Source organism: Veillonella sp. 6_1_27 (assembly GCF_000163735.1).
GTDB lineage: Bacteria > Bacillota > Negativicutes > Veillonellales > Veillonellaceae > Veillonella > Veillonella parvula_A.
Genome location: NZ_GG770216.1, coordinates 331716 through 389386, shown reverse-complemented (window position 1 = coordinate 389386; position 57671 = coordinate 331716). Strand labels below are relative to the sequence as shown.

The window sequence follows — 57671 nt, the reverse complement described above, 5'->3', positions numbered from 1 at the left end:
CGTATAATGTATCTCCTACAAGAGGGTGCCCTAAATGGCTGAAAGCTACTCGAATTTGATGTGTTTTCCCTGTGTACAAACGAACTAAAACCTCAGTATATCCACATTTATTGAACTTATACACAGTTTTGTCCACATTTGGATTATTTTTGTCCACATCTACTAATTCTATATCCACATTTTTTAGTCCTATATGCACAGAATTTTCAGACTTATTCACAGAGTTATCCACAGGCTGGGAAGAATGTCTACATAGGACGGAAAAATCTGTGCGAGTCTCTTTGCCCTTTGCATTTACTTCGTAATGAATACCATCAGCACTGCGTTCCATAGGGAATACTAAAGTATCCTCATCAGCTTCTACAATGCCTTCTACAGTAGCCATATACCACTTTTCAAAGGTGTTATCATCCATTTGTTGTTGATAAAGACTTTGAGCTAGACCGCTTTTAGCAATGACAATACAGCCCGTCGTATCTCGATCTAAACGGTTCAAGAAACGTACCTTTCGCTTGATACCATGTTCTTTAAAATAGTGCGCCACACCATTGGCAAGAGATAGTTGATCTTTAGAGTTCACCGTCACACCACTTGGCTTATCCACAATAAAAAGATCCTCGTCTTCGTATAAAACGGATAAGTCCATTTCAATTGGATCGTGGTCAATCTTCTCTTTAGCCATAGCAATCCAGATCTCATCGTCTACGGAGATTGCATCCTTTGGTGTAGCCTTATGCCCATTAATGTGGATTAATTTCTCTTCAAAGAGTTTAACTAAGGACTTTCGAGGATATTTAGTATCTAACACTTCGCCAAGTGAAATATCACATGCTTCGCCAGTATGTTCTAGATCACCACTTGACATGTCTTGATTGCTACTCGATATATCTCGATTGCTACTTGATACATCTTGACCGTTATTAGACAGCTTTTGTTTTGCATATTTCTGACTAAGCACAGCGTCTATATCTACAGCGGTCACGCTCCACAGAATATCATCAGGACGATGTGTTTTTCGCGCCATTAGTATCTCCTTTCTACGAGTTCAGAATCTCGTGGCATATAGTTGAGTAGCGAGCTTGGTTGAACAGCTCGACCTCTTATATTTGTCTGTTCAAAGGTAATAGTCAATTCTCGCTTAGGTCGAGTAATGCCCACATAGAACAAACGCTTTTCCTCGTCTTCACGACCTTCTGCAATAGCAAAGAGACTTGGGAAAGTTCCTTCATTTAGCCCAGCCAAGAATACATGGTCAAACTCGCTACCCTTCGCTTGGTGAATGGTAATGATAGGAATGCGATCTTCATTTCGTACCTGCTGCGCAGGCTCACCCGCCGTAAGGGCCGCCATCTGTAAGATTTGGTTTAATCGAGCCAAACCAGCAGACCCTTCATAAGCCGCATCTAGTTTTTCCATGATGCGATACAAATCGCGTATATGCTCTACTTTAGCCGCTTCCCCATGAGATTTATAGTACTCTAAAACCCCCATTTGGTTCATGATATACGCCAATAATTTCGTTGGCATCTCCGTATAGGCTTTTCTACGCAAGGTCGCCATTTGAGAGGCGATATCCGTGAAAGCTGCCTTATATTTATTAATAGCTACCATGCGACCCGTTGTGGTCGGTACGATATTTTCTTTCACCGCATAGATTAAAAGCTGTGCAGTGGCTAAAATATCGTCCATCGCATTGTGCGTTGGCTCATGGTGGATAGGAAACTCAGATGCAAGAAAGCCCAATTTATGATTTGGTAAATTAGGATAGAAACGACGGTAGATATCGAGGGTATCGTAAATAGCCTTGAACTCGGGATTGCCCAAGTTATGACGCGCCAATTCATTCGTAAAGATGGTCACATCATAGTTTACATTGTGACCTACAATAATAGCATTCTTGGAGAATTCCTTAAAGGCTTGTAGCACTATAGCTGGCTCTTCGCCGTGTTCTTGTAAATACGCATCGGAGAAGCCGTGTACCTCTTCGGATTGACCAACAGGTATACCAGGATTGATAAAGCGTTCAAAGGCCTCTAAAACCTGTCCATTTTCATCGATGCGGATAGCTGCAATTTGAATGATGCGGTCTTGAGACGTATCTGTGCCGGTGCTCTCCACGTCATAAACAACTACTTCGTGCTGCTCTAAGCCACTGACAAGCTTTGCATAAGGCTCCGCCTCAAAGATAGGCATATCCATAAAATCTGTCAATTTTAAACCTATTTGGCGCGTCTCTGGGCTTTCAATCGCAGCGATACGAGCGTCACCAATACCAGCAACATATCGCTTGATAATGCGCTTCGCACTGACAGAGTCGTTTGGATTCATGAGCAGTTTGAAGTAGGCCATAACATCTTTAATTTCTTGACGTCTAAAGAATTTAAACTCGTCTATAATCATGAAGTGACGACGTTCCTCTTCAGGTCGTTCGCCGTTAAGACGTTCAAAAGAATCACTTAGCTGCTGTGCCTTTTTATTATCCCGCACGAGAACGCCGATATTAGCATCCTTCGGTAAGGCGCAGATAGCTTCGTAGATATAGCGGCCCTCAAGGTAGCTATTTTTACAACCTTTAATGAGAACAGGCTTACCCTTGCTTTCACTATTGGCACGAGGTAATTCAGTGTAGATAGACCCAACCAGGTCAGGGAACATATTTTGTAAGGTTTTGAAAGCCATCGTAAAGAGCGTCCAATTAGAACGATAGTTTTCATAAAAGATGATTTTCAAGGGCTTGAAATCCGCATCAAATTGCTTAAGCAAGCGGAACGGATCGGAGCCACGCCATTCGTATATGGTTTGGAAATAGTCACCACACAAAAGTACGTGATTACCTTCCCACAACATTTCTAGAACTTTGTACTCTAGTACGCCTGTATCTTGCATTTCATCTACAGAGATATAGCTGTAACGGCTGCGCCAGCGCTCACGAACTACAGGGTCTTGAAATAGGCGATGAACACCACAGATGAGATCTGTAAAATCTAGGCCGTGCACGGAAGCTAAGCTTTCATCATACGCAGCAATCCATTCGTGACCATGATTCAAGAAATCATGGAGTTCACTGTAGAGGACATTGCCAAAGCTAGAGAATTGCTGCTCAATGGCTTCGCGCTGTTCCTTCTGTAAGCGTTCGATTGTCCGCTTGTAATCCCCTAGAAGGTCATCAGAATAAAAGCCATATAAGGAACGATATTCTTTCACCATAGCGATAACATTAGCAAAGGACATTTCTCGCAATTTACCAGGACGGTATGGTTCAAAGAGTTCCTTGCAGTCTTCTTCGTCAAAGATGGTCACATCCGTGTACAAGGTTTCGTTGCGCTTTCCCTCTTGTTGGAGAATGAAAAAGCAAAAGCTGTGGAATGTACTAACCTCCACAGCCTTTGCAGGACTGCCCACGAGCGATTGAATGCGGCCTTTCATCTCGTTTGCGGCCTTGTTCGTAAAGGTCATGCACAAGATATTCTCCGCCTTCGCATAGTCACCCTCGATGAGATGAGCCACCCGATAAGCAAGTGTATTCGTTTTTCCCGTCCCAGCGGACGCTAACAAGAGGATATTCTGTTCCACTTCATCAATAACGCGTTGTTGTTCACGATTGATAAGCATAAAAACCTCCTGTTATTTAATGCCGTAATATATAGCAGCTAAGACCATAGGAATAGGGCCTAAAATTGCTGTTAATGCCCAAATACCCACCCCAATATCCATTGGAATATTAAGTATATGAACGCATACCCAGTAGGTTAACCCACCAATCACAACATTCATAGCCACCCGTTTAATGGTGAAAAATGCTACTTTGAAAGCAATGTAGGCTACAGCAATGGAAATAACCGCCGATATAATCGGTGATGCTAATAAAGCTCCCATACTATTATCCTTTCATTTCTTGACGGTTCACTACGGCACCGCCTAGCGTTAATTCATCGGCATATTCGATATCGCCACCCACAGGAACACCGCGGGCAATGCGCGTTACCTTAATGCCACTTGGACTTAATAATCTCGCCAAATACAGAGCTGTTGCTTCTCCTTCGACATCCGGGTCTGTCGCAAGAATAACCTCTTGTACAACACCATCGCGAAGGCGTGCAATCAATTCTTTTACGCGAATATCGTCAGCACCGATGCCCTCCATAGGGGACAAAGCGCCTTCCAATACATGATACAAGCCCTTATAATCACCACTGCGCTCGATAGCAATGACATCGCGAGATGTTTCAACAACCATGATTGTCGTTTGATCGCGATTTGGATTGCTACAAAACTCGCAAGGATCTTGAGCTGATAAGTTAAAGCAAATAGAACAGTGACGCGTAGCCCCCTTCGCTTCTACGATGGTTTCCACGAGGCGGTCTACCTCTTCCTTCGGCATTTCTACCAAATGATAAGCCAAGCGTCTAGCCGACTTGGAGCCGATGCCAGGCAATCGGCGCAGCTGTTCTACGAGCCGTTCTAAAGCGTTTGTCATTTAGAATAAACCTGTTGGCAAGTTTAGACCACCAGTCACTTTGCCCATTTCTTGAGCCAAGAGGTCGTCCACTTTTTTGCTAGCTTCGTTTACCGCAGCCATTACTAAATCCTCTAACATTTCCACATCTTCAGGATCAACAGCTGTAGGATTCAATTTCAAAGACTCGATGATTTTTTCACCGTTCATCACAACGGTTACAGCACCGCCACCTACGGAAGCTTCTACAGTGCGAGTTTTTAACTCTTCTTGCATCTTCTTCATATCTGCTTGCATCTTTTGAACTTTTTTCATCATGCCAGCCATGTTGCCCATACCTTTACCAAACATTATATTTCCTCCTTTTAGGACATCGTCCTATACTAATATTCTAAGTCCACATCATTAACAATATATGACATAGATTTATTACATATGTGTCACCTAATAGCCCGAAAGCCAAAGGTTATTATCTAACAATTACTTTTTTATTTATTCTTCGATAACCTCGACTATGATGTCATGGTCTTCAGATAATTTTTCTAATGTTTCCGCCAAGAGAGGATTGTTTCGTTCCTCTTCTGTCATATGCTCTGGATCCCAGGCGTATTCTCGAGCCACCGTAACACTATCGATAGCCTCTACTTCAATAGGTGCTGGTGAAAGCATAGTTTTGTCATCACCTTGATGCGGGGTTTCCTCACGAGGTTCACCCCCATCAGACTTTGGGACAGCTTCCACCTCGATATGCGCACCGCTATCCATAGGGCGCTCTAACACTTCACCATCCTCGCTGATAACAGTCACACTATCTAATGGATGTGGTGGCATATCATCTAAGGATGATACATAAGAACCCTCCATATCATCTACAGGCACATCATCAAAGGAATGAACTGGAATATCATCCCCTTCAATAGAACCCGCTAGAGACTCAATAGGAATCTCACCATCAGGAACCTGATTAGATGGACTACCATCAAAAGATGTGATCGGCACATCACCAACGGATGCCGACTCTGTTTCTACATCAGCTCCTGATGCAGTTTCTGATGCATCTATTGTACTTGTATTCGCACTATCACTAACTGCTGTATTTGCAACAGCACCGCCTGTTTTCTTAGCTAAAAACGCCATCGCCGCAGCCTTAGCCGCGTCCACAGCTGCAGAATCAGGTTTACTCTCTTGCGGATCATTGGTTAAATCCATTTGTGTCGGTTCCGCACCGGAGGTCGTCTTTACGTCAACCATCGGTTCTTGTGGTCGTTGAGGTGCTTTTACTTGACGTTGTGTGGTGCTACCAGCAGCCTTTTTATAGTCTTTATAAACTTGCGTGAGGGCATCCACGATTTCTACATGTACTGCATAGCCCAGTGTATAAGTGAAAGCATCAACCGCCTCCGCCAAGTTCACTTCATTGGTCATTACATTGAGATGCAATGTATTTTTAAAGGCCATGACCGCCTTGCTTTGGTCTACGTACACCAGCTGACCTTGACCGATAACGGTAGAGGTCATATTGCGATTACTATCCTTCAAGTATTTAATCACATTGGACTGTACATTGCGATACTCTTGAGCAGATAAGATTTGTTCATTGATAAGGGCCTGTGTACTAATGCCTTTTTTACCGCGACCTTTAGCTTGGTTTCTCATGGTTTTTCGGGAAACTGGGTCCCCATTATTCGGTGGTGGCGCCATGCCAACGCCGCCCATTGGTGGCGGAGCCATACCCACTCCATTCATCGGAGGCGGTGTACTACCTAGTGCTCCCATCGGTGGAGGCGTCATACCTACACTCGCAGTCGGTGGAGTCATACCCACATTCGCAGGCGGTGGTGTCATACCTACGCTGCTTGGAGGTGGCACAGTGCCAACAGCAGTATTTTGAATACTACTCATGGAAGAATTCTGTACAGCAGCATTATCTACAGGAACAAAGCTGTTCGCATAGCCGCTAGGTGGAGCAAATGCATTAGCACCATAAGCTGATGTAGGAGCCGCTGGACCTCGTTGTTCCAATTGAGCCATGCGGTTCAATAAATCATTTCGTTCAGATCGCTCAGCACTTTCTAGAGCATATACACGGTCTTCCAAACTTCCATCAACAGCGCCTAATTTAGCACAAAGCACGAGTAGACCCATTTCAATGATGGTTCGTGGATTGTCCACTTGTTTCGCATCATTCATGATGGATTGAGCACTACGCACATATTGGTTAAGTTCATTGAAATCAACGCTATTGGCCTGAGCTAGAAACTCATCCTTAAAGGCATCGTATACCTTGAGTTCATCTGCATCAGGAGCCACCTTACCAACGAGCAAGGCGCGCACATGTTGAATAAGAGCTTCCATAATCTGCGTTGCATCGCGACCTTCTGCCAAAGCATCGTGAACGTAGGATAATACTTTAGGGCCATCACCATTGCGCAAAGCATCTAGGAAGTGAATAATCCATTCCTTACTTACGAGACCGATTAATTCTTCCACCACTTGCGGTGTAATAGAGCCCGTTGCCATACCGGCACATTGGTCTAAAATACTCAAGGCATCACGCAAGCCACCATCTGCATGAACAGCAATGAGCTGCGCCGCTGCAGAATCAAGACCAAAGCCTTCTTTTTCTGCTACGTAAGATAAACGCTGTGCGATGTCATCAGAAGTAATACGTCTAAAAGTATAGCGCTGACAACGAGACACGATAGTAACAGGCAATTTTTCAATTTCTGTAGTCGCAAAGATAAACATCACATGAGCAGGAGGTTCTTCTATGGTTTTTAAAAGCGCATTCCACGCCTCTGTAGTAAGCATGTGGGCTTCGTCTATGATAAAAACCTTTTTACGCCCTTCAACAGGCATAAATTTGACGCTTTCACGGAGAGCACGAATCTCATCGATACCACGATTTGATGCGGCGTCGATTTCAAGAACATCCATGGACTGTCCACTCAAAATCGATTTACAAGCACTACACTCGTTACAAGGGTGATCCGTTGGACCATACTCGCAGTTGATAGCGCGCGCAAAAATCTTCGCCATGCTCGTCTTACCAGTCCCCCGTGGACCGGCAAATAAATAGGCATGAGCTACCTTATCCTCACGGATAGCGCGCATCAATGTATCAGACACCTGATGCTGACCGACTACATCGGTAAATGTCTGCGGACGATACTTACGATATAGCGCAATATATGCCATTGGAACACCCCCCTTTTTCCGAAACTTACAATACTTTATTATACCATATTCAAGAAAATCTGACTCATTTTATAGAGTTTTATCAGTAATTTACACTAGTCATTCGAGCCCATCAATTAGACATAAAAAAAGCGGCCCCACAGGCCGCCTTGCAATATTCGATCACGACAGCCCCCGGGTTCCCCGTGGCACATGAAGGTTACCGCTTAGTGCTGCTACCTCTCAGTCCTGACACGATTCACAGGCCCCCATTGCACAGGCCCGAGAACTGCCATGATCCAATATTGCAATACAAATATTATACATGAAAAAGCATCTATAGTCAAAATACTTACCCCTCATAATTTTCTCATTTATCTTTAATATTAAAATAAATTTTAGTATAATGAGTATATATAAGTCTTGTATGTACCAATATAAACTTATTTCTGAAAAAAAATATTATATATATTATCAACTAACCACTTAGAGTTAATTTGTTACAGATCCTTATCTGCTCTATCACTAGACTTTTGAACTTGGATACTTTATCTTAAAGTTTTCATCATCAGCAAACTACTCTCTATTTAATTTATAACAAATAAAACATATGTTATTTTATAGACGCTCTATCTTTAAGCTTTATCCCTATCATTCACTTTTAACTCAATAATGTACATTAAAAAGAAGGTGAGCATTGTGGATTTTAATATCAATCTTAATCTACCAGAACCTATAAATAAATCCTTAAATCCTATTGCAACTGCAACCGGAGAAACATTCTCCAATATTTGGAACGCTTGTTTCGCACCAGTTAATTTATGGGCCAAAAAAAGGATCATTAAACATGAACAAGATTTTTTAGAGTTTAAACAGTCTGTAGAAACTCACTATACCAATATTCCTGATGAATATAAAAGTGAGCCAAACTTAAGTATTATTGGACCAGCTTTAGAGGCATCAAAATTCTATATCGAGGAAAAATCCATTAGAGAAATGTTTGCTAAACTAATAACAGCTGATATGGATACACGAAAGAAAAGCAATCTCCATCATTCTTTCGTTGAGATTATCAAACAACTCTCACCACATGACGCCTTGTTATTATCCAAACTTCCCAAAGTAGGTCCCATAGGTGAAATTCGTTTATATTATAAAGATGAAGCAACTTATTCGTTGCAAACAAAAGAAGACTTAATTATTATTCCTGATATTCCTGACTTAATAAATATTGACACTTCTATAGCAATAAATAATCTTAATAGATTAGGATTAGTTCAAATAGACCATATCATGAGTCTTGTTGACCAAAATTGTTATACACCTTATGAAAATTTAATTGAATTTAAGAAGGGTTTACTTTTAGTTGAAAGCCATCCAGAGTTATATACTAAAGTAGAAGTTTATAAAGGGATGTACTCAATCACGCCATTTGGAGATGCCTTTAAATCTATTTGTATCTAATTCAAGAATTCTCTTTTCTATTAATAAAAATATTTCATCACAAAACAATCCTAATATTTTAATGAATAGATTATATTTCAAAGATTTTTATTAATCTAAGAGTACTGTTAGAACAAGAAATATTTAATAACTAATAACTAATCAAGGAATAAATTATAATAAAACTCGTACAAAATCAAGATTAAAACATACTACATTTAATGACAGAGTAAAAGAAATAGGCAGCCTAAGATTAATAAAATTATTAACATCCCATTTGGGATATTTTACCTCAAAGCTATTCAAAAAATATTAGTTGTAAATATTATTCCCCTAAAGTAACTGAACATTCAATCACCTTTATATACGTTCAAGCGCTCATATACTCTTCTTTTCGTCCAATAATTTATATAAAGAAGGCATAAAAAGCTATTGAAAATATAGTTTTTCATGAGAACATAAACTTCAATTATCATATATTATGCAATTTTTTATCAACAAATATATTGGGAGGTAAAAATGCCAATTAGAGATTTTCCTACACCTCATATTCCACCTAAACTACCAATAACTAATGTTATCGATCAACTTATACCCTCCAAAACATTCTTAAAAAATGCAATCAATGGGGATTCATCATTATCACGATTTATTGGATACTTACAAAATATTCCAAATCCTACAATTCTAATATCTGCATTAACCGTCCAAGAGGCCGTACTCTCGTCTAAAATTGAGGGAACAATTGCAACTATTGAGGATGTCATAAACAATACTCCATCTACTGATATTATAAAAAATGATATAAAAGAAATTGAAAACTATATAATAGCTATACAATATGCCTTTGCTGAATTCAAAGAAAAAGATATTTCTATTACCAAAAATATGATTTGTGCGCTCCATAAAGTTTTGCTATCTGATAATGTGAGGGGTGCATCTAAAGCTCCGGGGCAATTTAAAACAGAACAAAATTATATTGCTAATAAAGTTCTTGGTAATTTTACCCCTTTGCCACCTTATTTAACCGAAGAGTATATTGAAAACTTAGTTGATTACATCAACTCCGCAAATGAAATTACACACTTAATTGCAATTGCGATTATACACGCACAGTTTGAAATGATACATCCATTTAAAGATGGGAACGGCCGTGTTGGTCGTCTATTAATCCCATTATATCTATTTATTAAAGGCTCTATTCCATACCCTGTCTTTTATATCAGTCGTTATTTTGCGACCAATGACAATAAATATAAAGAATGCCTTCATAATATTTCTCAAGCAGATATTAACTCACCTGACTATTATCAAGCATGGGAAGATTGGATTTCTTTTTTCCTAGCTGGTGTTGAAGAAGAAAGCAGCCTTCATATTCAGTCTGCAAAAAATATTATCTCCCTCTATAAAGAAATGATTGAGCATGTAAAAAAAACAGAACATATACAAATTATCGATTTTATTTTTGATAAGTTACGTGCCACCCCTAGCGATATTATCCGACATACACAATTAGGCAAAACTGCTGTTTATAGCACACTCAATTTATTAACTGATCTAGGCTACCTCTCTAAAATAGGTTCACCAAGAAAAAGTATTTTTATCTTTACCAAATTAGTAGATATTTTAGAATAAATTTCTAAAATACCTACTTTAAAAACTTATTCAAAATAAGTTTAAAAAAATGCTATTTTAAAAACTTATTCTATAGTAAGTATTTAAAAATACTATTTTAAAAACTTACGCTCACATATATTTAACAGTATATGTTCGATATGTAAAAATCAGAACCACCCATAAAACGGGGAGGGTTGCTCACAGGCTATAAGCCTGTATACTAGGCCAGCGTCTAAAGACGCTGGCTTTCACTACGTTCAAGCCACATAGCCATTGACTCGTAACCTTTCCCTCAAAGGGGATATGTATTACTTGCTACCCTTAAAAGGGTCCTCATATTCTTTTACACTCAACTTATCCTTCATTTGATCATGCAACTCTTCCTCACGTATATATTTTCTTACTGTTGCCTCATTTAGACCTACTATACTAGCATAATATCCCCCAGACCAAAAGTGTCTATTTCCAAATTTATACTTTAAGTTTGCGTGTTTATCGAACATCATAAGTGCACTTTTACCTTTTAAATATCCCATAAAAGATGAAACTGCTATTTTAGGTGGGATTAATACTAACATATGCACATGATCTGCCATGAGCTCCCCCTCTATAATTTTGACGCCCTTATATTCACATAAACGCCTCAGTATTTCACGTAAACTATTTCTATATTGATTATATATAACTTTACGCCTATACTTAGGTGTAAATACTATGTGGTATTTGCATAACCATTTTGTGCGCGCAAGACTTTGTATCTTTGTTGCCATATAAAACCACCTTTCTTTTGCATATAATACGGCTTGAACACCTATATTATCCTTAAGCAAGGTGATTTTTTTGTATAACATTCGTTGCCGCACCCGCATAGCGGGTGGTTTTATGATTCGCGACTACGTCGCGAACTAGTCTAAAGACAATAAAAAACTCCCACTAGTTTTCTTTAGAATTAACTAGTGGGAGTCTTTATTATAACTATTTTATTATTCTATTTTGCATATTTCTCTTTAAATGCAGCCAATTGTGCTTCTTCTAAGGATAAGCCTTGTTCTTTATAGCGTTCAATAGCAGCTTGCATTTCTTCGTATGCTACAGGCACAACTTTTGTAAATCTGTTTACAAAGTTATTCCAGTTTTCAAGGATGTGACGGCCTTTAGCGGAATTTGTATGCAATACATGTTGTTCTACTAGTTCTTTAATGCGTTTAAGGTCATCATTATTGGCTGTACGTAATTCTACGAGACCTGTATTGACATAGCGTTCATCGCAATCGAGGATGTACGCATAGCCACCGGACATACCTGCTCCAAAGTTACGGCCGATTTTACCGAGCACGAGCACTTCGCCACCAGTCATGTATTCACAGCCATGGTCACCGACACCTTCCACAACGGCAGTAATACCACTGTTACGAACAGCGAAACGTTCACCGGCCACACCGTTGATGTAGGATGTACCAGAGGTTGCACCATAGAAGGCAACGTTACCGATAAGGATATTTTCATCAGCTTCAAAGATGGATGCTTTCGGCGGATATACAGTGATGGTACCGCCGGACAAGCCTTTACCGAGGTAGTCATTCGCATCTCCTTCTAGTTCTAGTGTCATGCCTTTAGGGATGAAAGCACCGAAGGATTGACCCGCAGAGCCTTCGAAATTCAACTTGATTGTATTGTCTGGCAAGCCGCTTTCACCATAACGACGAGTCACCTCAGAACCAACCAACGTACCTACAACGCGGTTGATATTGGTGATAGCCAATTTAGCGCGAATCGGTTTTTGGTCCTCAATAGCAGGACGGCACATACGCAAGAGTTTGGACATGTCCAAGGTACGTTCCAACTCGTGATCTTGGTCAACCATATGCATATGGCCTACAGAGGAATCGATGTACGGACGGAACAATATACGTTTAAGATCAACGCGAGACAATTTGAAGTTATCATCTTGAGATTTTTGACGCACAAGATCGATACGACCAACGAGTTCAGCTACGGAGCGAATACCTAAACGAGCCATGATTTCACGCAATTCACGAGCGATAAAGAGCATCAAGTTTTCTACATACTCAGGCTTACCTGTGAAGCGGGCACGCAATTTTTCGTCTTGTGTGGCTACGCCGTAAGGGCATGTGTTGAGATTACATACACGAGCCATTTTACAGCCTACTGCAACGAGTGGCAATGTACCAAAGCCGAACAACTCTGCACCGAGCATAGCTGCTACAGCCACATCGAAACCGGTCATCAACTTAGAGTCTACCTCTAATTGAACACGGTCACGCAATCTATTGAGCATCAAGGTTTGATGAGTTTCAGACAAACCTAATTCCCAAGGCACACCAGCGTGTTTAACAGATGTACGACCTGCCGCACCAGTACCACCATCGTATCCGGAAATCAAGATGTTATCTGCTTTTGCTTTCGCCACACCAGCAGCAATCGTACCAACACCTGCTTCAGATGTCAATTTAACGGAAATACGCGCATCTTTGTTGACGCATTTCAAATCGTAAATCAACTCAGCCAAGTCTTCGATAGAGTAAATATCATGATGCGGTGGTGGAGATACGAGCTCAACGCCAGGAGTGGAGTGACGAGCTTTCGCGATTTCAGGATATACCTTTTTGCCCGGTAATTGGCCACCTTCACCTGGCTTAGCGCCTTGAGCACATTTAATTTGCAATTCTTTTGCATTGATCAAATAATTCGCTGTTACCCCGAAACGACCAGATGCAATCTGTTTTACTTCGGAGTTCATGCTGTCGCCGTTTGGCAATGGTTTGAAACGAGCTACGTCTTCGCCACCTTCACCAGAGTTGGATGTAGAGCCTAAACGATTCATAGCGATAGCAATCGCTTCATGCGCTTCTTTACTGATGGCACCGTAACTCATAGCGCCCGCTTTAAAGCGTTTTACGATAGACTCTTCCGGCTCAACCTCTTCGATAGGAATACCACCGCCTACTGGATAGTTCAATTCCATCAAGGAACGTAATGTAACGTGGTAATCGTTGCGAATCGCTTTAGAGTATTCTTTATATTTAGCATAATCGCTGTTGATAAGGGATTCTTGTAACAAATCAATCGTCTTAGGATTGAACAAATGCTCTTCTCCATCTTTTACAGGACCATACCAACCGCCTGGTTCGAGTACAGTTTCATCGGATTTGAAAGCCCGTTCATAACGAGCCAAGGCTTCATGTGCTACACCGCCAAGGCCAATACCGCCGATACGCGTTGGCGTATTTACAAAGAACTTGTTAATGAAGTTAGTATTCAAGCCCAATGCTTCAAAGATTTGTGCACCGTGGTAGGATCGAACTGTGGAAATACCCATTTTAGACATAACTTTCATGATGCCACCCACAGCGGCCTTGATGTAGTTCTTTTCTGCTTCTTCTGGTGTAATATCACCAAGACGTTTACGAGCTTGTAAATCTCGAACCGTTTCAAGTGCTAAATATGGGTTGACAGCCGTTACGCCATAGCCAATTAATGTACAGAAGTGATGAACCTCACGTGGTTCACCAGATTCAAGAATGAGGCCGATTTCTGTACGCAACACTTTGTCGATCAAATGATTATGAACAGCTGCTACAGCTAATAATGCTGGAATTGGTGCATGATTTTCATCGACACCGCGGTCGGATAAAATCAACACATTTTGATCTGTACGAGCTGCTTCTTCTGCCTTTTCGCATAAATCATTTAGCGCATCACGCAAGCCTTCAGCACCCTTAGTAGGATCGAAGAGAATTGGCAAGGTTACGGATTTCATGCGACGACAATCAAGAGCTTTGATGGACGCCAACTCTTGGTTTGTAAGGATTGGTGTACGCATGGATAATGCATAGGTTCCTGCTTTGTTAGGATCTGTTAAATTACCAGAGTTACCAAGCATGACCCGTGTAGATGTAACCATCTCCTCACGGATAGAGTCGATAGGAGGATTTGTTACTTGTGCAAACATTTGCTTGAAGTAGCTATATAGCAATTGTGGTTTATCAGACAAGATAGCTAAAGGCGCATCGGCACCCATGGCACCTACAGGGTCTTTACCATCTTTTGCCATAGGCACAATCATACGCACAAGGTCTTCTTGAGTATAACCAAAGGCTTGTTGATTTTTGAATAAATCTTCAATTTTTGGAATGGAGCTTTCATCGGCCTGAGTAATTTCAGATAAGTGAATAACGTGTTCTTTTACCCATTCATCGTACGGTAATTCAGTAGCAACGCGATGTTTGATTTCTTCATCGGAAATGATACGTTGTTCATCTGTATCGATAAGAAGCATTTTACCTGGTTCCAAACGACCTTTAGCACGGATGTTTTCAGCATTTTCGTTTACAACACCAACTTCAGAAGCCATGATAACGCGGTCATCTGTTGTCACATAGTAACGAGCGGGACGCAATCCATTGCGGTCAAGCACACCGCCGATAACGGTACCATCGGTAAAGCCCATAGCCGCAGGACCATCCCATGGTTCCATCATAAAGCTATTGAACTCATAGAAATCATGTTTTTCTCGGCTCATGAGATTATTGCGTTCCCAAGGTTCAGGAATCATCATCATGATTGCATGAGGCAAAGAACGGCCTGTCATGTGCAAGAATTCCAATGTGTTATCAAACATAGCAGAGTCAGAACCGCTATCATCTACTACGGGGAATACCTTTTTGATATCTGGGAACAATGGAGATTCCGCTTTACCTTCACGAGCATTGATCCAGTTTACATTACCGCGAATTGTATTAATTTCACCATTATGAACTAAGAAACGGTTAGGATGTGCCCGAGCCCAACTTGGAAATGTATTCGTACTGAAACGAGAGTGAACCATTGCCAACGCAGATGTAAAGTCAAGGTCGCTCAAATCAAGGTAGAAGTCGCGCAATTGACCAGGTGTTAGCATACCTTTATATACGATTGTTTTAGAAGACAAAGATGCGATATAAAAATCGCTGGATAATTCCTTGCTTAATGGAATGATGCGTTTTTCCGCCAATTTACGGATAATATATAATTTGCGTTCAAATTCCTTATTGTTAGTTACATCGGGGCCTTTACCGATGAGGATTTGAATCATCCAAGGACGAATCGCCGCAGCCTCTTTACCAACCTTTGTACCATCAACCGGTACTTCACGCCAGCCGAGAACAACTTGCCCCTCTTCGCGTACAACCTCTTCGAGAATTCGTTTTTGCTCATTACGGAGACTTTCATATTTATGGGCAAAGACCATACCTACGCCATATTCGCCAGCTGCAGGCAGATTAATACCAAGCACTTCACACTCACGCTTGAAAAACTCGTGCGGAATTTGCACCAAAATACCGGCACCATCACCTGTGTCCTTATCGGCACCGGCACCACCACGATGTTCAAGGCGCTCCAAAATGCGCAAACTATCGTCGATAATATCATGAGATTTTTTTCCCTTAATATTAACAACGAATCCCATGCCACACGCATCCTTTTCAAATTGGCTGCTATACATGCCATTGGCTTCGAGTCTAGCTTGATCTAGACATTGTTGCTCTATTGTGCTTTGCTTCATATCCATAACGTGCACTCCTTCATATCACTTGATTATTCCAAGCACTGCGGCATCGTTCCGTTCGGTCTTGGTAAAAGTATAACTAACAAACTATTTTTCTATAAAATTATCAATTCAACATTCTATAGAATTTTATGTCTATACACAGTATACTCCTGTCCACTGTGAATTGAAAATATAAAAAAAACATAGTCTATGCTTTTCATGCATAGACTATGAGTTTTTATCAATATTGTTTTTTGTATACAAGGATACAGGGAAAATAAGCATCTCGTCCGATAGATATGATGGACTTATTATTTAGAGTAGTAAAATCTACAGTTATTATTCTCGACCAAAATTATCCCCTACTTCACAGGTAACCGTAATAGCTTCGTCCTTACCATAAGGTACAAAGGTTAGCTCTGATGCGTGCAAACATTGGCGTGTATAGGGCTTATTGCGCGTACCATACATAGCATCACCAACAATAGGATGTCCAATGTGTTCCATGTGTACGCGAATTTGATGAGTTCTACCAGTCAATAACTTAAAACGTAACAGAGTATTGTCTCCCTCATGATTAAGAACAATATATTCTGTTTGAGCAGGCTGCCCAAATTCATCGATAACGCGGCGATTATCAAATACTGGATCGACCCCGATAGGCGCATCTACCATACCATCCGCATCAATACGCCCTTCTACAAGGCCTGTATAAATGCGGTCGATACGACCTGCTTGTAGCTCATCCGTATAGTATTGTTGTGCTTCTTTTGTTTTACCAAAGAGAATGCACCCCGATGTATCTCGGTCGAGGCGGTGCACAGGTCGAACCTTATGAACTACGTTTTTCTTCGCATAATACCCTGCCACATAGTTACTCAATGTACAAGACTTCGTTTGCCCTGCAGGATGAACGAGCATAAAGGGATCCTTATTTACAACTAGGGTATGCGCATCTTCATAGAGAACTGTAATCGGTCCCTTTTCTACGTCTACCCCATAATCCTTATCTTGTGGTAATTCTAAGGTTAACACATCTCCTTTTTTGAGTGCCCGTTGTGAATGAGCCACACGGCTATTAACTTTTACCCGTTTCTTGCGAAACATCATTTGGATATCCCGAGAGGATAGGGAAAATCGTTCCTTTACATATTTAGAAACCGTCAACTCTGTTGGTTCTTTCACCGTATACGTTTTCCAGCTCATATTACCACCATTCGTTAATATATGTTTTTTGTTCAGGATAGAGAATATCGAAATAGTCTAACCATTCTTCGCTTACTGAAAGTTTCCCTTCAAAAACGAGATCTCGAGCCGTAAGTGTGCCCATTAATAACTGGCTCAATGCACCGACCTCAACGGTAATATCCGCTTCGCCATCGAATGTATCAGAAATCTTTTTAACGGATGGAGTTAATGCACCGCCATATTGCACTTCATAGCGACCTTCATTCCAGCTACAAAGTCCATCTTTCACTGCAAAGGTCATTGTTATAGGCATCATCAACGCCTCTGGATTGACAGGAATCGCTTCAAAGGCAGCTTTTACATCTACAATACGACTCATCATATATGGCATAGTAGCATGGCCAGTTCTACCATCAGGATAGAAGCGATAATATGTATCGTGAAGGCCTTCATTCCAACGGATAGACGTACCTTGGGAACGGTGATTATAGAAATAATTCAATAATGCACGTTGTGCACGACGTGTCGTGTAAACCAGCTCAGTAACAGGAATTTCAGGCTGACCTAAACGATACACTGCATAGCCTTCAATGACATGGTCATCGTTGCGCACTACAGCAACATTTACACCTTCTGCAAAGAAGCTGCCTAATAATCGTTTCCATTCCTTTTCACCGCGCTCTGCGTAGCCGGAAAGACGAGCCGTATATGTTTTATATACTGGATCTAACAAAGTCCATTGATCTACGCTATTTAGCAAGCCAAAGCTCAACGTTTTATCTGTCATAGGGCGCAAGTCTTCTAGCGACATGGTATTCACCCATTGATGAGCATAAAGCTCCCAACCATATTGTTGGTAGAACGCTGCCTTGGATGGCATCAAAATCGTCATAGCTTGACCGCGTTTACGAAGCTCTTCTAGTGCAGCAGTTAACAGTGCTCCGCCTACACCACCACGGCGGGCTGCTGGATGCGTTGCAACGCCTACCATATAGCTCGTAGGCAATACGGCACCACGTACATTAAGATTGTATTGACGCAAATGAACGGTACTCAACAATTGGTCCTGTTCTAACCCGACCATTGTATTCTCTGGTTCATAGCAATTTGTAAAATAATATTGGAAGAACGGATCTTCCTTAGGTTCAAAGCAGTACGCCCATAGATTTTCTACATGAGGCGTATCTTGAGCCGTCGCAATTCTAAATTCCATAATTATGTCCTCGTTATATCATAAGAGCCGTTATCTATCTGTCGCGTCACAGCATATAATATCTAATCTGATCTAATTTAAGCACATCACATCGCCATATCGCCATATCGCCATATCGCCATATCGCCATATCGCCATATCGCCATGATGATACGATAGTTACATTCAAATATATAGTCTAACAATTCTATTATAACAAAATGAGCTATGAAGCACATCGACTTCATAGCTCAGATTTTATTTACCACCTGTCGCATTATCTGCTTCGTTAGCATATACTGCGTCATATTTTTCAGCAAAATGATCTGGGTTATAAGATTCTTTTGCTTGACGAAGACCAGGCAAGCCCATATCTTCTTCACGGTTGATGAATTCTACTTCGCTAAACTCATGACGAATGAATTCATTATTGATAGCTTGATACAAACCACGAATATCTGGATTTGCTTTTTCAATGTGAATCAAAGCAATTCTGTCATTGAGAAGTTCACCGATACTAAAAGCCTCAACACGACCGAATAATTTAATGGCACCGCCTTTAAGACCCAACACATCCCAGTTGTCAAACAACAAATTGATGGCTACCAATTCATCTTCGATACCTTCTTCATGATGCGTTTCTACCCAAGATGCTGCCGTTTCACGACATAATGGGATGATATCATCTGTAATTGGCACATATTCATAGTTAGAATATTGCATGCGGAATTGATTTAAATGGTTTTTCTTTTGACGGAATTTCTTACCAGACAAGTTGATAAGATCTTCGGACTTGTAAATGTATTCATAGTTGTCGCGGTCAGGTGTAAATGCATAGCGACCAGGACATAGGTCTTCCATGCGTTCTTTTACATCTTTGCTAACGCCTTTAAAACGGAACGGCAATTTATTTTCTACGAACCATTCTTTAGCACGCAACAAACCATCAAGGAACTTTGCATCTTTACCAGCAAATGGAGGCAATAGGAATGGCTCACGCTTGCCACCACCTTGGATGTACAATACGCCATTCTCTTCAGCCCAGCGAATACCGTATGGATCTTGCCACATAAACAGTGTAGTAAAGCAATTATCGGATGCTTCATAATGATGTTGTTCAAAATACTTGTCAATTAATGGTTTATCTCGCAATTCAAAACGTTTAAATTCTAAAATAATAATCCCTCCTATCAGATTCCTCTTTTGAGGTTACTTTCACGGTCTGTGAAAGTTTCGATTCTATTATGTTTAAACATGATTCTAACAATCTAGTATTAAACCCATAGGGGTCGTAATCACAATTTTACAGATTCACCTAACTCAAAGGTGCCATCTGTTGTGATAACCTTGTCACCTTCGTTGAGTCCAGAAATAATAGCTACGTCATCACCTTCAGTAATGCCTACCTCAACAACACGTACATCAACTGTATTATTCTCGGTTAATACATATACATATTTGCCATCTTGATTTTCCCGAACCGCCTTAGTTGGAACGGTCAGCATCTTGGCTTTCACATTAGATTCAATAACGAGTGTATAGAATTCACCAGCCTTGATTAGGCCTTTCTCATTGTTGAAAGTAGCTTTTACGAGGACACTTGGCACATTTTCAGGCTGAGTAATATCTACATAAGTCAATTCACCCGGTATTTCTTGGTCCCCCACCTTGAGAAGTACCTTCATACCATTCTTGGCTTCAGCTGTACCTAACTTCATAGCCGCATCACGGGGAATGCTGAGGGATGCTACCATCGGTGTGGATTGCTGAATCATCATAAACGGACGATCCGCAATCGCCATTTGACGGTCTTCATTATAAATAGATGTCACTGTACCTGCTATAGGGGCCACGATTGTAGAAGCTGCCATCTGTGCAGATACTTGAGCAATTTGTGCCTCGATAGCCGCCGTATTGACGCCTCCCCCACCACCAGTTGTGACTGTTGTAATTTGTGGTTGAGATCGTTCCAAAATACGATCATATTCTTTTTGTGTGATTATGCCTGCTTCGCGCATGCGTTGAGCCTGTTCCAGTTGAGTACTGTCTATAGATGCTGCAGTCGTAGTCGTCACAGCAGTGGCATATGATTGTGATTGGGCTTGTGCTAATTGTCCTTGCAAGGATGCTAGCTGTTGTTGTAAAGCCGATGTATCTACAGTTGCCACAGTTTGACCTTGCTGTACTCGGTCGCCTACTTTCACAGCATACACGACCTGCCCCGTCAAGGTCGGCGTTATCGTCGCCTTATTAAGGGCCGTTACATTGGCATCATTATGAATCTGCAACGGCATATCCTTGTACGTTACCTCTGCGACGGATACGGTTTTCGTACCACATCCCGCAATAGCAAGCGCTATAATCATAACACCAAGGATAGCAATTACAGAGCAGAAACGATTTATTTGCATTCTGTCACTTCCTATCATATTGATTTTTATCAATACCTTAGTATATCATAAAATCAGTTAGAATTGTATGAAAGCTAATTCCTTTAATTTATGGATATAACGGAGGTTCTCATGGAAGAACGGATGGACTTTAGAATTTTAAACAATGGTAGCTTCATTCCCTCCATCGGTTATGGTACCTATAAAACAGGTACCGAAGGAGAGACTGAACAGGCCGTTGCCAATGCACTTGGCGTAGGCTATCGTTTACTCGATACGGCCGCCTATTATGGCAACGAAGAAGCCGTGGCTAAAGGAATCAAAGCATCTGGTATTAAACGAACAGATATAATCATCACTACTAAAATCTGGCACACTGATGCAGGCTACGATAATACGATGCGTGCTGTTGAAAGCTCCTTAAAGAAATTAAATACCAACTATATTGACATCATGCTGGTGCATCAACCACTGGGTGATTACTACGGTTCTTGGCGCGCCATGGAAGAATTATACGATCAAAATGTACTTCGTGGGTTAGGCCTATCTAACTTCTACGAGGATCGCCTCATTGACTTGTTGTACCACTGCAATGTAAAGCCGGTGGTCAACCAAATCGAATGCCACCCGTTCAACCAACGTCAATCACTCTTACAATTGATGAGAAAGCATCAAGTTGTAGGCATGGCATGGTCTCCATTTACCCGTGACCGCCAACCGATTTTTGACCATCCAATCATCAAAAGCTTGGCGGAAAAATACGGTGTTTCAAAACATCAAATCATCTTGCGTTGGCACATCCAACAAGGCATCATTCCATTGCCAAAGGCAAATAACGTGAGCCATATGGAAGCTAACTTCGATGTATTCGATTTCAAACTCACCAACATCGATATGGACGTTATGGAACTACTAGACCAACGATCCTTCTTGGAAAATCATCATACTGCGCCTGGTCTTGAAAGGCTATTACAACTCAAATAAAACATAATATACTAATTAAATACTAAGTAACATGAATTGTTGATAACAATTACAATAAATATAACAATCATGCCATCACGATAAGCAAAATAGTATTTGTAAAAATAAAACCACGTATATCTAACCTTTCATAGGAATAGATATACGTGGTTTATTTTATTTTGTCACATTAAATATAGCTTGTACAAGAATCATATAAATTACTGTACCAGCAGCAATCGATATGAGCATGTTACGTTTCCATAAATGTAAACCTACCGTAACAACCAAGGCTATGAGCTCCGGAATACCGTACGGATATGCTAACACGACAGTCTCTTTAAAGGTATATACAACGAGCATGCCCATAACAGCGGCTGGTAATGCCTTACCTAAAAATAGTACAAAATCTGGTGCTTTTTTTCCTGGAGGAAATACGAGGAAGGCTCCAAATCGGGTAAGTAATGTACCGGCTACAACAATGGCAACAGTAATGACCATTTCTGTACTAGTCAAGATGTACACCTCCCCACTTGTACGCTACATAACAGACGAAAAGCATACATGTCATAGACAGCAGCATAAAGAGTGATTTACCAACCAATACAAGCATGATTAATGCCATTAGTACCCCAGCTACGCCAAAGGCTCTAATCTTATTATTCTTCGCATTGAGTAGCATTTCAAGGAATACCGCAATAAATAGCCCTGGCAATACGAAATCGATGCCCCGTAAATCTACGTCAGCCAATAAATCACCAAATAGACCACCTACAAAGGTGCTAAATACCCAAAATATATAGTTAAGCCAAGACACGTGGAAGTAAAACCACTTTTCATCTACATCATCTGGCAGCTTCGTTCCCATGTTGATGGCAAAACTTTCATCACACATCCAAGCAATAGTGGGGAACCATTTCCACCCCATATGAATATAACGTTGGAGCGCAGACAAACCGTAGAAGAAGTGACGACCATTAACAAACATGGTCAGTACAAACGCATTAATAGGATCAAATCCAGCCACCAACATGCCAATCGTCACAAACTCCATGGATCCCGCAAAAATAGTAGACGCCAAAACAGGCGCCGTCCACCAAGGCAGCCCTTGGCTCGTAGCATATAAACCAAAGCCTAAACCAATAACAAATAAGCTTATGCCCATAGGAGCCATAATAGGAAAAGCAAAAGAAAAAGCACTTCGACGCTTTATCTCATTCAAGGGACTATCTCCTTTCAATATCGTATAATCAGTCGTCAATCATCAATCATCAATCATCAATCATCAATCATCAATCATCAATCATGTCGATTATAAAGCACGTGTCAAAATTTCGCGAGCTACTTCTGGTGTTACGTCACCTTTTTCACCAAGTTGTGTCATGCCATGGTCTTCTAATTGTTTCACAATTTTATCGATTGCTTCTGTGCCAAGACCATAATCTTTTAAATGAGTAGATACGCCAAGGGATTCGAAGAATTCACGAGTTTTTGCGATAGCCTTATCCGCTTTTTCTTCTTTTGTACCTTCTGTGATATGCCATACACGTGTAGCGTATTGTGCCAATTTTTCAAGCTTATCAGCCTTTTTCACTTCCAATAATGCAGGCAATACGATAGCTAATGTTATACCGTGATCAAGATGGTACGCAGCAGTCAATTCATGACCAATAAGATGTGTGGCCCAATCTTGTGGCACGCCAGCGCCAATCAAACCATTTAAAGCTAATGTGGATGCCCATACGTGATTAGCACGAATATCGTAGTTTTCTGGATTTTCTACTGTTTCTTTGCCGATTTCAATCATAGTTTTTAAAATACCTTCGCTGAAACGATCTTGAATACGACCTTCTACAGGGTATGTTAAATACTGCTCTGTGGTATGCACAAAGGTATCGATAACGCCATTCTTAACTTGTCTTTCAGGCAAGGTGAAAGTCAATGTTGGATCAAGCATGGAGAACTTAGGGAATACTAAGCTACTGAATACAGGGTATTTACCGTCACCATAAGTAATAACTGCACCATTGTTCATTTCGGAACCAGTTGCAGGTAGTGTCATAACTGTGCCAAATGGTAATGGATTTGGTACCATGTCTACCGGAACCTCTGGCACACCAGCTTTCATTACCTCAATAACGGGACCATCATAGGTAGCACCCATAACGATAAGTTTTGTAGCATCTACTACAGAACCGCCGCCTACAGCGAGAACGAAATCTACGCCATGTTCTTTAATGAAAGCTACCGCACGTTCACAAGTTTCAAGAGATGGGTTTGGCTCAATACCACCAAACTGCTCAACCTTGCGGTTACCAAGAGCTTTCACAATGCGATCAATAAGACCACTGTGCACAGCGGAGCCACCACCATAAGTAATGAGCACCTTTGCATCCTTTGGTACCAATGTATCTAATTCATCTAAACGGTCTTTACCAAATACGATATGTGTAGGGTTATAAAAATCAAAATTATACATACATCCTCCATTAATCCGACATATAGATATATCCGACATATAGATATATGAATCCATATTAGAATTATACAAAAATATTTAAAATATAAATTTACTACCTAGCGATCACACATTCAATATAACACATTAATCAATATATTATATTGAATTGTATTATAAATGAGCTAGAATTTCACCATAGTTTTAATCTATAGCTAACTGATATGCTTTTATCATATACAAATCCCCTTCATCCATGATAGGATATAACCATTATAAGACTTGAAAGGGATGATTATATGAAATTAAAAACATTGTTAGCACCATTACTTATCGGTGCTCTTGCATTTGCTATCGCTGGTTGTGGTAGTACATCAAATCAATCAACACAAACACAAAAAGAAATCAAAATAGGTGCTACATCTGGTCCTCATGCACAAGTAGCTGAAGCTGTAGCAAAAGAAGCTAAAAAACAAGGAATCGATCTTAAAGTAGTTGAATTCTCAGACTATGTAACACCTGATAAAGCCCTTGCAGATGGCGATATTCAACTGAATGCTTATCAACATGTACCATTTATGGAAAACTTTAACAAACAAAATGGTTCCAACTTAGTAGCAATCGGTAAAACAATTTTGGTGCGTATGGGCTTATATAGTAATAGTGTACACAGCGTACAAGATGTACCTGAAGGCGCTACTGTTTCTATCCCAAATGACCCTACTAATGGTGGTCGTGCATTAGCATTATTAGCTAAAGCTGGATTAATTACGTTAAAAGATGGTGTCGGCTTCAAAGCAACAGTTGCAGATATCACATCTAACCCGAAGAATATAAAGATTCAAGAACTAGAAGCAGCTCAATTACCTCGTAGTCTAGATGATGTAACAATTGCAGTTATTCCAATGAACTATGTGCAAAGTGCTGGTCTTAGTGTAGAAAAACAAGGTTTCTTCTTCGAATCTAAAGATGAACCACTAACAGTTATCGTACTTGCAGTTCGTAGTGAAGACAAAGACAACGAAACATACAAAAAAATTGCAGATATTTACAAATCTGATGCTATTAAACAATACATCGACGAAACATTCAAAGGCACTATTACAACTGCCAATTAATAAAGTTTATATCGTCACTATATAACTAAAAAGAGATACCCCAATGATTACAATCATTGGGGCATCTCTTTTTTACTCTTCTGTATCAAATGTAACATCTAATGGTTGACGCTCTACAATATTGCGATATCGTACTTTAGGATATCCCATAAGAATGCCACCAGCTACAATTTTATCATCAGGTACACCTAATTCATCTAATAATGGTTGGTATTCAGCTTCTCCAGCATGTTCAAAAAAGCCTGCCCAACAAGTACCAAGGCCTAAAGTCGGCGCATATAGCTCAGCATAAGACAAGCAAGAGTGCCCACTATCATGGGTACGATGAATATCTTTTTTAGAGCCAATTGCCACGATGAGAGCCGGCGCATCGCGCAAGATATACTCCTTGCCTTTATCTACTTCTGCTTGAGCCGCACGAGCATAAAGGCGCATAATTGGCACTGTTTTTGCAGCTAAATGCATCCACTCTAGAACGAGATCAGCAATACGGCGTAACGTTTGTTTATCTCGGATTACTATATACGAAATACCTTGTGTGTTAGTTGCTGTTGGCGCCATTCTTGCAACGTTTAGCACTTTGCGAATGAGCTCTACAGGGACTGGTTTATTTTGATAGTTACGAATAGAGCGACGACTACGCATAAATAGTTCAGCTTGCTCAGGCGTTAACTTAGGTTCCTTTGTAATATCGATTTGCTCTTTACGCGGTGTCATATCGCTATCAAGAGCAAGCGTTGGGCATACGGAAATACAATGCCCACAGGAGATACAACCTCCCCTGCCAGTTACAGGTCCAGCATCGGACATCACCAGCAATCCGGTCGGACAGTCAGCAACGCAAAGGCCGCATCGTGTACAGACTTCTGTATTGACGGTAAATAACATCTGAATATCCTCCAAATACTACTATAAAGCCTATTATAACATACAAAATCAAGTCATATCTAGTTTTAAACAATTATTCTTATTGTATTGGGACTCAACTAACATTTGTTCATCCGCTTTTAGGATGGGGCCCCATCTCGTTAGTACAACTTGGTAAAAATACGCTTGCTTGCTCCGTTCTTCGCAAAGTCTCTGCACAAGCGTATTCTTACTTTTTTATCACTATATTTATAAAGATGTCCCATCCAAAAGCGTAAATAATCTAGCTAATACTTATATAGAGTCATTACAATTACACCTTGAAATAAATCATAGAAAACACTATCATTTTACACATTATAATAAACTGTATAGTAGTGGCGCCATGCCCACCGTATGGGAAGGACTAGCCAGAGGCTAATCTACTGGCTAGTCTTGATGCAAATTCAGTCAAAACTACTTAGCCGCTCTCGCCTCTCTGCTCCTCTAATTATAAAAGCATATTGAGTAAATATCGAATGTAGCTTGTCATGAGGCCGCTCTGTATATTAGTAAGGTAAGTCGCTTTGCTATGGGACTAATTTACATCAGGTGTTATAAAAATGAAACTGGGTACCTCTGCAGCGACTTTACGAAGGACGGAGCAAAGAAATACCTAGTTTTCTAAAAGCTTCCCCCATCATATAAAAGCATATTGAGTAAATATCAGATGTAGCTTGTGATGGGACTGGTTAATAGCAGACGCTCAAATAATAAAAAGAGTTCCCTATGCAGCGACTTTGCGAAGAACGGAGCAAAGAGGGAACTCTTTTTATTATTTATTAAGTTGTCGCAATCTAAGTGGGCCCCATCACAAGCAACCCAAACATATTTACGCAAATGCTTTTACATATTTACTCAAATGCTTTTATAAGATTCATGTAGTCCCCTTTATGCGTAAGTCTCCAGGTCCCAAAGTCTGGTTCTGGGGATTGGTTTAGAATATTTGCTAAAGATTCCAAAAATTCTGGAATTTTTGTAGCTACAATATTGCCGGCCATTTTACCGAAGTTTTCAGAGCCCATGTGTTCTGAGCCACCGTCTACAAGGATAAATGCTACCATAGGTTTCTTATCTACTAATTTTACAGCACCATGGAAGCCAATTTCGCCGATTTGGTGTGTACCACAGGAGTGTGGGCAACCAGATATATGTAAACGAGGTAGTTTTCTTGTATCTACGCCCTTTTCTTCAAGGTGTGCGAAGATATCTTTCAAAAGACCGTTAGAGTCTTGCATTCCAATCTGACATATAGTAGAACCAACGCAAGATACGGAACGGCGGAAATCATTTTTAGCACTGTCATCAGTTAATTCCGCAATTTTGCGTGCTTCATCAGCGGTGAGATTGATGAAGAATAATGCTTGGTCTGGCGCAATACGTGCTTCAACTTGATCAAGTGTCACCGCATAGTCAAGGGCCGCCAGCAAGTGTTCAACGTTCGCATCGCCACCTGCCGGATGGTATTCTACATAGTATAAACCGTCTTGTTTTTGACGGTGAATACGATAGTTTTCCACAGAATCATCACGCTTACCAGTTTTTGTAATTTCATAAGCATAATCAGCCAGATTAATAGTTAGGTGTTCTACTTCTTTTACCATAGCTAGGGTTTCTTCATAGATTTTGATGAAAGCTTCCGCCCCACCCATTTCAGCAGGCATGTAACGAGTACGAGCCTTACCGCGGTTTTTGAAGTTACCATGGTTAGCAAAGACCATAAGCATAGCTTTCACATGGTACAAAACATCCTCAGGCGCTACATCATGTGCCACCGGAATACCAATGCGAGGATTAGGACCAATACCGCCACAAGCATACACATCAAAGGTATTGTGTTTTGTTAAGTTAAAACCTAGGTCCTTGAACGTAGAATGTGGGGTACTATCAAAACCATTATCTATGCCCATTTTAAATTTGCGAGGAATCTTGATATAGAACATTTGCTCCATAAGAAATTCACTAATTGCTGTTGCATATGGCGTAATATCTAGAGTTTCACGAGGATCAATGCCACGTAAAATACTAGCTACCACATTGGGATTATCACCACCAGCACCACGGTTGTAAATACCGTGATCATAACATTCCTTATAGAGCTTTAATATTGTATCACCATCGAGGCCGTGCATTTGTAAGCATTGGCCGGTAGTGAAATGTACATGTTGTAGGTTATATTTACGAATGGAGTCCGCTAAAAACTGCATGTGCTCGCGCGTCATGCGGCCACCATTGAAACGCCAACGGCTCATACCAGTATTTGCACCGCGCTCAGCGTAACTACCATAGGCACCAGACTGCCCTTTATAATCTGCAATAGATAGTTCTTTCTTATAGAACTTATGTGTCATATCCTCAAACTTTGGATAATCTGCAATTAATCGATCTTTCAATTCTTGTGTAATCATACTATTACCCTCTTGGCTTATATTTATTAAGCATAATTCGTAACTTTATAACGCTTAGTATACCATATATGCATAAGTATGTTAGTAGCTAAGCTCACAATTTCAATATCGATTCTTAATAATATAGTTTACAATCTGTAATAATTATCACTTTTAAAAAAAGGCAAAAGAGGCTGTAACCAAATGTGGTTTTACCACATTCAGCTACAGCCCCTTTTTATAATAATTATATGATTAAGTATTGCTAGTTTTTATACGCGACCTTCGTTAGGATTATTGTATGCATCCTTATCGATGGTTCCCATAATTTTGTCTACTACCAAAGCATTTGTTAATGACCCAGATACGTTCAAACATGTACGTCCCATGTCAATCAATGGATCGATAGCTAGAATTGGGCTAATGGAGGTGAAGTATGCTCCAAGGCCTGTACCACTAAGGGATACAGATGCCGCCATTGTAGCCGTACCTGGCACGCCTGCGATACCAACAGAACCAATAGCAATAACGATAACACTCATGATATACATAGTCATATCAAATGGAATATTGGCTACATTAGAGATGTACACCACCACAAGTGCTGGGAACACGCCCGCACAACCTTGCATGCCCGCAGTAGTACCGAAGGAAGCTACTGTATTAGCAGTTGTAGCATTTACACCAAGACGTTTTGTCAAAGTCTCTACAGTTAATGGCAATACCCCCATCGAAGAACGAGAAGTGAACGCCAATAAGAGTGGTGCTTTCGCTTTCTTGAAGTATGTAATCGGATTGTAGCCAAAGCTAGTAATCAAGATTGCTTGTACGACAAACATAATCAAAAGACCAACGTAAAGCAATACTACGAACAAGCCCATATCAAGAATAGCTTGTACACCGCGTGTTGCCAATGTAGAAGCTAACAAAGCAACTACACCATATGGCATAAGACCAATGATGAAATCAGCTACCCAGGAAATCAATTGGTGAAGTTCATCAAATAGTTTTGTGAACACCTCCATAGAGTTTGTCCCTGTTTGTTTTAATAGACGAGCTACGCTACCCAAGATAATTGCAAATACGACAATGCCGATAACATTTGTTTCAGCAGCCGCTTGAATTGGATTGCTAGGGATTAGTGCTCGGAATGTATCAACCATAGGTTTGATTTCACGAATCTTCTTGCCAGATTCAACAATATCAAAACCTTGACCTAAACCGAAGGCATTCCCCAAAATTAGGCCGACTATAGCAGCAACAGCTACCATGCCGAGATTTGTAGAAATCATGGCAACTACTAACTTTTTGAGGTTAGCTCCTGCCTCCATGTGCAAAATAACGTGAACAATAGAGATAAAAACGATAGGAATAACAAGCATGCGGATTAAGTCGATGAAACCGCCCCCTACGAGAGAGAACCACTTTGTACTTTCCTTGATGTAAACCACTTTGGATGGATCATCAGGGAAGCCTGCAATAATTTGGACCGCTATACCAAGTACGGCACCAGCAATAGTACCAATAATAACAAGATTACCGAAGGATGTGCCCTTGCGTTGCAATACATAAATACCAATTAACACGAGCACAAACACCGCGATAATACCAATACTTAGTGGATTGCTTAACATGAGGTAATCTGTAAAGAATGGAATATTCATAATACACCTCTTTAATTCATATCACAACAATAGGTTATGAACTTAGTATAGCATATATCGAAAAAAATACAAGTATAATATTTAATTTTTGGTAACATTTAATGTATTCTGTAATATATACACCAAAAAGGCGATTTTCCAGAAGAAAATCGCCTTTAGTAAATCTAGCTATTATATTATCTGTTAACTAAGATATAAGTTACTTGGATAGGACCATGAGCACCATCTACAGTTACCAATTCGATATCTGCCGTACGGGACGGACCAGAAATCAAGCAGATATTTGTAGGGAACTTAGCTGGATCGTTGTGATACCGTTCAGCCAAATGTTCCATTGTTTGTGTCATGCGAGGGTTGATTGTATCAGTATACAACACAGCAATATGTGTTGTAGGCAACAAGCTAATCGCACGGCCAGAGTCCTCACCAGAAGCTTGTACTACAGTAGCAGTTTCTGCAATACCGCAGTATGGGAATGTAATACCAATATCAGCATTAGCAGTATTAGAAATACATTCTTCACGACCTTTAGCTGGATCCCATTGGAAGTATGTACGAGTGCCACCATTATTAGCTGCATCTTGTTCGAACAATTCTTTTAATTTATATTCTTCTACTTCAGGAGAGCTTGGGAATACAATTTTACCGTTTCCCCAGTCTTCGATAGCTGCAAAAATTGTTTCACCTAGTTTATCAGGTGTAGTTTCAACGAATTTTGTACCAACACGTTGACATTGTTCCTTAAACATTGTCAAAATTTGATCCCGACTCAAATCTTGGAACATAGTTTCTTGAGGACCATGGCTATAATCAAAGCCTTCTACAAAAGCAGGGCACATTTCTTGATCACGGCCTAATGCACGAGATAAACGTGCAATAAATTGATTACGTTTAGCTACATCCATTATTTTTTCTCCTTCTTCTTGTTCTTTTCATGTTCAGCATATAAATCACGGAATTTCTTGAATTTCAAGGAACCCAACTCTTTAGACTTAGTCCAACCGTTCATAACTGGAATAGCTTGAGTCCATTCAGGCATGTTACCTTCTTTATTACTAATTAAGTTCATACCGATAGCACCAGCTTTTGTGCCAAGATCAAATAATGTTGCATTACCGAACATCTTAGCAGCTGCTGTGAAGATAGCTTCTTCTGCTTTTGGACGAGTCTTTTCAATATCAGCCATGATATGACGGTGCTCCATCAACAATTCATGCAATGGAATAGCTACTGGACAGTTTTCTGTACATGCACCGCATAATGTAGAAGCATATGGAAGATCGCCGGCTACATCGTAACCTTTGAATAATGGAGTCAATACAGCACCCATTGGACCTGGATATACAGAACCATATCCATGACCGGAAACGTGACGGTATACAGGACAGATATTCATACATGCACCACAACGGATACAACGTAGCATTTCTTGGAATGTACCACCCAAGATGCCAGAACGACCGTTATCAATAATGATGATATGAGTTTCTTCAGGACCATCAGCTTCACCAGGACGCGCAGGACCAGTCATCATGGAGAAGTAGTTAGAAATCTTAGAACCTACTGCAGAACGGTTCAACATTTCCATCATAACATCAAGAGCTTTGAAATCAGGAACAATACGTTCTGTACCTAAGAAAATTAATTGAGTCTTAGGAATAGAACTAGCCATACGACCGTTACCTTCGTTGGAAACGATTGTACATGTACCAGATTCAGCAACTGCAAAGTTACAACCATTAACACCTACATCAGCTTTTAAGAAGCGCTCACGTACATAACCACGTACAAAGTGAGTCATTTCCGTAGGGTTTTCAGTTCCTGTATAACCTAATTTTTCAGCAAAAATTTCACGGATTTTGTTACGTTCAAAATGAAGACCTGGTACTACGATGTGAGATGGAGGACTTACTGCAGTTTGCAAAATAAATTCAGCCAAGTCAGTTTCGTTAACTTCAATACCAGCTTCTTCTAATACTTCGTTCAAACCAATTTCTTCAGTTAAGATAGTTTTGGATTTAACGATCATTTTTGCTTCGCGTTGGCGAAGGATATCTAATGCAATTTGAGTCGCTTCTTTGTCATCGAACGCAAAGTGAACTTTAGAACCAGCTTTTTCAGCATTGTCAGCAAATTGACTTACATAGTAATCCAAGTTGTTAAGTACGTGATCGCGAATTTTAGCCGCTTCAGCGCGGAAATCTAACCATTCAGGAACATCCGCAACTACTGTATTACGTTTATCATAAAACACGTCTTGTGCTTTTTTAATAGCTGCAACTTTGAAATCGTCAGCCAAACATTCTTTTATACGTGTTTTATAGGGGCGATTGTCATATATAAGTGCCATGTCGTCTCCTCCTTAACGGCAGTTTAAGATTTCAGCAATATGCATAACTTTGATACGGCGATCAATTTCGCCTTCTTTATGAAGACGATCAAGCATACCAGCGATGTTCATTAAGCACGCTTGGTCAGAACCGGAGATAACGTTGGCACCTGTGCCAGCAATTTCCAATGCTTTTTCGCGTGTCATAACTTCACTGATTTCAGGGTTTTTAACTGAGAAAGTACCGCCGAAACCACAGCAACGATCTGCACGTGGTAATTCAATCAAGTTGATATCTTTAACGTTTTTAAGGAGTTTGAAAGGAGGCTCTTTAATGCCCATCAAACGAGTTACGTGGCAAGATGTATGGTATGTAACGGATTCGTTAAAACGAGCCCCTACATCTTCAACACCTAATACGTCAGTAATAAATTGAGTGAATTCGTAAATTTTACCACTCAATCTTTCTGCGCGCGCCAACCACTCTGGTTGATCTTTTAAGAAATGATGATATTCATCGCGGATTGCAAAAGCGCAAGAACCGGACATGCTGACTACATATTCAGCGTTCTCAAAGCATTCGATTGTATTCTTAATTGCGTCCATAGCTGCGTCATTATAACCGGAGTTAGTGAACATTTGTCCACAGCATACTTGTTTCTTAGGTACTACAAGCTCACAACCTAATCTTTCAAGTACTTCTACACCAGCCATACCTACATGAGGGTAGAACATGTCAATCAAACACTGTTGGAAAAGATGAATTTTCATATTATCTTCCTCGTCTTTTCTAGTACTTAACCTAATAAAAAATTTTGATATGTATGTGTTATGGCAATTTTTAGTAGTGAATTTTTCGACTAAATTTCTGCCCTGAACATTACTTATGCTTTCAAATAAATATTCAAAAGCTCATCGCTATAATTATAAATTAATCATGTAGATATTGTCCAAAGAATTGCTATATTCGTATGTACCCTTTTATTTCTTATATCGTTATGACTTTTTGTAATAACAAACATTGAATTTTATCACATCTATTATTTCATTTATCATTTTTTCTTGTAAAAGCCCCATAAAATCTAGATTTTGCGAATGTTTATCATTTTGCATTTTTAACTACTAGAAAATCAACTTTTATCTATATTTCATTCTATATTTATATAATGGTACTCAAATTTTCAAATTCATGTAAGTTTTATCCTTATAGATTACATTTTCTTATAGTAGTGTATAAATTTAAAAAGTGTTATAATTTATTTTATATAAGTATAGTTTGAAAGGAGCCCTTTTCATGAAACTAAATAAATTATCTTTGTCTTTAGCAATTACATTGGCCCTTGGTTCTACATTCAGCATGGCTCACGCTGAAACAACTGCGACTCATATAAAATCTGAAGTATCTAATGTGGCTACTAGAGCTGAGGTATCTGCTAAAGCGGATGAACACCGTGTTGATACATCTGTTAAAAACGATGCTAAACGTATTGATACATCCGTCAAAAATGATGCTAAACATGGTAGCACAGTTGTAAAACGTGATGCAAAACATGCTGATGCATCCGCTAAAAACGCTGCTAAACGCGCTGATACATCCGTAAAAAACGATACTAAACGCGTTGATACTTCTGTAAAAAATGACGTTAAACGCATTGATACTTCCGTAAAAAATGATGTAAAAGAAGATGCTGCAAAGGTAGAAGGTAAAAAAGTTGTAAAAACTAAAGAAAACTTACCTACTGGTGTATACCCTGACACAAAAGATAACTGGGCTCGCGATGCTATCCAAGCAATGACACAAGCTGGTTACCTTTCTGGTTATGCTGATAATACATTCAAACCTAGTGCACAAATTACTCGTGAACAAGCAGCTGCTATTTATGGCAAAGTGCTACAACACAACTTAAACGAACAAGAATTAGCAGAGATTGCAACAAAAGAATCCTCTACCTCCTACTCTGACGTGGAAGCAGATCGTTGGTCTAGCTCTGCTATCAAATTAGTTAGTGCTGCAGGCGTAATGGAAGGTACATCTAAAACAGCTTTCACACCTAGCAAAACTATGGACCGCGAACAATTCGTTGCATCTGCTGCTAGTCTAGCTAAAAAATTGAATCTTTCTACACCTGTAAAAGCAGAAAAAGTAACTTTCAAAGACGAAGCTAGCATCTCCTCTGCTTACTTGGCAGATATCCAATACATGGCACAACGAGGCATCGTAGCATCTGGGGCAACAGAAAACTTTAACCCTAAACAACCTGTAACAAGAGCACAAGCGGCAACAATATTAAATCGTATGCTTAATGGTGCTGGCCTTGCAACACCAAAACACACTACAACTGAAGCTAAAGCTGAAACAGCTGTAAAAGAAGATGCCAAAAAAGCTGATACAGCATTAGAGAAAGATACATCTAAAGTAAGTAAAGACGCTAAAAAAGATGTAGCTAAAGCTGATAAAGCTGTAAAATCTGATGCAAAAAAAGTTGAAAAAGACGTAAAAGGCAATAAAGATGCTGCAGTAGCTGAAAAAGCTGAACCTACTCGCACCGTTCGCCCTGTTCGTCGTAGCACACTAAAAGCACTTGATCAAAAACAACAAGCTGCATTAGAAGACAAAGTATTTTCTGAATTAAATAAAACTTATAAAACAGAAGATGCATTCCAAAATTATGGCGTAATGTACTGGCGTGACAATCAATTACACGTAGCTTTGAAAACAGACAGCGATATTTCCACAGTAAAAGCCAACCTTGCAAACCGTGGTGATTCTACTGTAAATAACTATGTTGTAGTTGAATCCTCCCAATACAGCCAAGCTGAATACGATGCAATCGATACAAACTTCCGCAACTACTACAACAAAAATGAAAAAGCAGGTACAATTCTAGCTACATTCCCTGATGTAGAAAATAACCAACTTTACGCAGTTGTATCTACAGCATCTAAAGAAACACAACAAGGAATCTCTAAATTATTCGGTTCCAAAGTAAAAATGACAGTAAAACGCTAATCGGCGTTACACTTAACCAGCCAAGGCAGCGTATACTCGACAGTACTACGCTGCTTTGTTGTATATCACTATGCATGCCAACTAATTGACTTTGATGCGACGGATATAGCTTTTTATGCTGGTGAAAGTTTATATTCTACGGCTATCAAGCGCTAGCCTTTACCATGATTAGGAAGGATTTTTATGTACAAGAATACCCCTCACGCATTACGTGCCCTCGTACTCGGCACATTATTGACTACAACAGGCCTTGGTTTTGCTTCTGCAAACACAACCACTACAACTCATGCTCCTGCAACTACTGTTGAAGCCACTAAAATGGAAACTACTAGAGCAGATGTAGCTAAAACAGAAGTAGCTAAAATGGATGTTACTAAAACGGAAACAACCAAAATCGAAACAGCTAAAATTAAATCTACTAATACTGCATCACCTGCAATTGTAAACACCTCTATTGGTACACCTCAAGATATTCAAAAAATCCGCGCCCACATCTTTACAGATGTGCCTAGTGATTTTTGGGCGGCTAACTCGATTAGCACTGTAACAAAAGCAAACCTAATGAAGGGGTATTCCGATGGTACATTCCGACCTAACCAACCTATGACACGTGAAGAAGTAGCAGCTCTCTTCAACAATATCACGGATGATGGTACGGCCGCCTTTTTATCAAGTAAATTTAAAGATATTACATCTGACCGTTGGTCTGCTCTTGCTATTGAATCTGTAGCGCGCAAGAATATCATCAGCGGATATGGCGATGACACATATAAACCAGAAAAATATATGTCCCGCCAAGAGTTTGCGGTAGTAGCAGATAACTATATCCATTACTTAGGATATACCACTGAAGACCCAACAGTTCTTGATAATATAGCCTATGGAGACCAAAAATTTGTGGCTCCTTGGGCACAAGATGCCGTTCGCGAGCTTGCCTATCTTGGGTTCACAAACTACGCTCCAGGTACATTGTTTAACCCTGAAAAATATGTAACTCGTGCAGAAGCAGCGGAAATTGCGTACCGCATGACACAAACAGAACAAGCACTTGCCTTCCACAATACATTGTTCAAGCAACAAGTAGAAAACAAAACAGCTAATATCATCGACAAAGCATTAGGCTATGGCAATGATTTCACCAAATTCCGTCAAGACGGGGCCCTCTTCTGGGAGGCAGGCCAATTACATGCATCTTTAACAGATCAAAAGAAAACTGACCTCATCTCCAACGCAATTACAGAGGCACATGATCCACAGCTAGATAGAACTGTAGTCGTATCAAAAGGTAAATTAAATCAGGCTCAACTAGAAGAGTATCAATCCGATGCCATCGCCCTTTACCAACAAAAAGAACCTCAAGGAAAGATCCTTTCCATCTCCCCAAATACTGATACGAGTGCCCTTCTCATTACCGTTGATTCTATTCAAAAATCGACGTTGAAAGCATTTAAAAAGAAATTCCATGATAATGTATTCTTACAATTACCACCGGAGCCGCTTACAAAGTCAGACGGAAACATTCAATTCCCATTACCACCGCGCGTAAACTATTATAACGACAAACAATAACATAGACAAAAAAGAACCGCCCCCTTAGGAGCGGTTCTTTTCACAATTAAACAGCTGTTACTATACACACATAATCGAATTTACACAGTTCGATTATTTTTTTGTTACATCATTTTCGCGGTCACGCAAGATACCAACTGGTACATATACCGTACCTGCGCTATGGATTGAATCCACATCTTGTTGCAAAATCATTACAACGGAATAATCATCTGTTGTGTAGAATTCAGTAGGCATTTTATCGATATTTACATCGCCACCTAATTTATCTTTCACATCTTGATTATTATTAATCGCATTTACCAACTCTTTTTTATTAAGACCACCAAGATCGTACAAGGATAATTGGCGACCTGTTGTAGTGTTAAATGTGAAACCTTTTACATAGTTTACACCATTGGCATCATGATCACGCATAGTATATGTGTGAATCAATACGCTGAAAATACCGTTTTTATCTGTTTTAACATCATAGTACATAACTACATTTGTTTTATCAGATTCTTTAGCATTTAACTTTTCTACATCATTTTGTATTTTAGAAACATACTTTTTGATGGTCGTATTGATTGCTTTTTCTACCGCAGGGCTAACAGATTTAACCTCTGGGAATACTAAATCCAAATGATCTGTAGTAGATTCCACAGGTGATACAGCAACCTCTTTGCGATCCATATAACGGTCCGCATTTGGAGCTACCACTTCAACTGCATTACGATCTACTTTAGACGCTTTAGAGCGCAACGCACGATTCTGCTCAGGTGTAGCAGTACTAGAAATACGATATGTTAAATCATTACGATTTACACGTTTCGCATTTGTTTGATTTGCTTGTACATTTACAGTATCTTGCGTTACAGGTATTACTTCGCTTGCTGCGAAGGAGACTACTGGCAATGCAGCAGCCATAATGATGAGTACAGACTGTTTTAATTTCATTGTTTAACCTCTTATTGTTCTTGCTCAGCTTTCATAGCAAGAGCTTCTTCTTTATTGAACTTGTGTGTAACAACACGGCGAACAAGATAGAGACCAGCGAATATGAATGCAAGCAATCCTAACCATTGTGCTGTGCTTTCAAATTCAGGACCTACTAATTCAAGTGGAGCTTCCCCACCACCAGTTGTAACAGACAATACAATAATAACAGCTATGATTACACCAATCAAGCTTTCACCAACGATCAGACCAGAAGCAAAGAGAACACCGCGGCGATTGGATTGCTCTACATCGTAGTCAGCAAGCTCACCGGCACGCATTTTAGCACGAGCTACAAGATAACGACCTACGAAGTAGCTGATGAAAGAACCAATAATAAGCGGTACTTCTAAAGTAGGTGGTAAATAAATACCCATACCAACCGCTAACGGAGGCAATGTTAAGGTTGCAGTTGTGCTCTTGAGAATCAAGTTGACGATAATCGCCACAACACCAACGCCAACACCGATTAAGATATAGTCCCAATCCATGCTAGAGTTGAAGATACCTTGTGCAATGGTAGTCATCAAAGTCGCTTGAGGAGCAGATAATGCAGCGTTTGGATCCATTTCAGCACGTGGTAACGCACCTGTGAAACCGTATGCTTGATAAAGCAAGTTAAGAACTGGAGCAATTGCAATGGCACCGGCTACAGAACCAAGTAACAAGGCAATTTGTTGACGCCAAGGTGTAGCACCAACGAGTTGGCCAGTTTTCAAATCTTGTAAATTATCATTAGAAATAGATGCAATCGCAATAACTACGGATGTCATAAAGATAGCCATAGCAGTAGCGAACTGAACACCTTCTTGTGTAGCAAATAAATTATTTTCCGCTGCGATAAAGTATACAACTAAGGAAGAAATAATAGTCGCTAAAATACCGATACCAGAAATTGGAGAAGCAGATGTACCGATAAGGCCTGCCATATAGCCACATGCTGCAGCTACGAAGAAGCCAATCAATAAAGCTACTACGATACCTACTACAACGAGTGTCCACATTAAACCTGCACTAATAGGTACGACAGATACGAAATCCCAGAATGTAAATACTAAGCCAATAAGAATAAGTATGAATACACCTAAAACGGATTTTGTACTCATATCTGTATCCATGCGATGCAATTCACGTTCTGCGGAGCTGCTATTCATGGATTTAACAGAAATTTTCATACCTTCGATGATAGGTTTGATTAAGGTAATCAAAGTCCAAATCGCAGCAATACCGATAGCACCAGCACCGATAAAACGAACTTTAGATTTCCAAACAGCCATTGCAAACTTGGCAGTAGCACCGCCATCTGGAGCAAACATATTAGTGAAGTAAGGTACGAAGCCAGCCCACGCGATGAGTACACCAACGAGGATAGCGATACCAGAAGCGATACCAATAAGATAACCAGCACCTAACAACGCTGTAGAGAAGCCCAAAGGAATTTGAGTAATCCCTTTGCCACCTACAGGAATCCAGAAGCTCATGCTATCGCCAAGCACTTTGAAACCATTTGCACAAAGGCTAATAAGGCCAGCTACAAAGCCACCGGACACAATGTCTGTCATACCGGAGCTAGATTGAGGGCCTTGTTCACCATTGTGAGAGCCAACCTTTAAAATTTCTGCTGCTGCACGGCCTTCAGGATATGGTAGATCACTATTCACTACCATGGCACGACGCAATGGAATGGTGAATAACACACCTAGAGAACCACCACATGCGCAGAGCAAAAACGTTTGCCAGAATGGAAAACCATTCCAATACCCAAGCATGAGTAAACCTGGCAAGATAAAGATAATAGCGGACAATGTACCAGCGGCAGAAGCCTGCGTTTGTACCATGTTATTTTCAAGAACATTAGAATCCTTGAAGAACCGTAAAATTGCCATTGAAATAATAGCTGCCGGAATGGATGACGAGAACGTCAAACCTACCTTCAAACCGAGATATACGTTAGATGCTGTAAAAATAACAGTAATCAATGCACCAAGTAGCATCCCACGTAACGTCAGTTCCGGCAGATGAAGGTCATGGCTCGTAAAGTCATGTTTCATAAGTACTTACCTCCTCTGTGAAATCATAAACTTAAAACAATATACTAAGCTACTTCCATTTTATCGTGTTAAAGCGATGATTTCAATATATATGCGACATTTATAATGTATACATATGAAAATTATAAATTTAAGTTTTCCCACAAATATCTTGAAAGGTCTATTCTGTATCCAAAACACTTTATTAAGCGTGGTAGCCCTCCAAAAGCCTCCAAAGCCACCCACCCTGCTTCGCAGGGCCGCTAAGTCGTTTTTGGAGGACCACCACGCTAATATATACCTAATCGGTTACCCTAAGAATAGACCTTTCATCATTCACCAAATGAAATATTTAATTTATAATTTTTCTACATATAACGCATTATCAATCTTACATATAGATTGAAATCATAAAGGTATGGGGAGAAGGAAAGCGCAATATACTTTCCTTTTCTTATATGCGCATTATGCATATACACCTATCAATTATATGAAAATAGAAATCATTCTCTTTTATTCTGTACAAATATACAGGATTTTATATAATTAAAGTACCGACAGTAGGGTCGGCATGTCTTTTAAGGAGGTTGTAAACATTATGGAAACAAGAATTGAATATGATTCAATGGGACCAGTCGAAGTCGACGCTAGACGAATTTACGGACCTCAAACGCAACGCTCGTTCAATAATTTTAAAATCGGTGACCACCGCATCCCTATTGAACAAATCAAGGCGCTTGCGCTTGTAAAAAAAGCATGTGCTTTAACCAATGCAAAGTGTGGCGCAGTAACTGAGGAAAAAGCGAAACTCATCGCTCAAGTAGTAGATGAGATCGTGGACGGAAAATGGGATGATGAATTTCCGTTAACCGTATTCCAAACAGGTTCCGGCACACAAACTAACATGAATGTGAACGAAGTCATCGCTCACCGAGCTAAACAGTTAGATGAATCCAATCCGCTTCATCCTAACGACGATGTAAACCGCGGTCAAAGTACAAACGATACATTCCCTACGGCAATGCATATCTGTGCATACTTTGAAATTACAAAACGCGTAATTCCTGCATTGGACGGCCTTATCGGATCCTTTGAAAAATTGCAAGAAAAAGGGAAAGGCTTGCAAAAAGTTGGTCGTACCCACCTACAAGATGCTACTTTCATCATGGTAGACCAAGAAATTAGCGCCTTTGTGGACGGCCTAAAAACTGCCAAAACTATGCTCCTTCAAAATGCTGACCACCTTCTCGACGTAGCACTCGGTGGTACTGCGGTCGGTACAGGTGTGAACACACCTAAGGGCTATCTAGACGTTATGGAAACTGTATTGCCAGAGGTAACAGGCGCTCCATTCCGTGTTAAGAATAACAAATTCCAAGGACTTGCTCTCAAAGATGCGTTCATGATGGCTCACGGGGCACTCAATACGTTAGCTACTACACTATTCAAAATCGCTAATGATGTTCGTTTCTTAGGCTCTGGCCCTCGCTGTGGCTATGGCGAATGGCATCTACCTGAAAACGAACCGGGCTCCTCCATCATGCCAGGTAAAGTCAATCCTACACAATGTGAAGCCTTGACCATGGTATGCGCCCAAGTATTCGGCCACAATACGACTATGACACTCTGTGCAGGTAGCGGTGCATTCCAATTGAACGTATACATGCCGATCATGATCTATGATTTTGTTGAAAGCTGTCGCCTCCTTGCAGACGCTATGAACTCTTTCACAACACACTGCATCGACGGCGTAGAATTTGTACCTGAAAAACTCAACTTCTTCGTAGAACAATCTCTCATGATTGCTACATCCTTAACACCATACATCGGCTACGATAAGAGTGCTAAGGTTGTAAAAGAAGCGTACAAACGTGGTTGCTCTATCAAAGAAATCATCTTAGAAGAAAAACTCATGACCGAAGACGAATTTGCCGAAGCAGTTCGCATGAAATAAAATCTCTCTCACCTCTATGACATATCTGTAACATCCTCTCATACCTCAAATGAACGGAAAATAAAAGGACGCTATAGTCTTGAATTCTTCAGTACTACTTATTACTGAAGATTAGACTATAGCGTTCTTTTGAGTTTTATAAGACTAAAAAATTAGATTGGAATTTTTTGACCTAATAAAGTTTCTAACCCTTTGAAAACTTTAATAATATTAACATATCCTTCTTGAATAGCATTTGCGTTATATGGAGGTCTGTAATCATTTGCTTTTGTATTTATTACCATATTTCTAAAAATTTCTTGGTCTTGTATAGAGAAATCATTAAATGATGTATAAATAACTAATGTACTACCATAGGCTTTTCTCATATCATCTATTGTATCATCAGCATAACTTAACTTTTCACCGTATCCTTTTTGATTATAAAAACTATCATTGGGTAGTTTCTCTATATAACCTATAAACGGAATATTCAATATTTTTGTGAACCCTCCAGCCCCATAAACATATATAAAAGGAAAGTGTGTTTCACAAGAAAAGACATAACCTTCTATACCTACTCTTTTCCAATTATCCCGTAATGCCATATTAAATTGATACGGCCATTCATATCGCCCTAAAGCCCAATTCATCGTACCGTCTAAATCAAAATTATAGAACCAACAAAAAGGAAATAAAATTAGAATAGTAATAAGAATCTTTTTTAATGTCCGCATGTCTAATACCATATCCATATTTCTCACAAATTCTAGATTACCCTTTGCAAAAACTCACGCTAAACGAATCCAAGCAAAAGTATAATATCTCATAATATGTCAAAACATATAAATATATGCATAAGGCTACTAAAAATAACCCAAAATATACGCCCGCTTTAAAATTAGACTGATATTTTTCTACTTTATCACTTTCAAACTCATCATTTTAAGCATAAAGTACATTCCAACCAAAGAAAGTCCCATACAAACTATTATCAAAAAAATAATACCAACCCGGTGACAGATTCATAAAACAAAACTACTATTCCACCCTCAATTATAAGACTTCCTAATGCAGTAATCCTAGTTAAAGTAAACTTACCTTTATGAGTAACTAATTTGTATATGAGGAATACAATACCAAATATTATAATCAAATCCTGAAGCATTATCTCTCCCTACGGTTGAATTAATATTTAAGCTTATAAGTGATAAATTTAAAAATCTACAGCACATACAATAATAATCATACTTTAATAAACAATGTACTTTACTCTTCTCAAAGATAAGAGCAACATATATTTCATTTTTATTTTAACATTAGAAATAATGATATTTCTAATTTAAACTCTGGATTTTATAAATAAATACAATAACCCCTGCTAGGATACTATCATAGCAGAGGTTAATTAGTTATAAAGGATAATAAAAAATAGAGTTACTTTCCTGATCATATAATGCAGATGTTTTATTATATAGTAAATACAGCACATATATATTAACTAAAGGTACAAATAAGCAAATAAGCCAAAAAATACTACTATTGGTATCCATCAAGCGTCTACATATCATAGTAATTACAGTATATGTAAGATAAATGTATAAAGTATATCTTAGAATGGATGGCTCAATAGTATAAGTTACAACAAAATTATACATAATAAAAGCTAAAAACACATTAAACATATGCCACTGACGAACAGTACTGCGTCCATAAAACCATAAACTATCTATTAAAATGCTTTTATAGATATCAACCCAAAAAGGATATGTATCCTGACGACTATAATACAACTTTAAAGTCTTGATCTGCCCATCGGTTAAATCATTTCTATTGCCCCAACACACATCAATAACTTTATTATCAAAAATAATCCCATTAGTTTCAATAGTATTATGAGCAGACCACAATTTATCGATTCCAAATGCCCAAAATAGTATCAGCCCCATCAGAAAAGGAAAGAACATCTCAGGTGTATCTACGCTCCATAGTACCTCATTCCCCAATATATAGTCAGTAGTGCCTCTAAAGCTAAAATTAGAACTAGAAATAGTAATACTTTTACCCAAAAGTAAAACCATTACTAAAGAAATCATTATAATGACATTAAACCAATTAAGAGAAGCCTTTTTATAATAATTCAACCGCATGTAATTTGTAATAAAAACAAAAAGAATATAAAGAGTATGCCCTACATAAAATAACATATTATAGTATTCTTGATTATATATTCTATCAAAAGGAAGAGAAAGCATGAAAATATTTGCTTCTATGCCCAAGAAAACTAAAATATTTATTGAAAGATAAGTTTGCACATTCATCGTAAGTGTTTTAAGATTTCTTACATATTGAATTAACGCTACTACTTCAATTTTAAACTTACTAAATTCATCAACTAAAAACTGTTTCATACTTTTAATTATCATATAGATACCAATAATGGTGAAAGTTTTTAGCAGTATTTTATATAATCCAATATAAAACAATCACCGAAAAAAGATAGATTTCAGAACTAATGGTAAATGAATGCACACAAATGCTACCCTCTTTTACGTCTTAAATAGTTATAAATATAGTTCCATACCACATAAAACAAAAGTATTATAACATATGCGATAACAAAGAAATAAAAATCTACTTCATCTTCAATCAACTCTGGATTTGTGACAAGACTATATGGAATACATATAAGTAAAAAAAGTACTAAGACTCGCACAAAATAATTATAAAGTTTTAAAAACATATGCTTACTCCCAACATAAAACCTATATATTCACAAGGTTTATAGTCATTAATATAATCAAGAATATGATGAGAATAGCCTGTTTTGTATTTAACAGTTCATAGGTCTCGTTAAATGCATCATTCTTAAACGCCTGTATTAGCAGTATTTCTTGTTTACTAAGTTCCAGATATAGATCTAAATGACATCCAATTGCCACTAGTATTGCTATTTTGAGATATCCCTTATATATATCCGCTGTCATATCGTAGATTAGAGAGATATCAAATAGCATAAGCAGAATAATACATATAAGGATTTTATATATAAAGGATTTAATATACATTAATGTATACCTATAGTGAGTTTGTCTTTCAAACTAAGCTACTCCATCAAAGAATGTAATAACCGTAATTTCTCGTGGACAGTTGATACGGATTGGGAACCAGTGTCCTGTACCATTATTAACGTAGCATACGCTTTGTTCTTCTACATAGCGACCTTTTGTATATGGTGTGCCTGTTGGTACTAACGGCATACCCATGAATACGATTTGACCTCCGTGGGTATGTCCAGATAGAGTCAACGGAATCTTTCGTTCAATAGATTCTTCGAAGAATTCAGGGTGATGGGCCAATAGGATAACAAAGGCATAGTCTGGAATTCCAGATAAAGCTTTGTTAATCATGGCTTCTCGGTTATCCTTTTTACGATCGTTATCGTACGCAACGCCCGCAATATATACAGGTTGTTTACCACCCATGATTTGAATATTACTATTCATGAGAATATTCATAGGTGTATTTCGTTTAAGTGAATCCAGTACCTTATTTACATCGTGATGATACTCGTGATTTCCCAAGATAAAGTCAACACCATCAGGGATTTGTTTTGCGAAGGTTGTCAGTCTTTCACAGACTTGCGGCAACCATGCAAGCTTATCAATAAGGTCGCCAGTGATAACAACGCGATTAGGTTTTTGTAAAAGTGCAAGTTTCAGGATTTCATCAAAGTCATCTAAGTCGATACTCGGTCCTATATGAATATCACTAAGTTGTACAATTTTATAGTTTTTCAAACCAGGTGGTAGGTTCGTGTAGCCAAAACTTTCATGAGTTACTACTACCTCTTGTTGACCTGCAAAGGCAGCATAGCTAGAACCACCGATAGTAGCCAACGGCACTATAGTTGCAGCAGTTCTAAAAAAAGCACGACGGCCTGTTCTATTTTCCTCTGGTGTTTTGCCCCAAATCTTATTGATTGTCCAATATAATAGACTAAGTATGATAAATACAGGAATCGCTAGAAATACGCCAAAAAGGAATCCGTAGCTTTCGGTACGGAACATATTCATCAAAGGATAGTACATCGTACCATATAAATCCACTTGATTGAGTATATAGTATCGGATAGCAGAAAACCACGCACCGATAATGATTATATAGCCCACCCAGGCAGGCCATTTCTTTTTGGGCTTCCACAAGTTGAGGAATAGAGCCCAAAATCCTACCAACCCTATTAGAAGGATGGCAGAAAAAGTAATATTAAATAGAATTCTCATTCATTACTCCTACAAATTATTTTGCGATTTCCGTCAATTTACCATGAGGACCCGCCCAAGCATAGTCGGAGAACTCATCACGCTTGATGAGCATCCAGTCCTTTGGCAATTGCTGTTGGATATCTGCAATCGATATATTATTCGCATTCCCTGTGTACGTTAAATCACCGCGGAATGCTTTCATAAACCATTTTCGGTGAGAGAAAATATGTGTTATTTCTTTCACAAGTACTGGTTGCAAAGATAACTCAAAGCCAAGGGGCTTAACTAATTCCTCAAGGCCTCGTTCTCCTTCGTCAAAGGCCGATACCATTTCTACAGATGGAAACTCCCACATGGATCGTAAAAGCCCACGATTTGGCCGTTTATGCAACAAATAATAGCCTTTATAATTCAAGATGCCCACGAATAAAGGCACCTCTACTACCTTTGTTTTCTTGATGCGCACAGGCAGTTTATCTGTATCCTCATGTTGATAGGCAGCGCACATATTTACAATAGGACATTCCCCACAACGTGGAGTTTTTGGAATGCACACAGCAGAGCCAAAGTCCATCAAGGCTTGGTTAAAATCCCCAGGTCGATCATGAGGCAAGGTCTCCTCCACGATGGCCGTAATAGCCTTTTTCCCTTTAGTGCTTAAAATATCGTCAAAAATGCGATATAAACGAGCATAGATGCGCAATACATTGCCATCTACAGCCGCTTCTGGTTCGTTGTACGCCATAGATAGTACGGCCCCAGCCGTATAAGAACCTACGCCCTTTAGGGACTCCATGGTCTTACGATCGTGAGGCACGATACCACCGTAATTTTCAACAACATCCTTTACACCGAGCCGTAAATTACGAGCACGACTGTAATAGCCAAGCCCTTGCCATGCGTGAACCACCTCATCTTCGGAGGCCTTTGACAAATCCTCCAAAGTTGGGAATAGACGCATCCAGTTGTCATAATAGGGCTTCATAGCCTCAATGCGCGTCTGCTGGCTCATCACCTCGGAAACCCAAATCTTATAAGGGTCCCCACAATCGCGCCACGGCAACTCCCGTTTATGCACATCATACCACGCCAATAGCTGTGGCACCCACTTTGGGTTCTTTTTATCAGTCATATTACCTCAAAATAGTATAAATTATGGAGCATATTACCACTCTCATGGTCATATAGCCCCTTTTTACATTTTAAAATCCACCAAACCATCATCTTGATGTTAGTAAATTTATGTTAATAATTAAATAGGTATACACTAAAATTCGTCGGCATAGTATAAAGAATACCTATATTCGACAATATAACGCAAATAATCTATACGTATCAGCCATTAATATACAAATCAATGCGCGCCAAGTGTTCGCTTTCAAGAACAGTATCAACAGTGGTCAAATCCATCTTATCCACCATATTATTATCTCGACCAAACACAATAGGCCCTTTTAATTTCTTTCCTTCTAACAACATCGGCAACCATCTACGGTCACCATCCCACATATGTTCGTAAGGAATTTGATTCGGTTCTAGCCAATGAGGCTCCATTTCGTCTGTTTCCTCTACATCGCCTGTGAAAGCACGCAAGAAATACACATAACTCACGTGCGTTAAGCTTTCATCAAAAGGAAATTGAAAATCAAAAGCCGCTACACATTCTAAGTCTTCAGGGTTCCCCTGAAGGCCAGATTCCTCATAGAGTTCGCGAATAGCACACTCTCGGAAGCTTTCACCATCATCAAGTTTACCACCGAAACCATTATATTTATTAGCCCCAAAACCACGCTTCTTACGCCCTAACAATATACGATTTTGTTCATCAATGGGAAATACGAGCGTCGTTGGTTTCATAGGGCCTCCTTAGTCACAAAAATAACACACTATTATTATACCATTATTTCATGTACGAATGTGCTAGTTGTGGTATGATTAAGAGTATAGAATTTCTTACAAGGGAGGAGGCACATGATGAACAAACCACTTAGATTTAATATCGAATTAGGACGGACAAAGCCCGTCAATATTCGCAATGAACAAGTGCGTTGTCCCTTCTGTGATCGTTCCAAATTAACGGATATTCTCGATACATCAGGCCATATTATATGGCTCATGAACAAGTATCCTGTATTAGAAAAAACTTGGCCTACCGTCATTATCGAAACGGAAACTGACGAAGGCGAATTTTCTACCTTACCTACAGACGAAGCCGCCCATATTCTCCAATTTGGTCTCGATAAATGGCGCGAAACTCGTCAGCGTAAAGAGTTCAAATCTGTACTGTTCTTCAAGAATCATGGCTATATGTCCGGTGGCTCTATTCGTCATCCTCACAGCCAAATCATAGGCCTTGAGAATTACGATTACCACAAAGATATTACGGCCCAAAATATGGAGGGTTGGCTCTTGCACGAGGATCAAGATGTCCGCATCACCTTGTCTACCCATCCGATTATTGGGTTCTTTGAGTACAATATTCGCTTCAAACCAGATGCGCCGGTTCGTGCTGTGGCCCTTCGACTACAGCAAATTTTGCGCTATGTATTGCATAGTGTAGCAAACTTTAGCCAGTCCTATAATTACTTTGTATATAATCTTGAGGACGGCTATGATTACATCAAGGTAGTGGCGCGCTATGTAACGACGCCCCTCTATGTAGGATACAAAATACCACAAACTTGCGATGAGGGACGAGCTGCTAAAATCAAGCACGATATTACGCCTTATTTTCAAGCTACTAAATAGCTCTAACCATATACCGTACATAATTTGATATATAATTTTATATATGGTTTTAACCATACATATTTGAAAGGATTTTTATGAAAGTATTTGCCATCGGCGACCTCCATCTATCTGGCAATCCTCCCACAAAGCCGATGGATATTTTTGGTCCTCACTGGAATGATCACTGGGCCCGCATCAAAGAGCATTGGAATGCCAATGTAAGCGATGAAGACATCGTCTTTCTCGTAGGTGACATGAGCTGGGCTCTCCGCCTTGAAGAAGCGGCCTGCGATTTACAAGAAATTGCATCTCTACCTGGTAAAAAATATATGATTCGCGGCAACCATGATTATTGGTGGGCATCGGCGAACAAGATGCATAATCTCATGGGCGACGCTATTACCTTTATACAAGGTCACGGCACCGCAGAACTCATCCAAACCGAAGAAGGTCCGCGCCTTATTGCATTCGGAGGAACGCGTGCCTACCTCTGTCCTGGAGACTCCCACTTCTTCCCAGAAACGGACCAATCCATTTACGATAGAGAAGTGATGCGTACCGAAGCGGCACTTCAAGAAATGGATAAGGCAATACATAAAGTACTTGAAGAACTCAGGACGGAAACAAAGGTCTGTATAACAGAATCATCCGATTCTAAAAAATCCTATTCATCAACACCTGATTCAATTATAGATATAGAGACTATTCCTGTAACAAAGTTATTGTTGCTACATTACCCTCCATTTAACGAATCCAACGCTCCTTCTGGATTTACGGACCTCATGGAGCAATATATGGTAGATATCTGTATCTTTGGCCACTTACACGATCAAATTTCCTTTAACCGGATTCCAAAGGAATTTGGTACGACAAAACTAGAATTGGTATCTGCAGACTATCTAGACTTCAAGCTAAAGCAAATTATTTAAGGAGAGACCATGAGTCGCATTCACAAAGAACATTTACAAGCCGGCTATATCTTTGGTGACACCGTCAACCAAGAATATATATACTTGCCCTCTGGTGAGGTGGGCACGGATCATCCGTTAGCAGTCCTAGAAACACCAACGAAGCGCGAAGATATTACATTGGACGAAGCCGTCCATATGATTGATACCCTAACGCTAAAACGTTGTAGCCACCCTACACTAGGTAAAAAATCATTTTAATAACGCAATCAATAATGCAATTAATTGAACAAAGGAGGCTGTTTATCACAGCCTCCTTTGTTTTTTCTTTAGTTTATACAAGAACTATTTTGTTGTCTTCCTTTTAGTTTAAAAGGTTAATTCATGACAAGTAATTACTTCGCATTACGCTCGATATGACTACCATAAACATCTCTGTAATCATTAGTTTGCTTATTGTCTTTATTGTTTACACGAAGTCGTTCTACCTTATGACGATCATTGTCTTTACCAGAGATTCGATCCACACGAATGCGATCCAAGTCACGAAGACGAGCCAATTCAGGATTAAATTCGTTAATCGCACGCCCCATTTTACCATCAATTGGAGCACCCAATTGTAAAGCACGGTAAATGATCGCAACATACTCATAACGAGTCATTGCGCGATCGCCTTTAAATTCGCCATCAGGATAACCTTCAACAAGACCTTTATCAGCCAAGTCTTTTACATATTCATAAGCCCAATGATTAGCCGGTACATCAGGGAAGTTCACATCTTTCTTGTCATACTGAGGTGCCATTCCCATGGATGCCTTCATTTGTTGAATCTCTACATTTTGGGCTTTTACAATGGCCTTTAAGTCTTGAACCTCTTTAGCCAAAGCTACTCTAGAAGTAGATACACCATTTTTTTGACCTAATTTCAATGAAACGCCGGCATTGACCATGTTTTCACCGTTACCCATGGATCCAGCTACGCTGAACATAGTGTCTTCATTTGGTCTGTAGAAAGCACCTAATGCCATCGCATTTTCACCGGCATAGTTACCGTAACCAGCCGCAAAATTCCATTTATCATCAGGATCAAAATCCAATGGATGAATAGCCGCTAATGCAGCCGCACCAGCACCAACTTTTCCTATTTTGCTATTTAATAGGTTCACACCATTACTAATACCGCTAGTAGCTTGATACAATTGGCTACCGTTAACGGCATCTTTAGATGTAGCGGATACTTCACCATCGGCTACATTAGTGATTTTATTGCCACCATTATTTAGACCTTTATTGTCCAAAGAAACATTACCAAATTTAACTTTATCTACAGATACTTTGTAATCAGTACCACCAGCAGCATTTGTGCTTGTAGTTACAGTTACATTATTACCTGCAGAAATGCTAGTATGTTTTTTAGCTTCTTTTAATGCTTCTGTGGCTAAAGTCTTATTATATTCAATACGACGTTCATGACTTTCGATACGCTCACTATGATTTTCAATTCGAGCATCATGATTATCAACACGATTATCTAAATAATCTAAACGCTTATCTTGATTGTCAATACGTTTTTCTTGATTATTCATACGTTCAGTTTGATTTTTTAATTGAATGTCATGATTTTGAATTTGATCTTCATGACGAAGTAAATCAGCATCTTGACGAAGATTTTCTTTAGTTAAACGAGTAATTTGATTATCATGATTTACAATTAATTTATTATGTTTTTCTAATTCTTGACTATGTCCATTTAAAATATCTTCATGTTTTTGTAAGACATCTGTATGATCTTTTAATTTTCGTTCATTGTCGGCAATTTTTTCTTTATTTTTATCGATTTCATTAATATTATTTTGAATTAATGTATTGTGATTATTAAGAATTCCGCCCACTGTATTTGCTACTGCATATAATTGACTACCATTTATAGCATCCGTGCTATCAGAAGATACTTTCCCAGATGCTACATTAATCACCTGACGTTCTTTACCAGATGCACCAACACTCGTAACGCCGTTACGAGCTGACCCTACCCCAGCAAAGCCGGAATAGTTAATACCATTTATATTAGCTTGTGTTTCTGTTGTGGCAGCTCTATCGGTAGATGCATTGCCTAAGAGAACACTATTTCCTTGTGTCGACGTCACATTACTACCCAGTACATATGTATTTGCTTGTGCTACGTTATTACTAACCCCAAAAGCACCAGAATCAATGCCAGAAACAGAATTACTGCTACCAATTCCAACTCCACCACGTGCAGTAATCGTATTACCTGAACCTAGTGCAACAGCATTTGCAGCACCAGCATTAGCATTATTACCTACAGCAGTTGCACTCTCTTCAGCTTTTGCATTATATCCAACGGCTACTGAACGATTTCCCTTTGCTCTAGCATCATTACCATATGCTGAAGAGAAATTACCAGATGCCTCAGCATTAAATCCAGTAGCGGTACTTGAAATACCACTAGCCTTTGTACTATTGCCAACCGCTGTAGAAGCTTCAGCAGATGCTTTAGCGGATGAACCAAAGGCATTTGAATTACGGCCTGAAGAAACTGATCCATGGCCTATTGCCGTAGCGTTTTCACCTTCTGCCCGTGCACTCCGACCAATAGCATTGGTATTATTAGCAGTTGCCTGTGCACTTCGTCCGATAGCTAGTGAAGTCTCACCAGATGCGGTAGAAGACTGTCCTATAGCAGTTGAATATGAACCGGATACCGTATTTCTGAAACCTACTGCTAAACTATGGTCACTGGTAACCGTGTTTTCATCACCAAAGTGACGTGAATACTCTGTCGGATTTCCTTGTGCTTCTACATGTAATACAGTTCCCGTGCCTAACGCAAGTAGTATTGCCAATGATAATGCAACTTGTTTGCTTTTCATCGTTTACTATTCCTCCCTACATCTAAAATTATAAATACAACGGATAATATATTATCATTTATAATATATATTCAACAAAACTCAGCATAAAATATGTCCATTATTAAATAATGTATTATCATTATCCTTAACTATTATTGTACTTTAAATATTAAATGAAGTAAACGAGTTTTTTTAACAAAATAGATATAAATATCAATTTTATCGATAAATAAAAATTCTATCAAATTCATCATACTATAAATTAATAGTATAATAACAATATAAGGAGATAAGATTTATCTTATCTCCTTATATTGGCTATATTAATTATATTAATTATATTAGCTATACTAATTATTCTAGTTATATTGTTTGCTTTAGCTATATTACTTAGAATAGCTATATTAGTTATTCTAACTATTCTAGTTATATTAACCTATTAACCCAAGAATCCTCCATGGCCCATAGCTATACAATCTTCTTTGGTGATTTCATCATCTGCGATGAGGCGTGGCACAATTTCATCAAAAGCAGTCGGTTTGCTGAACAATACACCACCTGGTACACCAAGGATTGGTGTGCCATCTGCACAGTAAGCAATGCAAACCATGGACCCTGGTAACACAGGTAATCCATAGGTAACAACGTGATCTGCATAGCGTTTAATCGCTCCTGGGGTGAGATCATCTGGGTCAACACTCATACCACCAGTGCAGAAAATGATATCTGCGCCTGCTGCTTTCACCTTGTCGATAGCCGCCACGATATCGTCTGTATTATCCGTTACAATTTCGTGAGCTACCTTTGTAACACCAAATTCAGCACAACGTTCTTCAATGATTGGTGTGAAAGCATCTTTAATACGACCTTCAAATACTTCAGAGCCGGTCGTAACGATACCCATTGTTTTGCGCACGAATGGCTTTACATGTAACAAAGGCTTACCATCAGCAATTTTCTTTGCATCTTCTACTTGTTGTTCTTCTAACAACAATGGAATACAACGCATGCCTGCTAGTTTATCGCCTGCTTTCACAGGTGTATTATTAAATTTTGTTACAATAGTCAACTCACCAATGCTATTAATAGCATGTAATCGGTCTACATCAACCTTAAAAAGCCCATCTACATCCGCAATGGCTTCAATTTTACCTTGTGCCATAGGGCCATCGTGCATGTTTTCACCGCTTGCCATATGGTATAAAGCACGAGCTACATCCTCTTCATGCAAGAACCCCTCATCTTCCGGCTCCATTACAAATACATGTTCCTTGCCAAGATCCAAGAGTTTAGGAATATCCTCTTCTGTAATTACATGGCCACGGCGGAAGGGCGTGTCTTTCACCTCACCTATGACGATTCTTACGAGATCGTGTAATAATGTTTGCCCTACGGCATCTTGTGTTCTAATAGATTTCATAATATCTCCCAAGTCATTAATAACAAAATACGCTATTATATAACATCAAAATGTATTTAATACTATTATTCAATATTAATATGTTTACATAGTACAGAGTAGACGCACTATTAGCATACCAACCCAACAGAGAATTAGGCCCCCTATTACTTGTACCACACCGTACCATAACGCTTGTACATAGGATTCAGCCATCATAAGCTGTAGCATTTCAAAGGCAAAGGTTGAAAAGGTGGTAAATGCACCTAACCCACCTACAACGAGGAAGAATCTCGCCCATTGAGGTAGATCTGGCTTTTGCATATAAAGGCCTAAGACTAAACCGATAATAAGGCAACCAACGAGGTTTACTACTACCGTACCATACGGAAACGAGCTGACCTTTGTCATCACCCATTCACCGAGAGCCATACGGCATAAGGCCCCAATGGCGCCACCAAGGGCAACGGCTATGTATTTTTCCATATTGCCTCCTCTACTCAAGATAACATACTAGATGTTATGCTCACATTACTATAGCATACATGTAATACTACTTTCACAATTCGTGTAATTATCTGTAATAGCCGATAATTATCTAATTTTCTATATTAGTCAGATGCTAACAATCTCAGTATACTATATTTAGAGAGTAGGGAAAAGGAAGGAGTCCCTATGAACCCCTCGGCTACACCGCTCACCGAACTGCGGATCAACACGTACGAAGACCCGGTTTTACAACATCAATATGTTTGTTTAGGTCATAAAATTGCCATCATTCGAGTATCCCTAAATATGTCTCAACAAGAGTTAGCTCGTCACATTGGTATCAGTCGTAGTTATTTAAGTAAATTAGAATGTGGTACAGGCATCTCAGGCATGTCTTTAGAAATTCTTTTTAAAATCGCTCAAGCCTTTCAAATCAACGTAGGTCAGCTCGTAAGACTGCGTGTTGTAGATTATAAAAACTGTAATGCGCACCTAACATCACACTATAAACGGCTAGAGCTTCTGAACCACACCAAGAGAACGTCTCGAAATCAAACAAAAGAAAACTAGTCCAATAGTCTAAAACAACGGTTAATTAAATACAACAAATGATAACTAATTTATATCAAGATGCTCTAAATACTCTAAATGAAAATTGAATTAGATATTCAAAATAATAATCAAAAAAGCTCCGCCATTGGCGGAGCCTCTCATATGTAATTATGCCCATTGCATCAGCAGGCATTATACTTCATTAAGTTTTTTATGTTGTACTTCTGCATTTGCTTTTTTAAAGATAAATGCATTGTTAATATGCTGACGCATAGCTGTTTCTGCAGCAACTTCGTCGTGACGTTCAATAGCGTCTACGATTTGATCATGTTCGTCATCACAATCATGTGTACGTACAGCATTGAAAGAACTGATGTACATGTCGCGATTAACGCGTTCACGGAAACCTGCTAGATAATCTACAATGCGTTCATTGCCAGAGTAATGAGCAATCATTGTATGGAATCGGCTATTCACATCAACACGTTCTGTGGCATCTTCAATTTCATGCATTTCTTTACAAAGAGTTCTTAGCTCTTGTACTTGCTCAGGTGTAGCATGACGAGCACATAATCTAGCACCAAGTCCTTCCATTACTTCACGAACTTGGTAAAGCGCTACGATTTCTTCTGGCGTGTCAGCTTTTACAGTAACGCCTTTCCAAGGAACGATAACTACGAGATTATCTTTAGCCAATTTGCGGAATGCCTCACGCACAGGTGTAGCACTCACTTGTAATTGTTCTGCAATCTTTACTTCGTTAAGCTTCTCTTGAGGCATCAATTCGCCTGTTAAGATAGCTGTTTTTAATGTTAAATATACTTGTTCACTGAGAGGTAATCTTTCGATAGAATCCACTGCGGACAATTTGTATTTATCTTTTGAACTTTGTCTTCCCATTACTAGCCCCTAAACCTTGCTAACCATTCGTGCTTTCAGACTTTCAAAGAACGGTTAAAATGAGTATAATATAGTATACAACATATCTTAGACAGTATGTTGTGCGAAATTAAGTACATACATTACAATTATAGAACTCATCATTAAGACTGTCAATTTAACTATAGATAATAGCTATATCTCATTTTTGAAAGTAAGGAAGTATACTATGAGCCGTTGTTTGATTATCATCAACCCTGTCTCAGGAGGCGGTGCAGCGCGCCGTTACGCCCTCGATTTACAATGGAAATTGAGCACCTTGTTCGAAACGATTGAGGTTAAATTCACCAGAGGTGAAGGCGATGCTACACGTTTCGCTAAGAACGCTTGTGAGCGCGGGTTTGATGCCGTATTCTGCATGGGTGGTGACGGCACTGTTAACGAAACCGTTAATGGTATTGCCCAAGGTGGATTCTCCTGTACCTTTGGGTTTATCCCCGTTGGTACAGTAAATGATATGTCTCGTGCGCTCGGCATTCACCAAAATCCAACACAAGCTATCAGGCGTATCGATATCAATGAAACTCGAACCATTGATATCGGCCGTTGTAATGATCGGTATTTCTGCAATAATATTGCAGCTGGTGTTATTCCTAAGGTTGTGGATGAAGTTACGCCAAAGGAAAAAAGCATACTCGGCCCTCTTGCGTATTTCTTGCGAGCAGGCCAAGCGTTGTTCACTACAAAGGACTACACGTACCGCATCAAAACAGAGAACGACGATTTCATCTGCAAATCCCCTCTCGTTTTAGCCCTACTTACCAATGTAGTCTCTAGCTTTGAACGTTTTATGCCAGAAGCCTCTGTAGATGATGGTTATATGCGTATCATCATCTTCAAGGAATATTTTATCCTCGATATTCTCAGCGTATTACCACTCATTATCAGTGGTGCCATCTATAATTCTCGTTATACAACGACATTAACGGTGAAAAAAGCTCATATCGAACTTCTATCTGACGTCGATGATTTATCGACTAATATGGATGGTGATGCAGGTCCGGATATGCCTGTGGATATTGAAGTATTGCCACGCGTACTCAAAGTATTTGCACCTGCAAAGCACAAAAAGAAAAAAGCCTTAAATCTGCCTAAACTACCACATATATAATAAGTAATTGGTAACACAAAAGCTCTCTATCAACGGATAGAGA

At 39.4% G+C, this 57671-nt stretch carries 44 protein-coding genes and 1 other RNA gene (1 of these 45 only partly in view); 12 read left to right on the top strand and 33 right to left on the bottom strand.

Annotated elements, in window-relative coordinates; all coding sequences use genetic code 11:
• The 7 genes from HMPREF0874_RS05570 to ffs form a co-directional block, all read right to left on the bottom strand.
• Nucleotides 1-1024 carry the 5' portion of an RluA family pseudouridine synthase gene (locus HMPREF0874_RS05570; protein WP_039965219.1) on the bottom strand. 95 nt of this gene lie to the left of the window's left edge, so the window shows 1024 of its 1119 coding nt (coding positions 1-1024); it begins with the start codon at nt 1022-1024; its stop codon lies beyond the left edge, outside the window.
• Nucleotides 1024-3612 carry a 3'-5' exonuclease gene (locus HMPREF0874_RS05565; protein WP_008602266.1) on the bottom strand — a complete coding sequence of 863 codons (2589 nt, stop codon included), beginning with the start codon at nt 3610-3612 and terminating at the stop codon, nt 1024-1026. The genes HMPREF0874_RS05570 and HMPREF0874_RS05565 overlap by 1 nt, the downstream gene beginning before the upstream one ends.
• Before the next feature lie 12 nt (nt 3613-3624).
• Complete coding sequence (locus HMPREF0874_RS05560) at nt 3625-3876, bottom strand: hypothetical protein (RefSeq protein WP_004694917.1); 252 nt, start codon at nt 3874-3876, stop codon at nt 3625-3627.
• A 4-nt stretch (nt 3877-3880) separates the two neighbouring features.
• Complete coding sequence (recR, locus tag HMPREF0874_RS05555) at nt 3881-4477, bottom strand: recombination mediator RecR (RefSeq protein ID WP_004694915.1); 597 nt, start codon at nt 4475-4477, stop codon at nt 3881-3883.
• Entirely contained in the window at nt 4478-4807 is a 330-nt protein-coding gene (locus HMPREF0874_RS05550) for a YbaB/EbfC family nucleoid-associated protein (protein WP_008602262.1), read from the bottom strand.
• Nucleotides 4808-4948: 141 nt separating this feature from the next.
• Entirely contained in the window at nt 4949-7654 is a 2706-nt protein-coding gene (gene dnaX, locus HMPREF0874_RS05545; protein ID WP_008602258.1) for a DNA polymerase III subunit gamma/tau, read from the bottom strand.
• Nucleotides 7655-7822: 168 nt separating this feature from the next.
• An RNA gene (ffs, locus tag HMPREF0874_RS09945) (signal recognition particle sRNA small type) lies at nt 7823-7922 on the bottom strand.
• A gap of 410 nt (nt 7923-8332) precedes the next feature.
• On the opposite strand from ffs, the gene HMPREF0874_RS05540 reads away from it, so the two are divergent.
• The gene (locus tag HMPREF0874_RS05540; RefSeq protein ID WP_050760777.1) at nt 8333-9097 is read left to right on the top strand and encodes a DUF4393 domain-containing protein; all 765 of its coding nucleotides are present in this window, start codon (nt 8333-8335) and stop codon (nt 9095-9097) included.
• 498 nt (nt 9098-9595) lie between these two features.
• Complete coding sequence (locus HMPREF0874_RS05535; protein ID WP_008602254.1) at nt 9596-10711, top strand: Fic family protein; 1116 nt, start codon at nt 9596-9598, stop codon at nt 10709-10711.
• A gap of 290 nt (nt 10712-11001) precedes the next feature.
• Here the strand turns inward: HMPREF0874_RS05535 and tnpA are convergent, their stop codons facing one another.
• The 6 genes from tnpA to HMPREF0874_RS05505 form a co-directional block, all read right to left on the bottom strand.
• On the bottom strand, nt 11002-11463 hold the full coding sequence (tnpA, locus tag HMPREF0874_RS05530; RefSeq protein ID WP_008602252.1) for an IS200/IS605 family transposase: 462 nt from the start codon (nt 11461-11463) through the stop codon (nt 11002-11004).
• A 218-nt stretch (nt 11464-11681) separates the two neighbouring features.
• Nucleotides 11682-16265, bottom strand: a complete 4584-nt coding sequence (gene gltB, locus HMPREF0874_RS05525) for a glutamate synthase large subunit (protein WP_039965218.1) — start codon at nt 16263-16265, stop codon at nt 11682-11684.
• A 318-nt stretch (nt 16266-16583) separates the two neighbouring features.
• Nucleotides 16584-17450 (bottom strand): RluA family pseudouridine synthase, encoded by an 867-nt coding sequence (locus HMPREF0874_RS05520; protein WP_039965217.1) that lies wholly within the window; start codon nt 17448-17450, stop codon nt 16584-16586.
• 1 nt (nt 17451) lies between these two features.
• A complete protein-coding gene (eis, locus tag HMPREF0874_RS05515) occupies nt 17452-18645 on the bottom strand; it encodes an enhanced intracellular survival protein Eis (protein ID WP_008602246.1) in 1194 nt (397 codons plus the stop codon).
• A 237-nt stretch (nt 18646-18882) separates the two neighbouring features.
• The gene (locus tag HMPREF0874_RS05510) at nt 18883-19818 is read right to left on the bottom strand and encodes a phosphatidylglycerol lysyltransferase domain-containing protein (RefSeq protein ID WP_316062400.1); all 936 of its coding nucleotides are present in this window, start codon (nt 19816-19818) and stop codon (nt 18883-18885) included.
• A 101-nt stretch (nt 19819-19919) separates the two neighbouring features.
• Complete coding sequence (locus HMPREF0874_RS05505) at nt 19920-21035, bottom strand: efflux RND transporter periplasmic adaptor subunit (RefSeq protein WP_039965216.1); 1116 nt, start codon at nt 21033-21035, stop codon at nt 19920-19922.
• Between the two features lie 111 nt (nt 21036-21146).
• Between HMPREF0874_RS05505 and HMPREF0874_RS05500 the strand changes: the two genes are divergently transcribed.
• The gene (locus HMPREF0874_RS05500; RefSeq protein WP_050760776.1) at nt 21147-21998 is read left to right on the top strand and encodes an aldo/keto reductase; all 852 of its coding nucleotides are present in this window, start codon (nt 21147-21149) and stop codon (nt 21996-21998) included.
• A 156-nt stretch (nt 21999-22154) separates the two neighbouring features.
• Here HMPREF0874_RS05500 and HMPREF0874_RS05495 read toward each other — a convergent pair whose 3' ends face one another.
• The 3 genes from HMPREF0874_RS05495 to HMPREF0874_RS05485 all read right to left on the bottom strand — a co-directional run bounded on the left by HMPREF0874_RS05495 (nt 22155) and on the right by HMPREF0874_RS05485 (nt 24456).
• Entirely contained in the window at nt 22155-22493 is a 339-nt protein-coding gene (locus HMPREF0874_RS05495) for a branched-chain amino acid transporter permease (protein WP_021148604.1), read from the bottom strand.
• Nucleotides 22486-23151, bottom strand: coding sequence for an AzlC family ABC transporter permease (locus tag HMPREF0874_RS05490; RefSeq protein ID WP_008602239.1), 666 nt, complete (start codon nt 23149-23151; stop codon nt 22486-22488). The genes HMPREF0874_RS05495 and HMPREF0874_RS05490 overlap by 8 nt, the downstream gene beginning before the upstream one ends.
• Before the next feature lie 138 nt (nt 23152-23289).
• Complete coding sequence (locus HMPREF0874_RS05485) at nt 23290-24456, bottom strand: iron-containing alcohol dehydrogenase (protein WP_008602237.1); 1167 nt, start codon at nt 24454-24456, stop codon at nt 23290-23292.
• 278 nt (nt 24457-24734) lie between these two features.
• Between HMPREF0874_RS05485 and HMPREF0874_RS05480 the strand changes: the two genes are divergently transcribed.
• Nucleotides 24735-25553, top strand: a complete 819-nt coding sequence (locus HMPREF0874_RS05480; RefSeq protein WP_004694891.1) for a MetQ/NlpA family ABC transporter substrate-binding protein — start codon at nt 24735-24737, stop codon at nt 25551-25553.
• 72 nt (nt 25554-25625) lie between these two features.
• Here HMPREF0874_RS05480 and HMPREF0874_RS05475 read toward each other — a convergent pair whose 3' ends face one another.
• From HMPREF0874_RS05475 to HMPREF0874_RS05450, 6 genes are all read right to left on the bottom strand, one after another.
• Complete coding sequence (locus tag HMPREF0874_RS05475) at nt 25626-26441, bottom strand: nitroreductase family protein (protein WP_008602234.1); 816 nt, start codon at nt 26439-26441, stop codon at nt 25626-25628.
• Between the two features lie 872 nt (nt 26442-27313).
• Nucleotides 27314-28867 (bottom strand): nitrite/sulfite reductase, encoded by a 1554-nt coding sequence (locus tag HMPREF0874_RS05470; protein ID WP_008602232.1) that lies wholly within the window; start codon nt 28865-28867, stop codon nt 27314-27316.
• Nucleotides 28868-29118: 251 nt separating this feature from the next.
• Entirely contained in the window at nt 29119-30510 is a 1392-nt protein-coding gene (locus HMPREF0874_RS05465; protein ID WP_008602231.1) for a cation:dicarboxylate symporter family transporter, read from the bottom strand.
• Between the two features lie 176 nt (nt 30511-30686).
• Entirely contained in the window at nt 30687-31415 is a 729-nt protein-coding gene (locus HMPREF0874_RS05460) for a lactate utilization protein C (RefSeq protein ID WP_004698205.1), read from the bottom strand.
• Nucleotides 31415-32860, bottom strand: a complete 1446-nt coding sequence (locus tag HMPREF0874_RS05455; RefSeq protein ID WP_004694882.1) for a LutB/LldF family L-lactate oxidation iron-sulfur protein — start codon at nt 32858-32860, stop codon at nt 31415-31417. Before HMPREF0874_RS05455 ends, HMPREF0874_RS05460 begins: the two co-directional genes overlap by 1 nt.
• 12 nt (nt 32861-32872) lie before the next feature.
• A complete protein-coding gene (locus HMPREF0874_RS05450) occupies nt 32873-33610 on the bottom strand; it encodes a (Fe-S)-binding protein (RefSeq protein ID WP_004698263.1) in 738 nt (245 codons plus the stop codon).
• 523 nt (nt 33611-34133) lie between these two features.
• Between HMPREF0874_RS05450 and HMPREF0874_RS05445 the strand changes: the two genes are divergently transcribed.
• Both HMPREF0874_RS05445 and HMPREF0874_RS05440 read left to right on the top strand, forming a co-directional pair.
• Nucleotides 34134-35849 carry an S-layer homology domain-containing protein gene (locus HMPREF0874_RS05445; RefSeq protein WP_004698169.1) on the top strand — a complete coding sequence of 572 codons (1716 nt, stop codon included), beginning with the start codon at nt 34134-34136 and terminating at the stop codon, nt 35847-35849.
• 183 nt (nt 35850-36032) lie between these two features.
• On the top strand, nt 36033-37418 hold the full coding sequence (locus tag HMPREF0874_RS05440; RefSeq protein WP_008602228.1) for an S-layer homology domain-containing protein: 1386 nt from the start codon (nt 36033-36035) through the stop codon (nt 37416-37418).
• A 93-nt stretch (nt 37419-37511) separates the two neighbouring features.
• On the opposite strand, the gene HMPREF0874_RS05435 is transcribed toward HMPREF0874_RS05440, so the two are convergent.
• Both HMPREF0874_RS05435 and HMPREF0874_RS05430 read right to left on the bottom strand, forming a co-directional pair.
• Entirely contained in the window at nt 37512-38357 is an 846-nt protein-coding gene (locus HMPREF0874_RS05435; RefSeq protein WP_004698216.1) for a hypothetical protein, read from the bottom strand.
• Between the two features lie 11 nt (nt 38358-38368).
• On the bottom strand, nt 38369-40447 hold the full coding sequence (locus HMPREF0874_RS05430) for an OPT family oligopeptide transporter (RefSeq protein ID WP_008602227.1): 2079 nt from the start codon (nt 40445-40447) through the stop codon (nt 38369-38371).
• A gap of 577 nt (nt 40448-41024) precedes the next feature.
• On the opposite strand from HMPREF0874_RS05430, the gene HMPREF0874_RS05425 reads away from it, so the two are divergent.
• Complete coding sequence (locus HMPREF0874_RS05425) at nt 41025-42380, top strand: lyase family protein (RefSeq protein ID WP_021148612.1); 1356 nt, start codon at nt 41025-41027, stop codon at nt 42378-42380.
• 152 nt (nt 42381-42532) lie between these two features.
• Here HMPREF0874_RS05425 and HMPREF0874_RS05420 read toward each other — a convergent pair whose 3' ends face one another.
• The 5 genes from HMPREF0874_RS05420 to HMPREF0874_RS05385 all read right to left on the bottom strand — a co-directional run bounded on the left by HMPREF0874_RS05420 (nt 42533) and on the right by HMPREF0874_RS05385 (nt 48481).
• Nucleotides 42533-43114, bottom strand: coding sequence for a hypothetical protein (locus HMPREF0874_RS05420; RefSeq protein ID WP_008602223.1), 582 nt, complete (start codon nt 43112-43114; stop codon nt 42533-42535).
• 657 nt (nt 43115-43771) lie between these two features.
• The gene (locus HMPREF0874_RS05410) at nt 43772-44770 is read right to left on the bottom strand and encodes a DUF805 domain-containing protein (protein ID WP_232197515.1); all 999 of its coding nucleotides are present in this window, start codon (nt 44768-44770) and stop codon (nt 43772-43774) included.
• A gap of 690 nt (nt 44771-45460) precedes the next feature.
• The gene (locus tag HMPREF0874_RS05395; protein WP_008602216.1) at nt 45461-46642 is read right to left on the bottom strand and encodes a metallophosphoesterase; all 1182 of its coding nucleotides are present in this window, start codon (nt 46640-46642) and stop codon (nt 45461-45463) included.
• Nucleotides 46643-46658: 16 nt separating this feature from the next.
• Complete coding sequence (mutY, locus tag HMPREF0874_RS05390) at nt 46659-47756, bottom strand: A/G-specific adenine glycosylase (protein WP_008602214.1); 1098 nt, start codon at nt 47754-47756, stop codon at nt 46659-46661.
• A gap of 203 nt (nt 47757-47959) precedes the next feature.
• Nucleotides 47960-48481, bottom strand: a complete 522-nt coding sequence (locus HMPREF0874_RS05385) for an 8-oxo-dGTP diphosphatase (protein ID WP_008602212.1) — start codon at nt 48479-48481, stop codon at nt 47960-47962.
• 117 nt (nt 48482-48598) lie between these two features.
• Between HMPREF0874_RS05385 and HMPREF0874_RS05380 the strand changes: the two genes are divergently transcribed.
• The 3 genes from HMPREF0874_RS05380 to HMPREF0874_RS05370 all read left to right on the top strand — a co-directional run bounded on the left by HMPREF0874_RS05380 (nt 48599) and on the right by HMPREF0874_RS05370 (nt 50523).
• Complete coding sequence (locus HMPREF0874_RS05380; RefSeq protein WP_008602211.1) at nt 48599-49372, top strand: DUF4931 domain-containing protein; 774 nt, start codon at nt 48599-48601, stop codon at nt 49370-49372.
• A 77-nt stretch (nt 49373-49449) separates the two neighbouring features.
• Nucleotides 49450-50283 carry a metallophosphoesterase gene (locus HMPREF0874_RS05375; protein WP_039965213.1) on the top strand — a complete coding sequence of 278 codons (834 nt, stop codon included), beginning with the start codon at nt 49450-49452 and terminating at the stop codon, nt 50281-50283.
• 9 nt (nt 50284-50292) lie between these two features.
• Nucleotides 50293-50523: a hypothetical protein gene (locus HMPREF0874_RS05370; RefSeq protein ID WP_008602207.1), complete on the top strand. Its 231-nt coding sequence runs from the start codon at nt 50293-50295 to the stop codon at nt 50521-50523.
• 134 nt (nt 50524-50657) lie between these two features.
• Here HMPREF0874_RS05370 and HMPREF0874_RS05365 read toward each other — a convergent pair whose 3' ends face one another.
• From HMPREF0874_RS05365 to crcB, 3 genes are all read right to left on the bottom strand, one after another.
• Nucleotides 50658-53156, bottom strand: coding sequence for an S-layer homology domain-containing protein (locus HMPREF0874_RS05365; protein ID WP_008602206.1), 2499 nt, complete (start codon nt 53154-53156; stop codon nt 50658-50660).
• A gap of 421 nt (nt 53157-53577) precedes the next feature.
• On the bottom strand, nt 53578-54558 hold the full coding sequence (locus HMPREF0874_RS05360) for a molybdopterin-binding protein (protein ID WP_039965212.1): 981 nt from the start codon (nt 54556-54558) through the stop codon (nt 53578-53580).
• Between the two features lie 84 nt (nt 54559-54642).
• A complete protein-coding gene (crcB, locus tag HMPREF0874_RS05355; RefSeq protein ID WP_008602202.1) occupies nt 54643-55023 on the bottom strand; it encodes a fluoride efflux transporter CrcB in 381 nt (126 codons plus the stop codon).
• Between the two features lie 189 nt (nt 55024-55212).
• Between crcB and HMPREF0874_RS05350 the strand changes: the two genes are divergently transcribed.
• The gene (locus tag HMPREF0874_RS05350; RefSeq protein WP_039965210.1) at nt 55213-55596 is read left to right on the top strand and encodes a helix-turn-helix domain-containing protein; all 384 of its coding nucleotides are present in this window, start codon (nt 55213-55215) and stop codon (nt 55594-55596) included.
• 174 nt (nt 55597-55770) lie between these two features.
• Here HMPREF0874_RS05350 and HMPREF0874_RS05345 read toward each other — a convergent pair whose 3' ends face one another.
• Nucleotides 55771-56478, bottom strand: coding sequence for a GntR family transcriptional regulator (locus tag HMPREF0874_RS05345; RefSeq protein ID WP_004694848.1), 708 nt, complete (start codon nt 56476-56478; stop codon nt 55771-55773).
• 208 nt (nt 56479-56686) lie between these two features.
• Between HMPREF0874_RS05345 and HMPREF0874_RS05340 the strand changes: the two genes are divergently transcribed.
• Nucleotides 56687-57628 (top strand): diacylglycerol kinase family protein, encoded by a 942-nt coding sequence (locus HMPREF0874_RS05340; RefSeq protein ID WP_008602199.1) that lies wholly within the window; start codon nt 56687-56689, stop codon nt 57626-57628.
• Nucleotides 57629-57671 lie beyond the last annotated feature (43 nt).

Coding starts and splice junctions, on each gene's coding strand:
- HMPREF0874_RS05435 (WP_004698216.1), bottom strand. CDS start 38,357: ATGAAATTAAAACAGTCTGTACTCATCATTATGGCTGCTGCATTGCCA.
- recR (WP_004694915.1), bottom strand. CDS start 4,477: ATGACAAACGCTTTAGAACGGCTCGTAGAACAGCTGCGCCGATTGCCT.
- tnpA (WP_008602252.1), bottom strand. CDS start 11,463: ATGGCAACAAAGATACAAAGTCTTGCGCGCACAAAATGGTTATGCAAA.
- HMPREF0874_RS05350 (WP_039965210.1), top strand. CDS start 55,213: ATGAACCCCTCGGCTACACCGCTCACCGAACTGCGGATCAACACGTAC.
- eis (WP_008602246.1), bottom strand. CDS start 18,645: ATGGAATTTAGAATTGCGACGGCTCAAGATACGCCTCATGTAGAAAAT.
- HMPREF0874_RS05565 (WP_008602266.1), bottom strand. CDS start 3,612: ATGCTTATCAATCGTGAACAACAACGCGTTATTGATGAAGTGGAACAG.
- HMPREF0874_RS05485 (WP_008602237.1), bottom strand. CDS start 24,456: ATGTATAATTTTGATTTTTATAACCCTACACATATCGTATTTGGTAAA.
- HMPREF0874_RS05440 (WP_008602228.1), top strand. CDS start 36,033: ATGTACAAGAATACCCCTCACGCATTACGTGCCCTCGTACTCGGCACA.
- HMPREF0874_RS05480 (WP_004694891.1), top strand. CDS start 24,735: ATGAAATTAAAAACATTGTTAGCACCATTACTTATCGGTGCTCTTGCA.
- crcB (WP_008602202.1), bottom strand. CDS start 55,023: ATGGAAAAATACATAGCCGTTGCCCTTGGTGGCGCCATTGGGGCCTTA.
- HMPREF0874_RS05385 (WP_008602212.1), bottom strand. CDS start 48,481: ATGAAACCAACGACGCTCGTATTTCCCATTGATGAACAAAATCGTATA.
- HMPREF0874_RS05560 (WP_004694917.1), bottom strand. CDS start 3,876: ATGGGAGCTTTATTAGCATCACCGATTATATCGGCGGTTATTTCCATT.
- HMPREF0874_RS05410 (WP_232197515.1), bottom strand. CDS start 44,770: ATGAAACAGTTTTTAGTTGATGAATTTAGTAAGTTTAAAATTGAAGTA.
- HMPREF0874_RS05395 (WP_008602216.1), bottom strand. CDS start 46,642: ATGAGAATTCTATTTAATATTACTTTTTCTGCCATCCTTCTAATAGGG.
- HMPREF0874_RS05380 (WP_008602211.1), top strand. CDS start 48,599: ATGAACAAACCACTTAGATTTAATATCGAATTAGGACGGACAAAGCCC.
- HMPREF0874_RS05550 (WP_008602262.1), bottom strand. CDS start 4,807: ATGTTTGGTAAAGGTATGGGCAACATGGCTGGCATGATGAAAAAAGTT.
- HMPREF0874_RS05445 (WP_004698169.1), top strand. CDS start 34,134: ATGAAACTAAATAAATTATCTTTGTCTTTAGCAATTACATTGGCCCTT.
- HMPREF0874_RS05375 (WP_039965213.1), top strand. CDS start 49,450: ATGAAAGTATTTGCCATCGGCGACCTCCATCTATCTGGCAATCCTCCC.
- HMPREF0874_RS05370 (WP_008602207.1), top strand. CDS start 50,293: ATGAGTCGCATTCACAAAGAACATTTACAAGCCGGCTATATCTTTGGT.
- HMPREF0874_RS05450 (WP_004698263.1), bottom strand. CDS start 33,610: ATGAAAATTCATCTTTTCCAACAGTGTTTGATTGACATGTTCTACCCT.
- HMPREF0874_RS05505 (WP_039965216.1), bottom strand. CDS start 21,035: ATGCAAATAAATCGTTTCTGCTCTGTAATTGCTATCCTTGGTGTTATG.
- HMPREF0874_RS05500 (WP_050760776.1), top strand. CDS start 21,147: ATGGAAGAACGGATGGACTTTAGAATTTTAAACAATGGTAGCTTCATT.
- HMPREF0874_RS05340 (WP_008602199.1), top strand. CDS start 56,687: ATGAGCCGTTGTTTGATTATCATCAACCCTGTCTCAGGAGGCGGTGCA.
- HMPREF0874_RS05465 (WP_008602231.1), bottom strand. CDS start 30,510: ATGAATATTCCATTCTTTACAGATTACCTCATGTTAAGCAATCCACTA.
- HMPREF0874_RS05520 (WP_039965217.1), bottom strand. CDS start 17,450: ATGAGCTGGAAAACGTATACGGTGAAAGAACCAACAGAGTTGACGGTT.
- HMPREF0874_RS05490 (WP_008602239.1), bottom strand. CDS start 23,151: ATGGCTCCTATGGGCATAAGCTTATTTGTTATTGGTTTAGGCTTTGGT.
- HMPREF0874_RS05425 (WP_021148612.1), top strand. CDS start 41,025: ATGGAAACAAGAATTGAATATGATTCAATGGGACCAGTCGAAGTCGAC.
- HMPREF0874_RS05460 (WP_004698205.1), bottom strand. CDS start 31,415: ATGGATGTAGCTAAACGTAATCAATTTATTGCACGTTTATCTCGTGCA.
- HMPREF0874_RS05345 (WP_004694848.1), bottom strand. CDS start 56,478: ATGGGAAGACAAAGTTCAAAAGATAAATACAAATTGTCCGCAGTGGAT.
- HMPREF0874_RS05475 (WP_008602234.1), bottom strand. CDS start 26,441: ATGTTATTTACCGTCAATACAGAAGTCTGTACACGATGCGGCCTTTGC.
- HMPREF0874_RS05420 (WP_008602223.1), bottom strand. CDS start 43,114: ATGGATATGGTATTAGACATGCGGACATTAAAAAAGATTCTTATTACT.
- HMPREF0874_RS05455 (WP_004694882.1), bottom strand. CDS start 32,860: ATGGCACTTATATATGACAATCGCCCCTATAAAACACGTATAAAAGAA.
- HMPREF0874_RS05365 (WP_008602206.1), bottom strand. CDS start 53,156: ATGAAAAGCAAACAAGTTGCATTATCATTGGCAATACTACTTGCGTTA.
- dnaX (WP_008602258.1), bottom strand. CDS start 7,654: ATGGCATATATTGCGCTATATCGTAAGTATCGTCCGCAGACATTTACC.
- mutY (WP_008602214.1), bottom strand. CDS start 47,756: ATGACTGATAAAAAGAACCCAAAGTGGGTGCCACAGCTATTGGCGTGG.
- gltB (WP_039965218.1), bottom strand. CDS start 16,265: ATGGATATGAAGCAAAGCACAATAGAGCAACAATGTCTAGATCAAGCT.
- HMPREF0874_RS05535 (WP_008602254.1), top strand. CDS start 9,596: ATGCCAATTAGAGATTTTCCTACACCTCATATTCCACCTAAACTACCA.
- HMPREF0874_RS05430 (WP_008602227.1), bottom strand. CDS start 40,447: ATGAAACATGACTTTACGAGCCATGACCTTCATCTGCCGGAACTGACG.
- HMPREF0874_RS05360 (WP_039965212.1), bottom strand. CDS start 54,558: ATGAAATCTATTAGAACACAAGATGCCGTAGGGCAAACATTATTACAC.
- HMPREF0874_RS05470 (WP_008602232.1), bottom strand. CDS start 28,867: ATGATTACACAAGAATTGAAAGATCGATTAATTGCAGATTATCCAAAG.